Annotated in this window: 31 protein-coding genes and 5 pseudogenes; 13 read left to right on the top strand and 23 right to left on the bottom strand. The window is 59.1% G+C overall.

What is annotated here, in order from left to right:
* The 4 genes from A5906_RS43550 to A5906_RS45385 all read right to left on the bottom strand — a co-directional run.
* Positions 1-186 (bottom strand): hypothetical protein (locus A5906_RS43550; protein WP_210189988.1); only part of this gene is annotated, 186 nt, incomplete at its 3' end.
* Between the two features lie 293 nt (positions 187-479).
* Positions 480-701, bottom strand: a complete 222-nt coding sequence (locus tag A5906_RS41935; RefSeq protein WP_136615624.1) for a hypothetical protein — start codon at positions 699-701, stop codon at positions 480-482.
* A 415-nt stretch (positions 702-1,116) separates the two neighbouring features.
* Positions 1,117-2,178: an NEL-type E3 ubiquitin ligase domain-containing protein gene (locus A5906_RS45380; RefSeq protein ID WP_245327004.1), complete on the bottom strand. Its 1,062-nt coding sequence runs from the start codon at positions 2,176-2,178 to the stop codon at positions 1,117-1,119.
* A 73-nt stretch (positions 2,179-2,251) separates the two neighbouring features.
* Complete coding sequence (locus tag A5906_RS45385; protein ID WP_245327005.1) at positions 2,252-2,836, bottom strand: hypothetical protein; 585 nt, start codon at positions 2,834-2,836, stop codon at positions 2,252-2,254.
* 703 nt (positions 2,837-3,539) lie between these two features.
* On the opposite strand from A5906_RS45385, the gene A5906_RS31505 reads away from it, so the two are divergent.
* Positions 3,540-5,363: an NEL-type E3 ubiquitin ligase domain-containing protein gene (locus A5906_RS31505; protein WP_080139073.1), complete on the top strand. Its 1,824-nt coding sequence runs from the start codon at positions 3,540-3,542 to the stop codon at positions 5,361-5,363.
* Between the two features lie 1,030 nt (positions 5,364-6,393).
* Here the strand turns inward: A5906_RS31505 and A5906_RS31510 are convergent.
* The 8 genes from A5906_RS31510 to A5906_RS31545 all read right to left on the bottom strand — a co-directional run bounded on the left by A5906_RS31510 (position 6,394) and on the right by A5906_RS31545 (position 20,345).
* Complete coding sequence (locus A5906_RS31510) at positions 6,394-8,073, bottom strand: methyl-accepting chemotaxis protein (protein WP_430642431.1); 1,680 nt, start codon at positions 8,071-8,073, stop codon at positions 6,394-6,396.
* Between the two features lie 1,313 nt (positions 8,074-9,386).
* A complete protein-coding gene (locus tag A5906_RS31515) occupies positions 9,387-10,286 on the bottom strand; it encodes a pectinesterase family protein (RefSeq protein WP_245327006.1) in 900 nt (299 codons plus the stop codon).
* A 251-nt stretch (positions 10,287-10,537) separates the two neighbouring features.
* A complete protein-coding gene (locus tag A5906_RS31520) occupies positions 10,538-11,836 on the bottom strand; it encodes a glycoside hydrolase family 28 protein (protein ID WP_080139075.1) in 1,299 nt (432 codons plus the stop codon).
* Positions 11,837-12,774: 938 nt separating this feature from the next.
* Positions 12,775-13,074, bottom strand: coding sequence for a hypothetical protein (locus A5906_RS31525; RefSeq protein WP_245327007.1), 300 nt, complete (start codon positions 13,072-13,074; stop codon positions 12,775-12,777).
* Positions 13,075-13,584: 510 nt separating this feature from the next.
* A complete protein-coding gene (locus A5906_RS31530; RefSeq protein ID WP_080139077.1) occupies positions 13,585-14,754 on the bottom strand; it encodes a Wadjet anti-phage system protein JetD domain-containing protein in 1,170 nt (389 codons plus the stop codon).
* A gap of 2 nt (positions 14,755-14,756) precedes the next feature.
* The gene (locus A5906_RS31535) at positions 14,757-18,191 is read right to left on the bottom strand and encodes an SbcC/MukB-like Walker B domain-containing protein (RefSeq protein ID WP_080139078.1); all 3,435 of its coding nucleotides are present in this window, start codon (positions 18,189-18,191) and stop codon (positions 14,757-14,759) included.
* The gene (locus tag A5906_RS31540) at positions 18,188-18,826 is read right to left on the bottom strand and encodes a DUF4194 domain-containing protein (RefSeq protein ID WP_080139079.1); all 639 of its coding nucleotides are present in this window, start codon (positions 18,824-18,826) and stop codon (positions 18,188-18,190) included. The genes A5906_RS31535 and A5906_RS31540 overlap by 4 nt, the downstream gene beginning before the upstream one ends.
* Positions 18,816-20,345 (bottom strand): Wadjet anti-phage system protein JetA family protein, encoded by a 1,530-nt coding sequence (locus A5906_RS31545; protein WP_245327008.1) that lies wholly within the window; start codon positions 20,343-20,345, stop codon positions 18,816-18,818. The genes A5906_RS31540 and A5906_RS31545 overlap by 11 nt, the downstream gene beginning before the upstream one ends.
* A gap of 363 nt (positions 20,346-20,708) precedes the next feature.
* On the opposite strand from A5906_RS31545, the gene A5906_RS31550 reads away from it, so the two are divergent.
* Both A5906_RS31550 and A5906_RS31555 read left to right on the top strand, forming a co-directional pair.
* Entirely contained in the window at positions 20,709-20,960 is a 252-nt protein-coding gene (locus tag A5906_RS31550) for a helix-turn-helix domain-containing protein (RefSeq protein ID WP_080139081.1), read from the top strand.
* A pseudogene (locus A5906_RS31555) lies at positions 20,960-22,278 on the top strand (type II toxin-antitoxin system HipA family toxin). The gene A5906_RS31550 and the pseudogene A5906_RS31555 overlap by 1 nt, the downstream one beginning before the upstream one ends.
* 193 nt (positions 22,279-22,471) lie before the next feature.
* On the opposite strand, the gene A5906_RS45390 reads toward A5906_RS31555, so the two are convergent.
* From A5906_RS45390 to A5906_RS41940, 4 genes are all read right to left on the bottom strand, one after another.
* A complete protein-coding gene (locus A5906_RS45390) occupies positions 22,472-22,636 on the bottom strand; it encodes a hypothetical protein (protein ID WP_245327010.1) in 165 nt (54 codons plus the stop codon).
* 134 nt (positions 22,637-22,770) lie between these two features.
* On the bottom strand, positions 22,771-23,046 hold the full coding sequence (locus tag A5906_RS31565; protein WP_201723808.1) for an ATP-binding protein: 276 nt from the start codon (positions 23,044-23,046) through the stop codon (positions 22,771-22,773).
* A 443-nt stretch (positions 23,047-23,489) separates the two neighbouring features.
* Positions 23,490-25,859, bottom strand: a complete 2,370-nt coding sequence (locus tag A5906_RS31570; RefSeq protein WP_245327011.1) for an NEL-type E3 ubiquitin ligase domain-containing protein — start codon at positions 25,857-25,859, stop codon at positions 23,490-23,492.
* A gap of 355 nt (positions 25,860-26,214) precedes the next feature.
* Positions 26,215-26,595: a hypothetical protein gene (locus A5906_RS41940; protein ID WP_136615625.1), complete on the bottom strand. Its 381-nt coding sequence runs from the start codon at positions 26,593-26,595 to the stop codon at positions 26,215-26,217.
* Between the two features lie 1,758 nt (positions 26,596-28,353).
* On the opposite strand from A5906_RS41940, the gene hisC reads away from it, so the two are divergent.
* The gene (gene hisC, locus A5906_RS31580; RefSeq protein ID WP_080139096.1) at positions 28,354-29,448 is read left to right on the top strand and encodes a histidinol-phosphate transaminase; all 1,095 of its coding nucleotides are present in this window, start codon (positions 28,354-28,356) and stop codon (positions 29,446-29,448) included.
* Positions 29,449-29,746: 298 nt separating this feature from the next.
* Positions 29,747-30,769, top strand: a complete 1,023-nt coding sequence (locus tag A5906_RS31585) for an LLM class flavin-dependent oxidoreductase (RefSeq protein ID WP_080139082.1) — start codon at positions 29,747-29,749, stop codon at positions 30,767-30,769.
* 170 nt (positions 30,770-30,939) lie between these two features.
* Here A5906_RS31585 and A5906_RS45395 read toward each other — a convergent pair whose 3' ends face one another.
* Positions 30,940-31,203 (bottom strand): pectinesterase family protein, encoded by a 264-nt coding sequence (locus tag A5906_RS45395; protein WP_347337628.1) that lies wholly within the window; start codon positions 31,201-31,203, stop codon positions 30,940-30,942.
* A 1,124-nt stretch (positions 31,204-32,327) separates the two neighbouring features.
* On the opposite strand from A5906_RS45395, the pseudogene A5906_RS45405 reads away from it, so the two are divergent.
* Positions 32,328-32,977: pseudogene (locus A5906_RS45405) on the top strand (HipA domain-containing protein).
* A 3-nt stretch (positions 32,978-32,980) separates the two neighbouring features.
* Here A5906_RS45405 and A5906_RS46495 read toward each other — a convergent pair.
* Complete coding sequence (locus A5906_RS46495) at positions 32,981-33,256, bottom strand: hypothetical protein (protein ID WP_430642432.1); 276 nt, start codon at positions 33,254-33,256, stop codon at positions 32,981-32,983.
* Positions 33,257-34,095: 839 nt separating this feature from the next.
* Between A5906_RS46495 and A5906_RS31610 the strand changes: the two genes are divergently transcribed.
* Positions 34,096-34,833, top strand: a complete 738-nt coding sequence (locus A5906_RS31610; RefSeq protein ID WP_080139083.1) for an outer membrane protein — start codon at positions 34,096-34,098, stop codon at positions 34,831-34,833.
* Positions 34,834-35,838: 1,005 nt separating this feature from the next.
* Here A5906_RS31610 and A5906_RS45410 read toward each other — a convergent pair.
* Positions 35,839-36,341, bottom strand: a pseudogene (locus A5906_RS45410) (YopT-type cysteine protease domain-containing protein).
* A gap of 944 nt (positions 36,342-37,285) precedes the next feature.
* Positions 37,286-38,115: pseudogene (locus A5906_RS31625) on the bottom strand (class I SAM-dependent methyltransferase).
* Positions 38,116-39,583: 1,468 nt separating this feature from the next.
* On the opposite strand from A5906_RS31625, the gene A5906_RS31635 reads away from it, so the two are divergent.
* The 4 genes from A5906_RS31635 (at position 39,584) to A5906_RS31650 (ending at position 45,148) form a co-directional block, all read left to right on the top strand.
* A complete protein-coding gene (locus A5906_RS31635) occupies positions 39,584-41,059 on the top strand; it encodes an acetyl-CoA carboxylase biotin carboxylase subunit (RefSeq protein ID WP_080139085.1) in 1,476 nt (491 codons plus the stop codon).
* 1 nt (position 41,060) lies between these two features.
* A complete protein-coding gene (locus A5906_RS31640; protein ID WP_161495459.1) occupies positions 41,061-41,564 on the top strand; it encodes an acyl-CoA carboxylase biotin carboxyl carrier protein subunit in 504 nt (167 codons plus the stop codon).
* A 1-nt stretch (position 41,565) separates the two neighbouring features.
* Positions 41,566-43,173, top strand: coding sequence for an acyl-CoA carboxylase subunit beta (locus A5906_RS31645; protein ID WP_080139087.1), 1,608 nt, complete (start codon positions 41,566-41,568; stop codon positions 43,171-43,173).
* 454 nt (positions 43,174-43,627) lie between these two features.
* Positions 43,628-45,148, top strand: a complete 1,521-nt coding sequence (locus tag A5906_RS31650) for an AMP-binding protein (protein ID WP_080139088.1) — start codon at positions 43,628-43,630, stop codon at positions 45,146-45,148.
* A gap of 123 nt (positions 45,149-45,271) precedes the next feature.
* Here the strand turns inward: A5906_RS31650 and A5906_RS45420 are convergent, their stop codons facing one another.
* Positions 45,272-45,535: a hypothetical protein gene (locus tag A5906_RS45420; RefSeq protein ID WP_080139089.1), complete on the bottom strand. Its 264-nt coding sequence runs from the start codon at positions 45,533-45,535 to the stop codon at positions 45,272-45,274.
* Positions 45,536-45,594: 59 nt separating this feature from the next.
* A complete protein-coding gene (locus A5906_RS31660; RefSeq protein WP_080139090.1) occupies positions 45,595-46,074 on the bottom strand; it encodes a prolyl oligopeptidase family protein in 480 nt (159 codons plus the stop codon).
* A gap of 654 nt (positions 46,075-46,728) precedes the next feature.
* On the opposite strand from A5906_RS31660, the gene A5906_RS41955 reads away from it, so the two are divergent.
* Positions 46,729-46,962: a hypothetical protein gene (locus A5906_RS41955; protein ID WP_136615626.1), complete on the top strand. Its 234-nt coding sequence runs from the start codon at positions 46,729-46,731 to the stop codon at positions 46,960-46,962.
* Between the two features lie 420 nt (positions 46,963-47,382).
* Here the strand turns inward: A5906_RS41955 and A5906_RS31665 are convergent, their stop codons facing one another.
* Positions 47,383-49,251, bottom strand: a complete 1,869-nt coding sequence (locus tag A5906_RS31665; RefSeq protein WP_167523766.1) for an alpha,alpha-trehalose-phosphate synthase (UDP-forming) — start codon at positions 49,249-49,251, stop codon at positions 47,383-47,385.
* 632 nt (positions 49,252-49,883) lie between these two features.
* On the opposite strand from A5906_RS31665, the pseudogene A5906_RS31675 reads away from it, so the two are divergent.
* Positions 49,884-50,721 (top strand): annotated as a pseudogene (locus tag A5906_RS31675) (IS5 family transposase).
* Positions 50,722-50,743: the final 22 nt, after the last annotated feature.

The raw sequence follows: 50,743 nt of genomic DNA on the forward strand, positions 1-50,743 counted from the left end.
GGCGGGAGCACGATCAGGCGAACTAGACTTGCTTTCATCAGACGGATCGAGATTCAAATCCTCGAGGCGCCGTTCAAAATCACCGTGCTCCCCCGCGTTGTCCCCTCGCTGCGCGGTCCGCTCTTGCACGACGGCGTACTCCCGCATCCAGGCTCCTGCATCGAAGAATGGGTCAATCGGATCCACCCTGCTCTCCTATGTTTGTATAGGCCCTACAGCAATTGGTACGGCCTGGTAGCAGATCGTCTCGCAAGAAACAGATTGTGGATTGTTGTAGCCACAACCTTTCGAAAAGCTGACGAGATCAGGATAATGCTGCGCGAGTGACGGCCTCGCACGGGCCCGCCTGGCGGCAGGACGGGTCGTTCCAATTTTTTCGTACCTCTTCACTCTTGTTCCAGTCGACGAAATTCGTCGACCGGTATTACCAATGGATCGCCCCGTCGATCGTGCGAGGAATTCAAGCATCACGGCGGGGCTCACTCAGCCGCGATCAGCCTCCAATGGATATGCGTAACGAGCATCTTCCCGTCCTTCGCACAGCTTTGGCGTAAGCTGTCATTTTTCAGGTAGCCTTTGATGACCGACAAATAGTTTTCTTGCATGCCGGCAGGCGTTCTCTCGTGACTTCGACTTCCACTTTTTGCCCAAGTATGAGTTTGGCGGGCTTGCTCGGCAATGGGAGAGCCGACAGGCTTCATTCGCTGACTTCGATCGGCCGCAGTCTTTGACCGGAGGGCCGCAAGACTTATCGCGCAGTCACTATCAATATGAGTTTGGGTCGTTACCGCGCACTTTACCTTGAACATTACTCCCTCGCCAATTCGAGCTGCCTCGCTGGGCAGCGCTTATGGAAGCGATGATTCACGCTGCGCCGTCTTGGTCTCCTCAGCCACTTTCGACTGTCGAGCTCTCGTTCGACGGGGCTTCGAGCGGACGCAGATAGGCCTCACCTTACGCGCCAGTTTTCATCGCTCGGCAAGACCGGAAGGGACTGATCGACGGCAGCGCACTTTCAAAATGCAAAAGGCTTGGCAGCGATTGGCGAGACTTCATCATCAATATTTACCCGCAGCCGCGGAGCAATGATAAATATCCCTGCGGCGGTTTGAGACCTCATAATTCGAGACCGCCACGCTGGGCCAGGACACGGTGCATGACCTCGCGTTTAATCTCGCTGGCGAGCTCGCTTCGGACTTGGGCTCCGAGCACCCGCTCGGCGTCCGGATCGCCTAGAAGGCCATGCTCGGCCAGTCGCTGATTCAAGCGGGTTTGAAACTCCTCGTCCATGGCTTCAATGAGCCGGTCTTGCATCGCTTCATATTCAGCAGGAGCAATTCGCCTCAGCACCGTCTCCCAGGGTTGCCAGCGGGTTGCCATGTAGTCAGTAAACTGGTTCGCTTCTTGCTCGCGAACCGACTCCAGTGCGCGCGCCGCATCATCGGCTGTCACGTGAGAAATCGTAAGAAAGCGCATGTCTGGGGCGACGTGAATCAGCTCCAGCGGCTCGCGCAGAAGATGTTGATACGCCAAGTAGACTTCGACGTCGTCTACGTTCGAGCCAAGGGTCACGGGCGAGTTGACCCTGTCGCGCGCGATCCCGTCCAGTGCATCCAGGCGGAATGCAACGCGGCCGCGCTGGATCAGTTCGCCGAGCCTATCATCATACACCCCCTCCTCAACGTCAGCATTGAAGCGCGCAGCCCGCATGCCGTTCCAGTGCAGAGTAACGCGGTCCTCGCAGCTCGCGTTGGCCTCGGAAGCCTGCGTGAAAAACTGTTCGCGCAATCTCGGATTGGTCGCCGCCTGCCGCAGATCATCCGCCACGGTCTGCCGAAACTCGTCACTGCCATAATTGACGGTGCCGCGTAGCCGATCTAGGAACCGGGCGTAGTCCTGGGCGCCAGGCTCATCCGCAAAGTGCTGCCATTCGGCGAGCGTCGCCCGATCGTCCCCTAGCCAGTGCGCGGCAGCCTCGTACAGAGGCAGCGGCCTAAGATGCGGCGTCGCGAGGTGAGCGCGGACCTCGTCCGGGAACGGATTATCACCAAACTCCAGGTTCAGCAGCGGACGGCTCAAACTTCCCGGTAGGAGGTCCTCAGGCAGGCTGGTCAGCCGGTTACTGCTGAGATCGATCGATTGAAGCTCGCTCGGAAGGCTTTCAGGGAGGTTGGCCAATTGATTGCTGCTGACATCCAGTTCAACGAGACGCCATGGGAGGGACTCGGGAAGCTCCGTCAGCTGATTGCCACTAACCGCGATGCGAGGTGAGGCTGCTCGGGAGAGCGTCGGGCAGGCTACTCAGTCGGTTGTTGTTTGCGTTCAGGATTCCCAGCTCCGCTGGTAGGCTGTCTGGCAGACTGGTCAACCTGTTATCGCTCACCTCTAGGCGATAGAGGGTCGCCGGAAGAGCGTCCGGCAAACTGGTTAAGCGGTTGTGGCTCACAAAGAGCTCGTGGAGACCGGGTGGAAGGCCGGCGGGCAGGCTGCCTAGCTCATTGTGCATGGCGCGGAGGTTCAGCAGCCTCGGCGCCAGGGCGTCGGGCAAAGCGATTAAGGACAGAGATGACAAATCGACCGCGTTCGAGCGCATGTTGTCCGCAGCCCTGATTCGCGAGCGCCCCTGTCGCCTGTTCTCGGCTTCGCCCTGCCCCTCTTCGGCAACCCAGTCGTCCAGGATTCGTGCGCGCGCGGAGGCCGGGGTCCGATACCCTGTCAAGCCTTCGACCAAATTCGCGAGGGCACGGTTGAAGCCGCCGAGGTAGCTTTCCCGCTCCGCTTCTTCAAAAGTGTCCGGGGCGGACCCTGCGCTCCGCTGCGTCTGTCCTGTGTCCATCATCTTTCTCCGTTGTCGGAAACTTGAAGAATACGCCTGCCGCTGCGCACGCCTACGAAGCAGGAGATTGCCCGCTGCCGCAATAATCATTCGAGCGAGCGCACCTGGGCCGCGGCGGCCCACTCCTGGTCGAAGCGGACAGCTTCACAGGAGGTCGAGGCCGCGAATGGATCGATGCTGCTGCAACGTTTGCTGCCATTTCGTTGGGCGGACAGATCCGGAAGGACCGCCAACGCGAAAGCGTTCTGCTCCTAGCACGGTCACCTGTCGAATAGCTGACGAGCCTCGCTGCTGAACACCCGAGTCGCTCGGTTTATCACCAGTGGGAAATACCCGCGTGGCACCGATTGCCTCGGCACGTGAAAGGACCGCCGCGGAGTTGAGCGTTCGAGCGACTGCCGCTCTTCCACTCCGCCGAAAAGGCTTCAGTGCCTGCCATTGAGATATCCCACCATCGGCGCGCTGGGCGCGGCGTTTAAGCTGCTGCGCACCAGTTAGATGCGGGAAACGTTGAAGGTGGGATGTAACTACCCGCGACCGCGATCAATTCCTTGCTCCTAAGCGTTTTACCGAATTCTGCCGGCTTCGGTGCCATCGCTGTCCTTACGGCGATAGGGCTGTCAGCTTGTCGAAAGATAAGTGTCCTAGGTCCTAGAGCGCGTTGTCACGGGCTGGGCTGGCTCAGTGTCGTAAGGGGAGTGGAATGGATCCTTTTGAGGCAGGACAGATTCGGCGCGGCGGAGGCATTCCTTCTGCATCTTCCCAACAAGAGGGGGCGGAAGACGGCGGGGCGGCACAATGGGATGCATTCGTGACGGACTTCGCAGCAAACTCCGGCCATTCAACCCATGCGGCCGAACAAGCCGAGGCGCTCGAAAATTGGGCTGCCGAACCGAACGTGGGTCCGCTCGAGGACCGGGAAGAAGCGGCAAGGCAGGTAAATGCCCTCGGTGAAGACGCAATACTAAGTCTGGAGTCGCTGTCCCTTACCAGCCTGCCCAGACTTCCAAGCGAAATCGTCGTGCTCGACGTCCCCTTCAATCGCCTTACCAATCTGCCTGACGAACTCCCGGCTTCGCTCCAGCGTCTTGATGTCAGTGGCAATCAGCTCAGCAGCCTGCCCGCGCTCCCGAGCGGGCTCAGAGGCCTCGACGTGAACTCCAACCGGCTGGAGAGCCTACCTGCCGTCCTGCCTGCCAGCCTCCAATTTCTTTCCGCCAACCACAATCGGTTGCTGAACCTACCCGACCCCCTCCCTGCTTCGCTCCAATTTCTCCACGTCAGCCACAATCAGCTCACGAGCCTGCCGATTGCACTCCCTGCTATGCTCGCGTTTCTCGACGTCAGCGAAAATCAACTGGTCGATCTGCCGGCGGCTCTCCCAGCTTCGCTCGAGTTTCTCGACGTAAGCCAAAACCATTTGACGAGTTTGCCTGAGGACCTGCTGATGGGGTTCGGCGCTGGTGCCACAATAGTTCTGACTGATAATCCGCTGTCTGAGCAGGTGCTGACGAACCTGAGCACAGTCGTAAGTGCGGAGGGTTATGTCGGTCCGACTGTCCACCTTTCGCACGACAACGAAAGTGAATCGTCCGAGACAGACGATGAACAGGCCGATGCGCTCGCTGAAACAGTTGCAGAATGGCTCAAGGCCAATCCACAGGAGGGCGATCGGGAGGTGCTTGCCGCTTGGCAGAACTTTGCAGAAGAGCCGGGCGCTCAGGAATACGGGCTTTTCCTCGGCAAGCTGTTCGACTCCGTCAACTCTGGCAATGAAGGATTCCGGCAATCGGTAGCTAATGATCTGCGGCAGGCGGCAAAAGACCCGCGTTTGCGTGCGCAGTACTTTCAACTGGCTTGGGACGCGAACCAAAGCTGCGAGGACCGCAGAACATTAACCTGGAACGGCATGCAGGCCTCCCGCCTCATCGCGGACGTCGAGAACGGCCTCTATGACAACAAGGCGCGGCTTGCTGATCTCGTCGATTTGGGGCGTGTCATGTTCCGCTTGGACGCGCTCGAGGCGATTGCGCGCGATAAGGCTCACTCGCTGGCCTCGGTCGACAACGCCGAAGACATCGATGCCATTGAGGTCTTCCTTGCCTATCAGAACAAGCTGCGCGAGCGGCTCGGACTGCAACACGTCGCGCCTGACATGCACTTCTTTGAGGTCTCCGGCGTCACCGACTCTGACATTGACAGGGCAGAGACATCCGTGCGGGACAGGGAGGCGGCCGAATTTGCCGACTATTTGGCAATGGACTGGCAGCCTTGGGACGATGTGGTGCGTCGCATCGCACCTGAAGATCACGCCAAGACGCAGGACCAGCTCATTGATGCAATGGAAAAGGAGTTCGACAGCCGGCTGGAGCAACAGCTCGCCGACCAAGGCTTGACCGGGGCTGAAGCTGGCCTCGTCGAAGATGCCAAGCGAGTGTTGGGTCCCGCAGTTCGCAAAGAGATCGCCCGTGAGATCAAGGGCGCTCTAAGAGACAAGGTGCTTAATGAGCACGGTCTCACGCTCTGAAGCCGCGGTTGCCGTAGGGTGGCGCTAATTCCTCTGCCGCTCCTCTGGTGCGCCGGTTGGTGGCCCAGAGGAACGCGTAATGCGCAGCGAGTGCAGCGGAGCGCAGATTGAAAAACCAGCGTTGCCCCTCTCTATTACGCTGCCGCTTGATGTGGGTCAGGTTGACGCTTGGGCAGACTGGCTGCTAGCTCTCAACTGAGCCTCCTATGTGCCAGAACTGGATCGTCACCGATACCAACTCTCACTAAGGGGCACCCCGTCCAGGTTTATCGGCCAAGCCTGCAATGATAAGAGAAAATTCAAGCCGGCTTATTCGCGCGCGTTTCGATCTCCACGCATCGGCCCATCAAATCGTTACACGAGTCTGGGACATCGAGCATAGTAGGTCGTCAACCATGTGTTGGTATTCTTGCTCCACGATGGTTCGGGACTCTCCTTCGGGGACACGCTTCAAGGTACCGCCGATAGCACCGCGATAATCGATGACAGATCACGCAGCGTCCTCTTCTGAGAGACACCGCGGCTTCTGTTCTGCGACAATCGCAGACGGCTTCCGGTCTTTCAACGCCTTCTCTGCAATACCGACATCGTCCAAATCGCACGAGATCGTCCGATGGCGCGCAATGCGCCCGCCTTTCAATTCGCCCTGAACGCAAAAGACATGAATCGCGGTAGCCATCGGTACGCTCTGCCTTCATCATCTTCGGCTTGGCCGCCGGAAATTTCAATCGCAGGGGACTTTATTGTAGGCCAATCGATTGGCCACCCTTGTAGGCAGAGGGCTGGCGCGAGCTGATGGCGACCTGAACCAAAAACGACAATCTTCCCATTCCATGTGCGTACTCTCCTCGCCAAGTGGCGCTTTGGACGCGATCAGGTACCTATTGTCGGCAGCTGCTGCCCTCGCCCCTATTAGGCTCTTGTTCGTCGGTCGCGCATCCCAAGAGGCTCGGCCGGGAAAATACGTCCGGTTAAAGTAAAGGGGCCTCACGCACTCAAGCACCGCTTCATTAGGAGCGTCAAAGCTTTTCTAAGCCGCCGCTACCGTGGCCAAAAATCTCTGCACCTCCAATTTCAGACGATTGCTATCTTCCGCTAGGGACTTGGCAGCGGCAAGCACCTGTGTTGACGCAGTGCCCGTCTGATCCGCACAGCGATTAACTTCGGCGATATTTGAGGCGACCTGGCTCGCACCAATTGCCGCCTGCTGCACGTTCCGAGCAATCTCTTGGTTTGCAGCGCCTTGTTCTTCCACAGCAGACGCGATGGCCGAACAAATTTCTGAGATTCGGCCAATGACGCCTCCGACTTCTTTGATGCTTGTGACTGATTCCTTGGTGGATGACTGAATCCCAAAAATCTGATCACTTATCTCCTTGGTGGCTTCGCGGGTCTGGTCCGCCAACGTTTTCACTTCCGAAGCAACGACCGCAAACCCTCGCCCAGCGTCTCCGGCGCGGGCTGCCTCGATTGTCGCGTTCAAGGCCAGAAGATTTGTTTGAGATGCAATAGTGTTGATGAATTGGATGACGTCACCGACCTTGCCCGCGGCCTCAGACAGAGCCAAAACGCGCTTATCAGCGCTCTCGGCTTTTCGAACGGCTTCACCGGCTATACGAGCTGACTCTTGGACTTGCCGACCAATCTCGTTCACCGAAATTGACACTTCTTCTGTGGCCGATGCAACGGACTGAACGTTTGTGGAAGCCCGTTCCGAGACCGACGCTACGGCTGTCGAAAGTCGCTGCGTCGATTCGGCAGTCTTTGCTAGTGAGAGAGCCGACGCTTCCAGCTCGGTAGACGCGGAGGAAACGGTCTCGACAATTTCCCCGATGGCCGCCTCGAACGCATCTGCAAGCCTGCGCATGTCAGACTTTCGTTGCTCGGCAGCGATACGATCCTGGACCAGCTTGGCCTCGGTTTCCGCCTCCGCCTTCTCGACCGCCCTCACCTTAAACCTTTGGACCGCATTCGCAATTTCGCCGATTTCGTCCTTGCGGCGAAGTCCGTGGAGCACAACATCGAAATTGCCGTCGGCCAAGTCCAGCATCGACGCCGTCAGCTTCCGAAGCGGTTTGCTAATGCTGCGCGACGTAAACACCGAGAGCGCGAGACCCAGCAGCAAACTAAGAGCGAAAAGGATCAGGGCAATCTTTACGCCCAATCCAAGGTCTTCTTCTGCCTTCAACGCCGTGGCTTTGGAAGCCTTCTCGTAATCATTTGCAAGCGGCTCTGCGAGTTCGTCAACCCGACCTCCGGCCGCGAGCGCCGAAATTAGCGCTGATCTCGCTTCGGGCGAATCCAGCCCGCTATTCTTTCCTCTAAAATCCTTCAGCGCGGACACCTTTGTTTCATCGTCCCCGACAGCTTTTTTGAGATCCCGCACTCGCGCCTGGCGCCCCAAGTCCTTAGTGTCGGCAGCGAGCTCATCAAGCTGTGCAAATGTTCGCTTATAGCTTTCTGCGGTCTTCTGCCAGTGCGACGGATCATCGGTCGCCAAGGCCATCCATGCATGCATTCGGGCTTCAAATACGTATTTCTGGATGCGCTCGTCTTTGGCCACGTGGTCTTTCTGACGCACCACGGTTGCCAACGATCCGCTCGTGCTCCGGGAGGCATGGATCGAGTACCCGCCAATTGCGACGGTCATCAGAAGGAGCAATCCGAAACCGGTCATCAATCGTCCGGTGATTTTGATGTTTGAAAACACTGTTATGCTCTCTGCTAAAGAAAGGCCGGCGTGCCTCGAAATTCTTGTGCGAGACGGGATCGTCCGGCTAGGAATGTCAACGCTAAAGACTGGAAGATTTTCTCTTGGCGAGAGCAAGCTCTCGCTCGATTGAATTGAGATCGGCTTCCAGCCTGGCCCTCGCTGAAGCATCGGCAATTTTGTGTATGGCCGCTCGTATCTGACGATGGTTCTGCTCCAGCGTGGCGATGGCACGCCTAATCGTGAGCTTGGCGTTTGCGCGGGCGGCCTTGAGCCGTTGATTTGCAGCTCGACCGGAATCACATGGCATCGCGGACGGCGTTAGTGGCGTGTCACGCTTACCAAGCGCCAGCGTTCGTAGAGGCTCAGTGCCCCGCATTGGCGCACCAGCTCGACGAAACTCCACAACATTGAGCATTTCAAACCTCGACCAGAGTGTCCAAGATTACGCGCGCAGTCATGCTCTACGGACAAATCGACATACATGCGCAGCGACCGCGTTTGCGTCGGTTGTATGTCGGTCGAAGTTAACAAATTTCTTTAAATGCAGTTCGTTCGCTTTGCGGGCACGAACGACCGACGGCATACATCGTTTTAAATTTGCGGAGTGCATTTGCACCACGAACGCTGAATTACGGCGCCAAGCCCTCGAGCCACGCAGAAAATCCTCAAGGCGGGCGGCAGAAACGCACTGAGAACGCAGTGCGGGATCTGGAGCGCACATCGCTTGGGTTGAGGCCGTTGATCCGGCCGCAAACGATCGCACAAAAAAATATGTTGCCGACCGGCAGTCGACGAAAGCTAAACCTTGCCTGACACATTCGGGTGGAAAGTCGGCGATCGTTCGAAGCAGCCCGAACGACGGCTCGACAATAGAGCTTATCGCCGACGTGACCTGCATGGTCGCGATCTCGAGCGCTCAACTGTCTCTTCAGTGAAGACGTTACAGACCCCCGCTTGGCAGCTGCTGCGTGTGGCCATGGACCGCGACGGCCACCTCTTCAAGTCTGAAGATCATAGGGAACAGATGGACGCCATCGCCGCCAAAACTTTTCGGCTAGACCAATGATGACATCCACATCGATCGCAAGGACGACGCTCGGTTCGGTGAATGGCTTGAGCTAGGGGATACCTTAGGCACAAGTTGAAGAACTGCAGGAGTTCGCGGCGAGTGATGGAGCATCTTAACGAGCTCTTATAAACGCGCACGAGCCGAAGCGCTGCCCCCGCACTGCTCCGGCGGTTTCGTTACTCCACACCACTCTTATCTTCGCGATAGTCCGCTCATTCACCCGAGCGTCGCCGTGGCCCCTTCACCGTAAACGTTGCTTCGTTTTCCGTCGATATGGTTCCGTTGGCAGCCAATCTGTGGCACCGCCGAAGAACACTCCCAGCGACCATCGTGCGGCTTCGCCATCTGTCAGTTGATGGGAGTGAGGTTCGCGGCCTAACGGGTTAGCCCCCACCCCGAACGATCTATATTCGGCATAATAGCTCGTGCTCAGGTTGTCGGTCTCGCGTGGAGCCCATTCGCGCCAGCCTTCCGCAATGACTGGTGCATCTATCTTTGTCGACAGGAAAACCACTGTGGCGTACGGCCGCCAGGGGCGGCCAAGCGCGATAGAGCGCGCGGCAGGGTCGGCACTTAGGGTGCAATGATCAAAAACATAGCCGCTGTCCTCATCCGGAGATGCCTTGCTCTGAGCGGTATAGACCACCGCTTGATTGGCGATGCCGTGCAACTCGCAGTGCCGGAACCAGGCCTTGGCGTTTCCAAATATGAAATCGACATGCCCTTCGATGTAACAGTTCGAGAAGTATTGCCGTGACATTCTCCCGTTTGGACCCCTGCCGGCAAATAGCGTGTCCTGGGCACCTAACAAGCGGACGCGCGTCACGACGTCCCTGTCTCCGGTAAGGGACAGCGCGACCGCCTGCGACGGTGGATTGGACGGATTGAGGGCGTAGTCGTTCTGGATGGTCAGATTTTCGAGTCGGAAGTCATCGCCAGTGGCATCTAGCGTCGCCGAGCGGGCGGTTCCTCCCACATTGACCGCCCCGTCGCCATACACAATGACGGTGTGCTCAGGCTGGCTGCCAGTCCCTGCGAGATGAACACCTGATTTGGAGGTTTTGACCTTCTCGCGATAGATGCCCGGCGCGATCCGGACATCTCCGCCTTCCGCTGGCAACGCGTCGATGGCTTGCTGCACGGAGTGATAGTCTCCATTTCCAGCATGCGACACCAACAGCGGCTGAGCGTACGCTGCCGGGATGCAGAAACATCCCGCCAAAAGCGCAGCAGGGGAAGCGGAAATTCTCATGTGGCTCTACACCTCGTTGAGTCAGCGGCAGCCTCGACGCAGTCGATAGATCGCAGCAGCGTAGCCTACGGGCATGGTCCACATTTTTCGCGCTGCCAGAGGCGGAACTCACAATCCGAGTTCGGCGCCGGGTGCAGCGCTTACCGATTGCTGTCGCGGAATGCCCTGGCACATACCTCCGATCTGCGCAACTGCGGTTGTGTAGCTCGCCTGGGGAGCGGCGGCGATACGTCAGAGTGATCTGCGATGACGTTGGCATGTTCAACTTGCCAAGTCGCGGAATTGGCAAATCGGACATCTTCGAGTGTCACGTCAAGTTTATGCCCGTCGTCTAAGCCGCGCATCAGCAACACGCCAGTGTCACCATGCACATGACGGAGAACGATTTGCCGATAGACCGGAATCCTCGTGCCTTGTGCGCGCGGATCATATTTTGTATCGAAAGCCAGCGGCCACCGGTTGCCCCTCAGGCACACGTACTCATAAGCCACGCCCTCGACGAGACCGCCTCGACTAACATCGCTCTTGATGCGCAGGCCCGACGTCGTACCATCCAGCGTCAGATTACGCACCAATATGTCTCTGACCCCGGAATTCACCTCACTGCCGATCGACATGCCATGCCCCCAGCCGAAGTAATTATCAATGATCGAGATATGGCTGCTCGAGCCATTGTCGCCGGCCTTGATTGCGACGTTGTCGTCACCCGTACGGATCGAGCTATGTGTGATGGTCACATCATGGCTGGCGCCAGGGTCGATACCATCGGTATTGCGGGCATCCGCCGGTGAATCGATGGTGAGGCCCCAAAACGTGGCACCTTCGACCCGGTTCATCGCGACATGAAAATTCGGAGAGTTGCGCAAGGTGACGCCGGAGAACGTAATGTCCTGCGCATGGTCGATCTGGATCAAGCGCGGCGCGTTCTGGTTGCCGCCCTCAACTTGGGCGCGGCGGGCCAGTTGCCACCAGGTTTCCGCTCCGCCGCCAATCATTGCGCCGCCCTGACCATCGATGATGCCCTCCCCGTAAATGCCGCCGCCACGGGTTTTGGAAAAGCGGATGAATGGCCGGCACCCGTCGCCCTTGCCCGCAATGTGACCACATTGTCCGAAGCCCTTGTCGTAAGCAGCAGGTTCTGGGATGGCGATTAGCGTTGCACCGCGTCCGACCCATAAGGTCACGCCCGATTTCATCTCGAGTGGGCCCGACCGGAACTCGCCACGTCCCAAATACACGGCGGCCCCGGAAGGGCATTGGTCGATGGCATCTTGCAACATGGTTGTATCTTGCTTGCCAGACGGCACCGGGCGGTCGCACACGGTATCAGGTGCAACAGGTTCGGTGATAATCCGGCGGTCTTGCGCTTTCGCGGCGGGGACGACAACCATGGAGATGAGTATGGACAATAGGGCCCAGTTGCGAAAACGTTTTGTCATTGACCTCCTCGTGCCTTGTCACGCGGATCCTTGCCGCGTCCCCTTTCTGATATTGAGCGCTGGCTTGATCGAGCCGCCCCGCGCGTCACTGGCGCCGCAGGATGACGTTTATCCGACGCAGCAGACGCCTGGACCTTGCGTTCGCGCGTAGCACCTTGTCTGGTGTGCGAAAAAGACGAAGCGTTCTGCGATAGTGCGAAAATCCAACTGCTTCGTAACGTCAGCCTGCTCACACTGAATGAGCGCCCAACCGGTCCCCAATTTCGGCATTTTTGCATCTACAATTGCGCGTGAATCCACGCCAGCCTCTCGTCCGGGATCAGTGGGTCAGTGAGTATTCGGGAAAGCTTTCGAGAAGCTGACGAGGATACGGCCGGCACTGGATCGCATTCGCACCGGATACCCTCTTCCTGGCGTCTCACGAATTTGGATGACTGCCGTTACCCGCCCCGTTCCGGACCGCATTGTGATCGCTTGCGGGACATAGTCAGCTAGTTCTCGTCATCGTCCCTGCGATGCCGGATGAGGCATGGTCGGCTTCCGCGGTCAGCGCCGCCCGGCACATCGCGTGCCTTGCCTCACGGCCATAGCGGACCATCGTGGTCATTGAACGCGCCCGCTCGCGCCGCCTTCATGGACGCCTGACCGGGACGACCTAAGGGCGGACAAAACGACCGAACTGGCTGGCTCAAGGTGGAGAGCTCTTTGACACTCGAATTCAGCACATCTACGTGAGCCCCCCGAAACAGGAGCCCTATCTGGTGCTGCTCTGCGCGTATCCCTGGCGGACTCACCGCGATCAGCGAAAAGCCGAGCCTATCGGCAGGGCTGCACCTAGTTGTCCAGTTCCCCCGCCGGGTTCGCAGCACCATGCGTCTCGAGATCTTCGCCAAGTCCGTGACAAAACCAGTCGCCGTTAAGGTGCGCGGGGGCAGCTTTCAGCGGTCCCATGATCGAGACGAAAACGCCACGGCAGCATCCGGGTTAACAGGAACATGGACGCTTCGCGATTTGGGCGGTCGTGCGTTACGGTTTGAATTGATTGCCACAGACTTGCCCTGGCGTTCATCGATCGACGATGAGACCACTCGGCGCTCAAGCCTCCGCTCCAAATCCGCCAATCCTGCCTTACATTCGGCGACAACCGATTGGGCGCGAAGCAGCTTGACCTTGAGTTCGTCCTGTTGCCTGAGTATTTTCTCAAGATCCCAATCGTTCTGCATTAGCTCATTGACCATCTGCAAGCCCCGATGCAAGGCGGGCACTTAGCTTCAAGAACGCCGGCTCCACATGTCGCAGATGCCCGCCCCGAGCCATGGGCTAAAGCGATGCCAAACGATCGTCCTGAGGACGCTTTACGCTGGCGTTCTTGTTGAGAACCGCCATTCGTTGCGAGCCCGTTACGGGACAATCGGCTTCGGCCCGGCAAACCGGAGCGGTCCGAAGATGGCAGAGTTCGCGAGGCAGGCACCCGGTTCAGAAAGCGCATTAGGGGTCCTCTGCCATCGCAGGCAAGTTTCATCTGAATACCTCAACCGGATGCTGAACGAGCATCATAGTCACAGGTGGTTTCGTCACATCTTCAAGCAACCGGCATGCCAATGCCGGTTGAGCGTTTTTATGAAGAAACGATGTCGGTTTTCCCGCAGTACGTAGTTGCTGGCGGTGCTATTGTCGCGGTTGAAACAAACGATGTCTTGAGCGAGACAGCTAAAGCCGCAAGCACGAGCGTCCGCGCGCATTTTAGCCTAATGAAACTCTGGCAGGACTGGATCGAGTTCTTCCTGCTCGAGCGTCTTGGCTCCATCTTTCGCCAGGTACGCTGCCAGAGCTGCGATACCGGAGTGCGGTGGACATCGAGCGGGTGTCGATTTTTTGAACGGCACTTGCCCCAAACGCTCGGCAACTTCGACGCTCATGAGGTGGGGACGGATCGGTCGATCGACGGCGCGCTCGATGGTGTGGAAGATCCAGGTGCCGTCCGGATCGATGTCCGACCAATGAAAGATCGGCGTCTGTTCGGATACCAATCCTGCGATTGTCCGCAGCGCCTGCTGGGTGGCAAGCGAGGGGTACCCGCCGACATACATGGTCGTTCCTAATCGGCCGGGGTCCGCCTCGGCGATGTGCCGGTTGAAGCTTGCGAAGTTTTCGATCGTTAGAACGTAGGCCGGCGGCTCCCGGAACCGAACGCGATCTGCTTCCTTGGGAGTGATTCCGAGATAATGCGGAGATATCCTGGAAAGATCGGCTCCGCCGAGGTCGATTTTGCCCGCGATCAGCAGGGGCGGCGCGAAGCGCTCCAGCCCGATCGCTCGCAGTGCCTCGCGGGGGCGGGCGCCAGGCGGAAAGTCCATCATGCCGCTCAAAAGTCGGACCACGGCACCCTCGATGCGCTCGAGTATCTTGCTGTGGCCCACCGTACGTCGCGAGAAAGTTTTGTAGTCGACGTCCAGATGCTTGTTATCGAGGATCGCCTGGGCGAGAACGAATGCGTGGCGCAGCGTGTCGACGTCGGACGAACCGAATCCATGCCACGTCTTACCCCGCGCCCACACCTCTGCGATTTGAGAGCCGCTGTTTTTCAGGGACTCGTGCAGCGCCACTCCGGCTACGAGCTGCACGGCGGCATGCTCTGCGATGCGTGAGGCCGGGGTGCGGCCGAGATATCGGTATAAGATCTCCGCCGAGACCAACCGCACGTGCGCCACTTGGTCTCGGTTGGCGCCGCGCCCCCCGCGAATGGAGACCGCGCCGGCACTTTCGGCTTCCCTGATTTGTTTCAGGAAGGCGTCCGCCGCGACCACTGATGGGAAAGCAGGGTAGTCCGGGTGGGCGATCGGGCTTGCGGCCCCTGCCTCGAAGCGGTTGAGCAGGTCGTTCAGCAGGCCGATCGCATCCGTGAAACGCCGAGCCATGGCTACTCGGCGGCCAGACGGGTGGCGAGCTCATCTTCGGACATCAGGTCCGGATCGATGGCCATCAGCTCGCGCTTGGCCTTCTCTTTCAGTTCCACCACGGTAGCCCTGGACTGCTCGCCGATCCGGTCCACCTCCACGATGGTGTCCATGTGCTCGAGCACGGCGACCCGCTTCTCGAATGGCGCAGCAATCACGAACTGCAGGCCGAGATTTTTGTAAAAGCTCATCATCTGCCGCTGGTTCTTGCCGTCCATCTTGGAGAAGGCCTCATCGAACATGGCGAGCGCAAAACCGGCGGGTTTGCCGGCACGACGCTCCGCGCTACCGTAGACGCCGGCCAGCGAAGCGCCGATGGCAACGTAGATAGGCACCTGTTGTTCAGCGCCAGACCCGGTGCCGCGCCGCTGCTCCCAGCGGGTCGAACGGCCGGTGGCAACGTCCTCCATGTGGATCTCGAAGGTGTAGAAGTTGCGGTAGTCCTCGAACTGGGTGAAATCCTTGTCGGGGTCCTCGAGCAGCGCCTCGAGGGCGACGATCGTGTCCTTGTGCGGGAAGTCATCGGGCGCGTCGCCCCGGAACAGCATATCGAGCGCCTCCGGAGAGGTTTTGGCGATCTCGATGATCTTCAGGATGGGCTGGAATTCCACCATCTGGGTGCGATGGAACGAATATCGCTCGTTATGGAACGGATGTGCGTAGAGACTACGGTTCAACGCTTGCAGCTCCCGCTCCATCTTTCCGATTCGGGCCGTGAGCGCGTTGATGAACTCGCCGCGCAGCAGGGTGGACGCCTTCTCCGCCGCTTCCCGCGCCTGCCGTTCGTACTGGCGCAGCTCATTGGATTCGATATCCGAAATGAGCTGTTCCATCCATGGCTTCACTTCCCGCAGCGGCTCGCTCTCCGCGCCGACTTGCGAGCTCATCCCGAACTGGTCGAAGTAATCGTAAAGGAGTTCGCGAACGCGTCGCTCGATCCGGAGGCGTTCGGCGTCCGAAGCGTCTGCATCTTTGAGCGCTCTGTCGGCGATGGCGCGGTGTTTCTCCGCGAAGCCCTTCTGGGCTGCAGCATCGAGGCGCTCGCGGTACACGATCCTGCCCTTGGCGGCGGAGTATAGCGGGAAGGTCTTGCGATAGATCGAGCGGGCGACCCGCAGGTTGAGCTCGGAGCCGGGCACGCTTTCGCCCTCTCCGAGCCTCCTCTCGGCCGACCTGACCTCACCGTCATGCTCGCCGAACGCCTTCTGCTGGATCTTTCGTTCGTCGAGCCTCTTGACCTTTAGCGTCTGTTGCGCTCGTTTCTTGTCGCGAAGCCCGCCATCGCCCGCGCCGTCGAGCGCTTCGAGCCTCGCCTGGGCTTCGGCGATCTCGGTCTGCGCGGCTGCGAACGCAGCGGCGCAAGCCTTCAGATCGTCACGTCCCTCGCAGATGTTTTTCAGAGCGGCAAAGGCCTGCTCTGCCGCCTGGGCCTGCTTGCTCTTTTCCGTTTGGAGCCGATCCAGTTCCTCGGCCTGATCCTGCAGGGAGCGCAGGGCGTTCGCCTGGGCCGCCTTTCCGATCTTATGCTGCGAAGATTCGATCCAGCGATGGCTCCGGACGAGTCCGTCGTCGTAGAGGCCGTCCTTCATAATCGCCCGGCCGGGCCTGTTGAACTGGTCGAGCGTGTCGGCGAGACGGACATTGCCGTAGCGGCGCATGATGAAGGCCATCGCGTCCGGATCCTGGCTCCGGAAGATCGAGGGGAAAGTGCCACGCTCCGGCTTGGCTCTGAACTGCTCGAGCTTGTTTAGGCTCACTAGCGATGCATGGCGAAACTCGCGGCGACCTTCCTTGAAAATTGACGTGGCGGCGCTGATATCCGCTCTGTCCACGAACACAGCTTCCCGATCGCGGCCGAGGAGCGCCTCGGCGGCTCCCACCCACTCGGGTTCGGCGACGTCGATGATGTCGCAGAGCACGCGCGGGACCATTCCCCTCTGCCGCAGCCTGCGGCAGAGGAGTTCAGTGTCGTCGCCAAGATAGGCGCGCGCCCCTCCGGCGGCGTGCTGTCGGATGCGTTCGAGCACCTCGTCGCGCCGGCCTCGGAGCCCGGAAAGCTCCGCGATGATCGTTTGACGCGCTTCGTCGATCTTCGGCAGCCATTTGGCGCCGCTTGCCGCGAAGGACTTCTCGGCCTCGGTGACCTCGTCGGAGACGCCCCCGATGTCGGCCCCGGCGGTGGCGGTCACAAAACGCTCAAGCGCAGGAACGAAGTCCTCGAAACCGTCCAAGCAGATCGCCCGTAGCGGCTCCAGGCGACGGATGTTCTCCATACGAGCCTTAAAGTCCGCCGAGGCGCGATGCGCCGCCTGCCCGGCCACATCGGCGGTCTGCTGCAGGGACTTTCTGCCGGTCTTGGCATCGTGCTCGGCGATCGCGGCCGTGAGGCGTTCGATCTCGTTATCGATGGCGTTGACGTCGCCGTCGATGAATTCGAGTTCCTTTGCTGCGGCGTCCCGGCGCGCCATCTCGGTACGCCGCTTGGTCTTGAAGTCCAGGTTTGTCGCGCGCGCCGCGAGCCAAGTCGCGCGTTTTGCAATCCACTCCTCCCTGAACTTGGTCTCGAGCGCCTCTTCAAGCATGCCGAGGACGACCCGAAGCGCCCTCAGGGCTTCGAGCCTGAGGCGCATCGTTCGGATGGTTTCGCTGATGTTGCGGTAGGTCTGGATCGACTCGCGCAGCTCCTTGATGCCGATCGGACTGTCCTCGAGGATGTAGTTCCGCACGAACTGCGTCGCCGTCTGGTTGTGGTCGAGCGTCATCGCGTTGACGATTGATTTCTGCAGGGCGCTGGCGTTCTGCTCGCCAAAGGGCGAATGCGGCAGAAGATGGCGCATGTACTCGCGGACGTAGTCGCTCGCCCGGTCGCGATGATTGACGAAGTTGCCTTCGCCGACCGCCGCGACGATCCGGGCGCGCACGTCCTCCCACTGCGCCGGGAATTGCGACTTTCCTCGCTGCTCGATGAAGTCCTTGGAGCTCAGAACGGTCCCGACGGTGACGAACAGTGCCAGCACGGTCTCCCTGCTGTCGGACTTGCGTGCCTCAAGCGCCATGCCGATCGTGACCGGTAGCCGGGCGCCTTCCGTGTCTTCGAAACCGAGCGCGATGTAGGTGCGCGCCTCATCGCGCCGGCGCTGGTCTTCGCCGAGCGTCCCGAGGCAGTAATCGACGACGCTGCGCTTTGAGCCGCTGCGCGATTTTCCGCTGTCGCCGGCGACCGCGTTCAGGCGCAAGAACCGCCGGCTCGCGCCGGTGAGAACGACCTGTGCCATGTCGAGGATTGTGGATTTGCCGGACCGGTTCTCGCCAAGGACCCCGACGTGTCCTGTCACGTCGATGTCGGCGACGTCGAACAGGTGCCAGTTCACCATCGTCAGGTGGCGTAGCTCCATCATGCCTCGTCTCCTGCGGGCTGCGGAAACCGCGCCTCCTCGCTACGGACGTAGCGCTCAAGCCGTTGGAGGGCATCGCCGCCACTGATCAGCTTAATCATCGGACGGATCCTGATCTCGCAGTCCTGCTGCTCGTCGTCAAAATCACCGATCTCGACCAAACTGCGTTGGGCGGCCTCGCGCAAGATGTCCCGGAAGCGGGCAGGCGAGATCGCGCCTCCGCCGCCGTGTTGCGCCATCTCGCGGTACCGGTCGAACAGGTCGTTCAAAGTGGCGACAACGACGGCCCGGTCCTCGACCGCTCCGACGTTCACCTCCTGCTGCCAGTACGCCGCCAGCACCAGCATGACGATTGTTTCATCGAGCTTCATCCGGGGCAGCGGCACGTCCTCGTCCATCGCGACGATGCCGGCCCACTGCGCTTCCGGATCCCGATGGAAGCGGTATCCGCAACTATCGAAGAAGCCGTCGACCACGTCGCGGAAGCGGCCATCCATGACGATGTTGTAGACTGTCCCGGTCCTGGGATCTCCCGCGAACACGAACTGCCGCCGTAGCAGGAAGTGCAGCGCTTTGCGGAGGTCGGCTGCCTTTTCTGCGCCGAAGGAGCGCTCGACGTTTTCGAACTCACTGAGCACGGGCTGCCTCTGCCTTCCGGAGGGGGCCGGATCGCCTGACAACGAAGTTCGCACACCGAAGCCATTCGCTGTCGTGGGGCGGCGTGTCTGGGCGCGGCTCCAGATCGAACCCGGCCGCGACCTGCACCGGAATCTCGCCCGTCAGCGCATATCGGCGGGCGCAATCGAAGGCGAGAAAGTCGTCCACGGTATCGATTTCCATGAAGCGGGCTTCCCTGGTCGCGAAGGGCGGCACCTGGCCCTCGAGGAATCGTCTGACATCCTCGGGGCGGGGCGCGATGCGCGCGATGTACTCGAGGCGGAGCTTCTTGCGCAGTTCGTACAGCGGGTCTGACGGCGGCTCGGCGAGCTCCCTTGCTTCGACGGGACGGCGCGGCTGCCTGGCCGGCGCCTGATGGTGCTCCGACCAGGGCGACCGCAGCGGCTCGATGCTCCATTCGATTATCGCGTTGTGGTGTCTGCCGTCCCGCAGTAGGGCATCCAGGCGCCGCACCAGGTCGCTGGCTCGGCCGACGAGTCCCTGCCCGCCCCGCTCGGCGTACTTAATGGTGTTGCGGACCCGTGCTTCGAGCTGCCTGCGGAAGGCCTCGATCCTATCAAACATCTCCCCGATCTGATCGAAGATGCTTTCGATGGCCAGCAGGTCGTCGGCCGCGGCCATTCGACCATCCTCGATGTCGGCTGCCATACTGGAAGCTGTGTACTCCTCGGCAAGGACCTGCATGGTCTCCGGGGTGTAGGAGATCCTCCGCGCGAGATCGACGATGGCATCGCGGAAGCGGTACGGATGGTTGACGGTGAGGATGGATTCGAAATCCTTCAGCAGGAGCTGTTCGACGAACTCCTCGAAAAAGGCTTCCAGCCGAGTAGCGACTGTTTTCGACTCCATGACGGTGCGTCGGACGCGCTTCAGGTCGGCCAGAATGGCCCGCAGGCTCTTAGTGAACTGGTCGGCCTGATTGCGCGCCTCGCGGACGGCGAGCGCGGCTTCGCGCTGTTTGCGGTCGGTGATCTCGGGCCTCAGTTTTTCGACGGCCTCCAGGTTGAGGCGGATTTGCACGATCAAGCCGCCGAATCGCTGCGAGAGATCCTTGTTGAGGCTCGCGAGCCGCTGGATCACGAGCAGCGGTCCCATAGCCATGTCCACGGTGACGCGAAGCCCGTATTCCTCTTCTTCAAGCCATCCCCAGGCGAGCAGCCGGGCGTACAGTTGTCGCGCAAGACCGAGTGCCTTGTCGCCCTTCTCGGAAGCGAGCGCGACGTCGGCCTTCCGGATCCGGCGGCGTCCCGCGGAGATCATTTCCGGCAGGCTGCCGAAATCATCGCCCTCGTTCCAGAGGCCGGGGTTGGCGCGCATGACATCGTAGATGGCATGGACGACCTGCGGCGGAGTCGGAAACGACGGCGCGCCTGAAAAGAAGCGTTCGTGGAGATCGAGTAGACAGGCCGCGTACAGGTGCTTGTGGTCGCGCGAGAAGGCCAAAAACGCGTCGTCATGCAAATGGCGGAATAAGGTCAATGACGCGGCTCCTGAGCCCGACTTCATGCTGAGATGGCAACGCTAAACACATGATGTGCCCCTCAACATTGTATTGAGAGTGGGTCTTAAAAATACAACCGGAAGGTCAGTTCTTAGTATGTTCTAATATAGCTTTCCAGCTCAACCGCTGTCGAGGCTCCAAAAGTCCGATCGGAGCTAGTGTCTCTGGTCTGAGATCGGAACAGTCCGGCCTCAAGTTCATTGAATTTGTTGTTAAGCGGCGAAGGCGCTGGCCTCATACGCAATTGCGTATTAGGCGCAAATATACGCGCAGAAGTATAATCCGAAAATATTCGCGGTCGCGTATATTTACAATATATACGCATTTGCGTATGCTGGCTTATGGATACGATTGCCCGCACCCCCCAACAAGTTGGCGCCGGGATCAGGCGCTACCGGCGGCAGAAGAAGCTCACCCAGGCTGGCCTCGGTGAGAAGATGCATGCGCGCCAAGCGACCGTCTCGAAGCTGGAAGCCGGTGTACCTGCAACGCAGCTACGCATCTTGATGGATGCGCTGGCCGCGCTCGACCTCGAGTTGGTCATCCGGCCGCGCACCAAATTGACGGCTGAAGCGATTGAGGATCTGTTCTGATGGCGCGTCGTCCTGCCCGCGCGCCGCTCAACGTCTATTCAACGCACGGCTGGTCGGGCGGCTGCGGCGCGAGAGCAGCGGCGCAATCGACTTCCAGTATGACAAGCAGTGGCTCGCGTGGGAAAATGCCATCCCCGTTTCGGTGTCGCTGCCATTGCGGGAGGATCGTTATATCGGCGATCCAGTCGTCGCTGTCTTTGACAATCTTCTGCCCGACAATGAAGACATCCGCCGACGCGTGGCCGAACGCGCGCATGCTGATGGCGCCGACGCTTACAGCCTGCTCTCCGCCATCGGCCGCGATTGCATCGGGGCGCTGCAATTCCTTCCCGATGGTGCCGCGCCCGGAGCCGCCGGCGCTATTGATGGCCGTGCCGCCAGCGATCAGGAGATTGCAGCCATTCTCGGCAATCTTGCCAGCAATCCACTCGGCATCGGCCCCGACCAGGATTTCCGTATTTCTCTCGCGGGCGCGCAGGCAAAGACAGCGCTGCTTTACTGGAAAGACAAGTGGTATTTTCCTCAAGGCACGACCGCAACTACGCACATTATCAAGCCGCAGATCAGGAAGTTGCCGAACGGAATCGACCTGACCAGCAGCGTTGAAAACGAGCATCTGTGCCTCGAGCTGGTTGCCGCACTCGGCTTGCCGGTCGCCAAATCAAGCATCATCGATTTCGCGGAGCGCCGCGTGCTCGCAGTTGAGCGGTTCGATCGCATCTGGACGCGCGACGGCCGCCTGTTGCGGCTGCCGCAGGAAGACTGCTGCCAAGCACTATCGGTTCCGCCCGCGCGCAAGTATGAATCCGACGGCGGACCTGGCATCCGCAAAATCTCGGATTTCCTCAAAGGCAGCGATACGCCTGAGCACGACCGGGCTATTTTCTTCAAGGCGCAGATCGTGTTCTGGCTGCTTGCCGCCACCGATGGCCATGCGAAGAATTTTAGCATTCATTTGGCGCCGGGCGGACGTTTTCATCTTGCCCCGCTTTACGACATCATTTCGACCGAGCCGAGCTTGGGCGCTGGACAGATCAGCCAAAACCAAATGAAGCTGGCCATGGCGATCGGTAGCAACCGGCATTACGTTGTCCACACGGTTCTCGGCCGACATTTCGTGCAGACTGCGAAAAGCTGCGGTCTATCCGACAAAACAGTCAAGGCTGTCATCCTGCAGCTCGGCGATACAGCCGCAAAAGCCATAGATCAGGTGCTGAATTCGCTTCCAAAAGGATTTCCGGAGAAGATGGCCATATCGATTGCCGATGGCGCGAAGCGCCGTGTGAATTCGCTGGCTGTGCTCAAGAGTAGTGAATGATCCGCGGCCAGTCGGCGGCGCGTAGGTAGGCTTTTCTGACCGAGCCGGCGTTGCGGCTAAAATCTCGAAATCATAAATTTGCTATGTGTCGCCGCCTTGATGAAGAAGTTGCTCTCCGCGTCCCATCTTCCAAGGGGGCCTTCATCGAAGGAGCCCAATCGCCACCGCCGCACTCCATTCGTCCCCGGCGCCTTCACCGCATGAAGCGCCGCTCCAACGCCTCTAGAACGGCGTTGAAAGCAAGTCCGATCATCGTGATGCTGATGATGCCCCACATCTGAGGCATCAGGAACGTGTACTGACTGTTGATGATGAGACAGCCAAGATTCGCCTTCGCCCCAACCATCTCGGACGGCATCAGCACCAGCTAGCGGACGCGCTGGCAAGACGAATGCATAAAGATGGTGGGAAGCAGGCAGGATCACCTTTCGGATCAGTTGCTGCAGCGTCGCGCCCAGCATCGTGATGCGCGAGAAGCTTGCCGGAAGGCAACTATTTGACAAGCGTCTGACGGCGCCAGCTCTCGACAGCCTTGTCAAGCGCCGCCGCAGCCGCTGGGTCGGCCCAACGATCCCAGAACTGGATCGTGCCGCTAAGCGGTTCGTTTATTGGTTTGGCAATGCGGATACGCGTGGGCAGTAGAATCGCATCGCCAACGACGAGTGCTTCGCCTGTGTCGAGGACCGGAAGCAGGTCGCCGAAGCCGCCGAGGCTGTCGGGCAGCAGCCGTCGCACGACAGCTTGGTCGTCACCGTTGGTTAGCCGCATCGCGATGAGATTGTTGCACTGGCTGGCGTAAAGATCGCATCACAGAACTACTCAATCGCCGCAGGATACGCTGCAACATGGTCTCCGGATGCTCTAGAGTTGGAATCGTACCAAGCGGCGCATCGTCATCGTTCCGGTTGCGAGGCATCGGACTCCTAGTATGGGCGATCTGCCAGTCAATCAGTCCGCGTCACCCCCGGATGGATGCTCTGATGCCAAGCAGCAATTGCGCAACAAGCAATAGTGTCGGTCAGCTCCATAGCTGATGAATTGCATCTTCGCCGCTGCCGCGCGCCCCCGCGGTCATCTGTCGGGGAGATCGAGCGCCGCCATGCCCGTAGATCTGCCGGCCGACAGTTTTCAACAAACGGCCCATTCAGCGCGCCGGCATCCGAAAACAAGATGACGTAAAAATTGACGCTCCTCGCAATTGGATGGCCATTTCACAGCTCAAGCCCGCGTTCCCCAAGCACCTGGCGCATCAGAGGACCCTTGATCTCGCGGGCGATCTCCTCGCTAATCTGGGCTCCGAATTGCAACTCGGCATCGCTATCTCCGGTTAGCTGATGGTCGGCGAGCCGTTGCTCAAGGCGGCTCGGAAACTCCTGGTCCATCGCTTCCCTGAGCCGCCCCTCCATCTGTGCATGAGCTTGTGGGGCAATCCGGCTCACCACCATCTCCCAGGGTTGCCAGCGAGTTGCCAGATAGTCGGCGAACCCCGCCGCCTCCTCGTTGCGCACCTGGATCTCGGCTGCGGTGAGGTCGTCTTCAGTGACGTGGGCGACATCAAAGAATCGCATATCCGGAGCGATGAGCTGCAGGTCCAGCCGCTCACGTAACTTGACCTGATAGGCGAGATAGACCTCGATCTCGTCGACGAACCCGAGCGAGTCGACCTTCTGACGGGCGATCGGCTCGAGCGCGTTCAGGCGGAACAGGACCCGCGCCTGCTGGATGAGTTCGCCGAGCCTATCGTCATAGGCTCCGTCCTCGACATCAGCCTTCAGACGTGCGGTCTGCATGCCGTTCCAGGTCAGGGTGACGCGATCCTGGCAGGTCTCGCTCGCCCCGTAGGCCAGCTCAAAAAACTGCCGCCGCAATTCCGGCCTGATCGCCGCCTGCCGTAGATCCTCGGCCACCGCCTCTCGGAATTCGGGATTGTCATAATTCACAGTCTTCTGCAGCTTGTCGAGGAAGAGCGCGTATTCCGGGGCCCCCTTCTCGTGGGCGAAGTTCTGCCAGGCGGCGATCGCTTCGGGCTCGCCGTTCAACCAGTCCGCGACCGCATCGGCGAGCGGCCGTTCCTGGTCCACCATCGTTTCTCCACCCATTGAAAAGAAGACCCGCGGGCCGTCATAGCTCGGCGCATTCAGGGCTGTCGCCAAATTCGTCCGCAGCTGCTCGGGCAGCGCATTATCCTCCACATAAACCATGCACCCAGAACCTAGCCGGGTCAGCAGGGTCTCCGGCAGGCTGGTCAGCCGATTGTGGCGTGCCTCGAGCATCTGGAGCTCGGTCGGGAGGTTCTCGGGCAAGCTCGACAGGCTGTTGCCGCTGACGTGGAGTCTCTGGAGCTCAGTCGGGAGGGTCTCGGGCAGGCTGTTCAGCCGGTTATCGCGGGCGAAGAGCAACAGGAGCTCGGCCGGGAGAGTGTCGGGCAGGCTCGTCAGCCGGTTGCCGTCGGCTTCGAGCTCTTTGAGTTCGGGCGGGAGAGTGTCGGGTAGACTGGTCAACCGGTTGCTACCGAGGGCAAGCGACTGAAGTCCGGTCGGTAGGGTGTCGGGTAGGCGGGTCAACAGGTTGCCGCGGACATCGAGGTCCTGGAGCCCGGCCGGCAGGTTGTCTGGCAGGCTGGTCAACCGATTGCTGCAGACGGCGAGTGTCGAAAGGCTCTCCGGAAGCGTTTCGGACAGCCCGGTCAGCTGGTTGCTGCCGATGACGAGCGACTGGAGTCCGGTCGGGAGGGTGTCGGGCAGGCCGGTTAACCGGTTGTTGCTGGCGCCAAGCGTCCGGAGTCCGGACGGGAGGGTATCAGGCAGGCGCACCAGCTCGTTGTCGCTGACGTTGAGCGACTGGAGCCCGTTCGGAAGGGCGACGGGCAGTGTCGTCAGGCCCAGATCATGCAGCTCCAGCCCTGCATAGACGTTGCCGGCCTCTGCCCAGGCTCTTATTCGTCTTACGGCCTCTTGGCGGTGTTCGTCTTCCGTCTGCCCCTCCTCGCCGGCCCAGGTGTCCAAGATGTGGTCGAGCCGCGATTGCTTGAGGACGGGGTCTTCAAGGTCCGTCGTACTGCCATCGCCCGGCCGGGGCTGTGGTCCGAGGATTGATGCTCCGAGATTTTGCTGCCAAGGAATTGCCGGGGTCGTTGGCCACTCAGCCACCACATCACCGGGCTCTGCCCACCAATGCTCCGCCTGATCGCAACTTTGCGTCGGCCAATCGGCAGCTGCATCCATGCCTTGCCAACTATCCGTCAGACTGAAACTGCCGGCTGGCAACTGGCCACCCCGATCCGCAGCCGAAAAAAGCAGATCTTGATTGACCCCTTGTCCAGAGAAGGCGGGCCAATCCGAGGGCAACCGCGAGGGTTGTCCGACGCGATCCCCGTGCGGCAATCTCAAAAAATCTGCATCTCTGTTCGACACAACGTCGTGGTCGCCGAGGCTATTTGAATGCTGGGGCGGGCGCTCGTGCGGATGCAACTCGTTCAGGTGCTGCTGAAAACCCGCCTCCTGCTGCTGTTCCAGCTCGTTGCCGTACGCCGGCTCGACATCTGGGGCCTCGAATGGGTGGAGGTGGTTGAACGCATCCATCCGATTCTCCTGACAATCTGAGCAGCGAACGTCGAACCTGTACAAGTTCTCGCTACGAGGCTTAGCTTTCGACAAGCTGACGAGGAATCAAAATGATTGTAACTGCCCTGTTAGGTCTTCGTGGGAGGCTTAGCGCTTGAATGCCCGTACTGCAGTTCGACATGCCGAGCTCGGACCATCTCGGGGTTTCGAGAAGCCGATTTCTGAGCTCTCAAGAACGTCCGCCCCTGTGTGGGCGCCAGAATGCATGCTGGGAAATCATCGCGATGTCGGCCCCTGGTCCGCTGAACGTAAGGTCATATGCCGCTGCATGGTCCATTTGCTATCGATCTTCTCCGGGTCCGGGGCGACTTTGTCAGAGATCGGCCAATTGCTCCGAAGCGAGAGCCACGACGTAAGCGGCAACTTTGACGAAGGTAGAAATCCAAAGAATCGCACATTGACCCTGCCGCCGCTGGTATGCATCCAATGACCACTCCGCGATTCGCAATCGCGAGCGGGCCAAGCGTTTGGAGACAAGGATTTGGGGGCAAGAGTTTGGAGACAACGACCAGCATGAGGCGCGGCGGCTTGCCGAGTTCGTCTCCTTGATGGAAAAGAAGGCTACGACATCAGCACGAAGCTCGCCGTAACCTGGGCGCTCTACCACTCGATCGGCACACATCATGTCCTTGCGATTAACCGGCGTTTGCGGTTTGGCACGCCACGTTGCGGGTATCGTGCCGGGAGCAGACATCTTGCTATCCGGCGGGCCGCCGAGCTACATAAGCGATGCGGAAGATCGGGCACTACTGGGTAAAGTCCCTGTCGTCATCTTCGAGCAGCGCCTTCAGTGCGATGACGTATCCTCGTGCGGAAATCGTCGGCCCCGCCCCCCCGAAGCTTGAGCGCAAATGTGCAGCCACGTGTTCCGGCGGTGAGGCCGGCGGGCTCGGCTTTCTAACGACATGCGCCTATTCCTAGAGCGATGGGGCTGCTGCGCCTTCCGGCGCGGGCTTCGCTTGCTTCAGGCGCTCTAGGTAGCCGCGTGCGCGTGAAATCACCGCCTCGACCACTGTGTCCAGGACGGGATCGCCGCCGGCAGGCCTGGCTTCGGCCTCGGCCTTGGCAGCGATTGCATGGTGCGTCACTGCATGAGCAACGTCGCAGACGCGCCGGATCGTCTGCGCTGGAGAGAGCTTGCAGTCGATGGCGAAGCGCTCCCGGTGGTTGCGTCCGAGCTGGTCAGCCTGCTTCTGGCCGCCGATCTTTTGCGGGACAGAGTGAGAGATCGGAACGCAAAAATCTCCTCCTGTCCGCGATCGTGCCGATGCCAGAAGAATTGGCTAAGCAGAACGTAGGTCATTGATCGCCCGAGAGCTCATGAATTGTCATTCCTTCATCGGCCCTTGTGGAGCAATGCGCGGCAGCGAAGGCGCATGAGGCGCCGCCCCAGCTTAAATGGTTCGGCTGCGCAGGTCGTTTGATTTCCTGCCCCGATCGGCAACCCGGTGGCTTCCAAACAGACCTTGCGCGATTTGGCGATAGTTCCTTCCTGCCATCCATCCATCGCGCGCGAGGATAAGGTCATGCCGCTTCAAAGCTGCCAAATCAAAAGGAGTCGTTCCGAGCGGCCGATGCTCAAGGGCGAGCCAACTCCTTCAGCCTGCTCGGAGCAATCTCCCGAATCACATGGAATCCGTCGGCCGGATATTGAACGCGCCACACTAAGTCATGCTCTTCCGAACGCCTGAAGCATCATCGTCACGAAAATCTCAATACCAAAGAACTCAAAAGCAGACGGATAACGATACAAGTCAAGGCGGCAATTTCCGTAACGTCCCACTATCGCTGAACAGCTTGACCAAAGGTCGGTTAAAACTGACAACGGCCGCAGAATACACAACAGTCATCGACAGCATGAGCTTTCTTGAACAACGAAACCCAAAATAGCTTGAGAGGCTATACACGCCGTAAGACGGAAATGTCGCCGTCGTCCATACACTGAGGTCGTGAAACGGGTACCGAGCGAGGAGGCGGCGCGGAAAATGGCGCTGCCAACCCGCTCGATAGTTCAAGCTCGCGCGAGCCGCCCGGCGGCACGTCGACGGGACTTGATTCGCACGTAGCGTCAGATTGTAGGTTCGAGAAACAAGCCGCCGCGGCCTTTTGGAAAAGCCGTCGCAGGCCTGCGCCTCACCGGGAGCATCGCATGACGCTATCACCTATGTACCGACTTCTAGGCCAAGGCTCGCTGCATCAGTCTGGAAGGCTTGGCTTGCCAACTCCGCACCGCTGCACGCAGTCGCGCTGAGATCGACAAGGCGCTCGCAACGTCGCGCATCACCGACCAGGGCCTACGAGAAGCGCGCTGTACTTTAGTGGCCGACTTTCGCCTCGCGCACCGCCATCGCTCTAGACCGCGCCACGCCACGTCCGCAAAACGGACTGCTGTTGGAACGCCTTGCGCACTCCCGATGGCAACTGCAGTCTGCGCATCAAGAGGGAAAAGGACATGATCGATGTAAAACTGCAAAGTGTGCTCTCTTCTCTTGCGCAGCCGGCTAAAGAGCTAGGCGCTCAATCGCCCGGACGGCGGGCGCCAGATGCACGTTACGTGAAGCTAAACACCAATGAGAACCCATTTCCACTACCAACAATGGTATGGCGAAGTGCGATCTCCGCGCTTGAACGACAGTATTTGTATCCGGAAGACGACAACATCGGCTTGAGAGAAGCTGCCGCTGATGCCTACGGCCTCTCAAAGGATCATGTGATCGCCGGCAACGGATCGTCGGAGCTTCTCGCCCTCATCTACAGGGCCTTCCTTGGACCTGGCGACAGCGTCGCGATGATGTCTCCTGGATTCTCGTTCAATCGCAAGCTTGCTCTGCTGCAGCGCGCCAAGCTTCTCGAAGTGTCGTGCAGCGACTCGCCTTCCATTCCGATTGAACAGTTTCTCCTCGGTCCGGCAAAGGACGCCAAGTTCATCCTGCTGGCCAATCCCAATAACCCAACCGGGACGTTCGTCTCTATCGACGATATCGAACGCCTCGTTGCACAGTCTGATCGCTTAATCGTGCTGGACGAGGCCTATGTCGACTTCGCACCGGATAACGGTCTGCGGCTCGTCCACCGCTATCCCAACCTTCTGCTCCTGAGGACTTTGTCGAAGAGCTATGCGGCCGCGGGCATTCGGGTCGGCTTTTGCCTTGGTCATCCAGAGATTATTGGACGGCTGCGAAACATCCAGAACGTCTTCAACATGAACATCATAGGGCAAGCGGTCGGAGTCAGCATCCTCTCACATCGCGCGGCCTACGAGGAGAATCATAGGCATATCAAGAACGAAAGAGAGCGAGTTGCGACCCAATTGCGTCAATTCGGATTCGGTGTAGCGCCTTCTCATACCAATTTCTTGCTGGCGCGGGTGCCGAATGGACACGACGGCAAGTGGTGGCATGCCGCGCTGGAGAGAGACGGCATACTCGTTGCTGTCTTTGCAGATGACGGCCTTGACGACTGCATTCGCATCAGCATCGGCACAAAGGAGCAAATGGACTCGTTTTTGACAGCGGTTGCCGCGATCAGAGGGCATGAAAAGAGATGAACAGCCAGCCGCCCGCCGATGTGCGCTCGTTCACTATACCGCTAGTGGAACGAGAAGGCCGCGACCGCGCATCATGCGAAAGCAGACACCCCATGCAGCTGAGGGCCAAGCGGTCGCCAAACAATCGCTTCCCCTCCGGATCCAGCGGAGCCGACGCATCACCACGATGTCGCCCGATCTTCGCCATGGGTACCGAGAGAGGACCGGACCCGACAGTCACGAGATGCGGCGCTAGCAATTCGTTCCTTGAACCTCCAGAAAACGGTTACGTAGCCCGCCCCAACCATGGATTTTGCTGATGACACACCAGCCTTCGTCAAAACTCACTTGCGGCATTTTCGATCACCTGGACGACGACGGCCGCGATCTCGGTCGTCAGTACGAAGATCGCCTCGTCTTGGCGGAGGCATACGATCGCTTCGGCTTCTATGCGTATCACGTGGCCGAGCATCATTGCACGCCACATGGAAGGAGTCCCTCGCCAAGTCTTTTCCTGTCGAGTGTCGCGCAGCGTACGCGACTGCTTCGTCTCGGCCCATTGGTCATGCTGCTCAATTCCTATCATCCGCTACGCGCATTTGAGGAAATCTGCATGCTCGATCAATTGAGCGGCGGCAGGCTGGAGCTGGGCTTCGGACGGGGTACTCTCCCAATCGAGCTGAATTACTTTGGAATTTCCGATGAATTGGCGCCAAGCCGGTATGAGGAAGCCAATGAGATTCTCCTGAACGCCATGAAGGGTGGGGTCTTGTCCTACCAAGGTAGGCATTTCCAGCTGAACCAGGTTCCCCTGACTTTAACCCCTCAACAGCGTCCATACCCCCCCATATGGGTGACAACCAATCGCCCCGACACGGCCATCTGGGCCGCAAGCAATGGCGCAAACCTCGCCTGCATGGGGCCGGCCGCCGTAGTGCGCAAAGTTACCGATGCCTACCACACACATCGAGAGCGCAGTTCCAGTTTTGGTCGTGAGCCATATGTCGGATTGCTTCGCATGATCGTGATTGCGCGATTTGAGGCGGATGCGTATTCCCTAGCCCGGTCCGCTTACGAGCGATGGTTGCGGAGCTTCAAATTTCTCTACGAGCTCAATTGTATCCCGACGCCAAAGCCCCTTCCGCTGACATTCGATGCAGCCATCGAGAGCGAATTGTGCGTGGTCGGAACGCCAGCGTCCGTCCAACGCGTTCTGCTCAATCAAATGGACGAAGCCGGCACGAATTACCTGCTCTGTCAGCTCGCCTTCGGTGATTTGCCCTTAGATGCCTCGCTATATGCAGCCAGGATCATCCAATCCGAACTGCTCGGCCGGACCTGAGTCCTACATCGTTATTTTCGCAGGAGCACATCGTTCTGCCTAGCGGCGGCTCATGCCGCGCGATGGCGGGGCATCTACCTTCGCCGACAGGAAGACCACGATGGCGTAGGGGCGCCAGGGCAGCCAAGTGCGATATAGCGAGCAGCACGGTCGGCACTCAGCCTCAATGATCAAAACATGGCCAGCGTCCTCATCCGGCGTCGCCTTGCTCTGAGCGGTTTAGATGACAATTGATTGGCGATGCCGTGCAACTCACATTGCCGGAACCAAGGCTTGGCGTTGCCAACCATGAAAGCGACAAGCCCTTCGATGTAGCAGTTCGAGAAGTATTGTCGTGACACTCTGCCGTTTGGTCCCTTGCCGGCAAACAGCGTGTCCTGCGCGCCGAGCAGGCGGACGCGCGTAATGACGTCCCTGTCTCCGTTAACGGACAGCGCTACATGTCTCTGGCCCCGGAATTCACCTCGCTACCGATCGACATGCCATGCCTCCAGCCGAAATAATTCTCAATGATCGAGATATGGCTGCTTGAGCCATTGTCGCCGGCCTTGATTGTGATGTTGTTGTCATTCGTAGGATCAGTGGGGTGATGGTCACATCCTGACTGGCGTCAACATCGATGCCATCGGTATTGCGGGCATCCGTCGGCCGATCGTGAGGCTCCAAACGTGGCACCTTCAACCCGGTTCATCGCGACATGAAAATTGGCGGCGTTGTGTAACGGGACACCAGAGTACGTGATGTTGCGCATGATCGATCTGGATCAAGCGTGGGGCGTTTTGATTGCTGCCCTTGGCTCGGGCGCGGCGGGCTAGCTGCCACCAGTTTCCACGGCGCCACGGATCATTGCGCCGCCCTGACCGTCGATGATGCCTCTCAGTAGTTGCCGCCGCCGCGCGCTTTAGAATGCCGGCAGCCGTCGCCCTTTTCCGCAATGCGACCACATCGTCCGAGGCCCTGGTCGTAAGTAGCAGGTTCGGGCATGGCGATCAGTGTCGCACCGCGTTCGAGATAAACCGCCGCGCCAGCGGGGCAATGTTCAATGGCCTCCTGTACATCATAAGGAGGCTCTCTCGCCCACCGGCGGATTCGAACCACCAGCTCTACATCGATCGTCAGCTCTTTACCGGCGGCAGAAGCAGCTCACCCAGGCTCGCCTCGGTGAGAAGATGCATGCGCGTCAAGCGACGGTCTCGAAGCTGGAAGCTGGTGTACCTACAATGCAGCTGCGCATCCTGATGGATGCGCTGGCCACGCTCGACCTCGAGTTGGTCATCCGACCGCGCACCAAATTGACGGCTGAAGCGATTGAGGATCTGTTCTGATGGCGCGTCGTTCTGCCCGCGCGCCGCTCAACGTCTATCTCAACGCACGGCTGGTCGGGCGGCTGCGGCGCAAGAGCAGCAGCGGGCCGCGCCGCTAACGATCAGGAGATCGCCGCCATTCTCGGCAATCTTGCCAACAATCCGCTCGGGATCGGCCCCAACCAGGACTCCGCCTTTCTCTCGCAGGCGCGCAAGAAAAGACGGCACTGCTTTACTGGAAAGACAAGTGGCACGTGCCTCATGGCACGACCGCAACTACGCACATTTTCGAGCCGCAGATCGGGAAGTTGCCGAACGGAAGCGACCTGACCGGCAGCGTTGAAAACGAGCATCTGTGCCTTCAGCTGGTTGCGGCACTCGGCTTGCCTACGCCAAATCAAGCATCATCGATTTCGCCGGGGGCCGCTTGCTCGCCGTTGAGCGGTTCGATCGCCTCTGGACGCACGACGGCCGCCTGTTGCGGCTGCCGCAGGAAGATTGTTGCCAGGCGCTGTCCGTTCCACCCGCGCGAAAGTATGAATCCGATGGGCGCCCCGGCATTCGCAAGATCTCGAATCCCCTCAAGTGCAGCGATACGCCTGAGGACGACCAGGCCATTTTCTTCAAGGCGCGGATCGTGTCCTGGCTGCTTGCCGCGAACGCCAAACGAATGCTAAATGTCTTTGCGTGGCCATCGCCGGGCGGACGTTTTCATCTTGCCCCGCTTTACGACATCATTTCGACGCAACCGAGCTTGGACGCTGGACAGATCAGCCAAATGAAGCTGGCCATGGCGATCGGCAGCAACCGGCATTGCGTCGTCCACACGGTTCTCGGCCGACATTTCGTGCAGACTGCGAAAAGCTGCGGTCTACCCGACAAAACAGTCAAGATCGTCATCTAGCAGCTAGGCGATACAGCCGCAAAAGCCATAGATCAGGTGCTGAATGCGCTTCCAAAAGGATTTCCGGAGAAGATGGCCATATCGATTGCTTATATTAGACATGAGCGACTTCATACATGTTCCACGCGCTGAGCCGGCGCGCAGCGCCTGTCGCCTATACGCTTGATCCGTTCGCCAATGGCCACGGGATGGCGAAGCCCCTGCGGCTCCACTGCTGCAGGTCGTCCACGACTTGCCCGAGCCGGTGCGGCCCAAGACGAGCGCATGACGCTGGAACAGCCGATTGCCAGCCGGCCACCTCCGAAATCACACCCATGAATCGCGTAACGTGCTCGCCTTCAGAGCGAAGCAGCAGGTATCGATCTCCGGGACGGTCTCACGCGCTCGGTGGAAGACATTGGCGCGCGGTCCGTCACGATCGAGCAGCGTGCCGATCAACATAATGCGCTCACCAGATTGACTTCGGAATGTGCGGCCTCGCCTAGCTCGACATCGGGGATATTGGCTTCACGAGCTCGGCACGGATGATTTGTTTGGATCCGCCCAGTTGGGCGCGGCCCAGCGCTTCTTCGTCAGAAAATTCAGAATGATCACGCGGACACTCCTGTCATTTCCTTGAGGAAGCGGTCGAGCCGCCATATCGGTTGATTTACGTCGAACCGTTGGACACGTCGCGCATCTAGGCGCCCGCGCCTATCGTCCCCTCCTCGATCGCAAGATAGCGCCGACAGCGTCCGCCGCCGAGGAAGGTCCGGGCGGACCTGGTCAGCTGCTTGGTGATCACGACAAGCGTGACGGAATCGTGGTCGCAACGAAGCGAATGCCGTCTTGATCGATCAAAACAATGGACTCATTTAGGTCCGTGACGTGATCCGCAATGATGACAGTGAATGATTGGCGCTCAACTGCTTATGCATTTCCATGTTTGACGCGCTCGGACCTGCGTCGATACGTCGACCATTGCTCGGTTTGATCATGATTTGCGCGCCCCCGACCTGACGCAGCGTTAGGTTAAAGCGCTCCTGGAAGAGAGTATGTTGCGCGACAGCTACAGCAATTTGAGACAGCACTGCTAAGAGGCGTGCGGCGCAGGGGGCATGTGAAGGAGCGTATTCGAAATGAAGAAGTTGTTGCTTGTGACTGCCGGCATCGTCGCGTCTATCGGGGCAGGGCCCGTATTCGCCGCCGATCTCGCTCAGCAACCCGTCTACACCAAGGCACCACCGGTACCGGTTGCTGCGGCAATCTATGACTGGAGCGGCTTTTATCTCGGTGCCAATGGCGGCTGGGGTTCAACCCATAGCTCTTGGGACTTTACCGGTGTCACGCCCGAGGGCTCACATGATGCGAGCGGCGGAACCCTCGGTGGGCAGTTCGGCTATCGCTGGCAGATGGGCCAAGTGGTGTTCGGTGTTGAAGGCCAGGGCAATTGGGCCGATTTCAACGGTTCCAATGTCAGTGCCGCCTTCCCAGCGAACATCAACCAGACCAAGACCGACTCGTTCGGCCTGCTTACAGGCCAAGTCGGGTACGCCATCAACAATGTATTGCTCTATGCCAAGGGCGGTGCCGCGGTGACCGGAAACACCTATGAGATCAACTCCCTCACCGGCGCACAACTGGCGAACACGGACAAGACTCGCTGGGGCGGCGTGGTCGGTGCGGGGATCGAACTCGGCTTCGCGCCAAATTGGTCGGTCGGCGTGGAGTACGACCACATATTCCGGCAAGACGCTAACGTGAACTTCACCACCGCCGCCGGCTCGGCCGGTAGCGATCGCATCCGGCAGGATTTCGACCTACTGACTGCCCGGCTCAACTACAAATTCTGGGGCCCGGCCGTTCTGAAGTATTGATTCTATCGCGTAAAGCGATGGATCGAGAGCCCCGGCCCAAGGCCGGGGCTTCTTTTTTGACGATCGTGGTGACGCTCGCGGCGATATCGAGCTTTGCCTCGTGTCTGCCGTTGTACTGGCAGCTGCAGATCATGGCTGGCCGAGGCATCCATCTTGACCTGCTCGACTGGATGTAACGTGCCGCCCGGCGCTAAAGAGTCCATTAGCATGGTCTCATCATCGTCGTTTTTGGCGGCAGCCGCTCGAGGGATCCGGCTGATGGCTGCAGACCTTTATCGGCCAGGATCGTGCCGCCTCCACTTCGCCGTGCTCGACGGCAACGTTGCCAGAAAACGCGGCGAGCCCGATCAATGAGCCGGTTCGGCTGGATCTGCTGGGTATCGATGATGCTTTCAATCACGGTGGCGTCGCTGCGTGTACATCGTCTTGCGACGTCGATCGGATGTGCTGCCAGCACGCCCTGAGGTCAGACTGCGGTGCGATCACCGCATGCCCGAAGCGTCGACAGCCCCTCGAAAGCGTCCCCAGCTCCAACCCCGGCTTGTCCTGAATGCGCGCTCCACTGATCTCGATTGCCGCCAAGCCGCAGGTCTTGTCCGTCAGGCCGCATCCAACGGCCTCCTCTGTGCCGACGAATACGCTCGGACTCGTTAGCATTGACATCAAACGTCGTCGACGGCATGTCGTATCTTGACCGCAACAGGCGGCTTCAATTTATGAGCGCTCAAGGCGATTGTGAGCGCTTCTACGTTCCTATCGAGCGCGAATCGCGCTCTCGCCATCAGCCTTTGCCCCCGCGAGGAGGAACGACGCGCTTCTCCGAGAGGCTGGGCCGAGACTGGCCCCGTGCGTGGGGAAAGTCGATTCTGCATTCCAGACGCGCGAGGTCGTTTGCGGGATTCCAGCTCGGCAGTTGCCGGCTTTATCATTACGTTAGGGCGCAGCTTGAGCAACTCGCCGCGCGTTCCGATAAGGCACTCTCCGCCGGCAGTCAGCGCTCTTTCTTCAGCTCATTCTCTGCGTGACGACCATCACGACAGGATGGCCGTTGTTGTCTCTGCAACTTTTGGCGAGACTTCCGAGCAAGTGGCTCATGCGGTCGGATGTGACCGCGAATTCTCCGTGGTTGGAATCGAAGAGAGTGGTCGTTCCATTGGAGGTGGACGTTGCGACCAGGTGTGCGTGGCCTTCGGGGAAGCGCAAGCTGAGCAAATAGACAGATGGGTCTTCGGCAATTTCATCCACGATCCTGGCGATGTCCGAGGACCTGCCAAATTCATATCGTCTCCGTCGCGCGGATGGTTGCAAGCGTGCTTCCCGCAACATTATATCCTTTGGCTGAAAATCCTCGGCCGGATCATTTTGCAATTGATTCCTGAGTTCTTCATACCGCTGTTGCCGCATCGCTGCTGAAGCGTGAGTTTGCGAGCCGGCTGAAGCGCGCTCATTCGGGATCGCGGACTGCTCGGAAGATGGAGGAGCCACTCTGCCGCCAGACCAGCGCACATGCCATCTACATTTGCGCCGCGCAAGTCGGCAGTCCGGTAATCGAAAAGGGGAATGACCGGTCTTTCTGAAGGGATGGACTAGACCCGGGCGACGAAGAGGGTGTGGCCGAGAAGGAGCCTGGAGTAGGATTATGCGCATCAGAGATATGTGGTATGCTGCAGCAAAGCCCCATTTTGTCAGCACCGTCAGATGACAAATTGCCATGAACTGCTAGGACCGCAAGTCTTCCCGGGAAGTTACCATCGTCCATCGAACTGCTCGCTTCATAGGCCTGATGAGTACCTGTCGATGAGACGCTGTCTTGAATATGCATGGAGTTTCGCCTATCGTTTCAGTCGTACGTTTACCCAATCAGCGCGCCAACGACATGTCGCGAAGATGGTCAGTCGAGCTGACGACAAGCTGGCGCTCGTGCGCAGCTGGAGCGAATGGAGGCGATAGCTCCGGTCCGTACGAACTGTGGGTCAGATGAGGGTCGTCAATTCGCCCTCCCGTCGTTCCGGCCAATTAACGGAGACAAGCCGTTGCGCGGCGTGGCCGTGCCGTGAACAGGCTCTTTCAGGCAAGCGCAGCAAGCTCATGACTGCCATTCACGTCATCCGGATTTCTCCCTCAGGTTGGATCCTGCTTGCTCGACGATCCGCACGGCAACGAATTATCGCAACGCGCGCCGGCCATAAGTTGATGAAGAGAGCGGCGTCTCGATGGAATTCGCGACATCCCGCTCAACGCGCGCCGCAGGGCGTTGAGCTTGGTCAGCGTCGCTGGCTCTAGGATGCAATCAGCCTGAGAAGCACGCTGCCATCCGTCGCCCGCCTGCTGGTCAGCGCGCAGACTTGCCTACAGCCCGTCTCATCATGCTGCGACCCCGAAAGGTTGAGAGCATAATCTACCTCGGTACGTCCTTACGAAACGCACGCGCGGCTATCTTCAAAAACACCTCTCACGGCTCCAGTGCGACCTGCAAACCCTCGTGACCTGCAACGTGAACGTACCGTGGTCCGATTGGACGACCTCGACCGCTGGCGACAGTGACGATGTCCTTAAGCGGAGCAACGCGTGCATCCGATTCAGGGCGTGACAAGATCAGGTCGGCGTGGAACAGACCTTCCGATTCCAGTCCGGTTGCATCGATGCCAAGAGCTGCCAACGTGGCCAACGTCCCCTCAAATTCCTCAGCATCGCGAAATCGCCGCTGAATAAATGTCGCACCGGTCAGGCGTTCCGTCACAAGGCCATGTTTCGCGAACGTCGCGGCCAGGGAATCATATGGGAACATCCGCAACACGAAAGAGATGATCCACGGATGCTTCTGTGTAGCATCGAGAATTTTGCTGAACGTCGTTTCAGTCACGTAACCGATGCAGCCGGTCGACATGATAACATCGGTGGAACGGAGAACACGCGCGCTTTCTGTCGAAAGCGTTTTTTTTCAAGGTCGGCGACAATACCCTGCTCAAGCAGGCCAACGGCCGTTGCATAGCGGATCGCTGGAGCCGATACATCGAGGCCGACAAATCGCGCAAGACCAACATCAGGCCAAGCCGAGTAAAACTTGCGGTCGAGACCCATCAGGGTCTCGGAACCGATCGCCCTCATCTCGCGCCGGGCATAGCGGTGGCGCAGGCCGCTAAAGGTCAGTGGAAAACGATGCACCGCCGCGTTGATGCCGTATGAGCAGCCGACATCAAGCACGATCGGCTTAACGCCAGTTGCAGACGCTTTCGCGGCCAGAATCTGACGAACGATCGGCTCAGCCACATCCGGGATCATATAATCCAAGTCTCCAAGAACAGAGAAATACGCTCTTGGATCATCCAAGGCATAAATGTCATCGAAGACAGCTTTATCCCGATTGATACGCGAAAAATCTGCTCGCAACCCAAGGACTCCACGTTCAATTTGCACACAATCCCAAGGCTCTTGCCTTGGCCGGCAGGCTCTTACTGCAGATCTTGGCCGATATATGAACCTTACAGCGCTTTACTCTCTCTCTAGCCCAATTTCTTGAATGGCCAGTCATTCTCCCTGCTTGAGGCCTGCAGCTTGTCGCGTGGATGCCGATGCTGGATACCGAGGCTGGGTGAAGACGCAGGGTGCTGAGGGTGTCCAAATGCGGACCGCCTCGAGTATTGGGCGCGCGCCATTGTTCGCCCCAGATGCTTCTGACGGCGTAACGCTCTCGACCGATTCTGACGAGCGGCTCAAAAGGGGCTTGAACCGCACGTAACGGCAGATTGTATCATCATACGGCTAAGCGGCGGATCACGTCCGACCGTGGGTTACTTCTTGACGCTGTGATGAGACTCGTGAACCTCTCAGAATTTCGAACCTGTATCGCGATGCTCCGTTCTGATGCCCGAGTACTTCCCAGAGGGACAAGCGGTCATCATGCTAGGACAGGCGGTCCGGCGTCCGCTCGGTTGACTCCGTCTTCCGAGAGCGCAGGCCGCCATTCCGGTATCATGGCGGGACTTGTCGCAAGCTCGCCCATCGCGATGTCCGATGCGACGGACGCCACATCCGAACCACGCCAACTACTCGCGGAGTCAAGCACGAGTCGACGTCTCTTGCGCACTGGTGCCGTTGCTGACAGCCCCCGATACTGACGCCGCAGTTTGAAGACCATTGCCGTCAGACATTGCTGGATCAAGCGCTCTGGAGTGAGCGCTGCCGCATACGATCGCTCGAATTGCGCCGCCGATCTCTGCGGGCATATCACGTGCGGCATGAACAATATCGTAGATCGCCGGGAGAGGATAGACGTGAAGCACAAGCAGCGAACCAACGAGCCGTCGCGCCCCAAAGCGCATCATTATACAACCTTTCTTTTTGGACTTGCGGTGACGACCGCTCTGTGCTGCGGAAGCGCAGGTGCGCGCGATCGCCCGGCCCCAGCGGAGGCGCGACAGGCGTGCACACCAGATGCGTTTCGCCTCTGCGGCGCTCACATACCTGATGAGGGCGCTGTCGCGGCCTGCCTCAAATCTAATACCCAACGCTTGAGCGTAAAGTGTCGCAAGTTCATCTCAGTTCGGGATGCTCCCGCAAGTGATGGCGTCCCAAGATGAGGTCTTCGCGACACCTGGTTTCGCCGGATCATATCCCTGTCGCTATGGGTGGGGCCGCCTCCGCCGATCCGATCAACGGTTATCATGCGTCACACGGGGCTGGCAGAACGATCCGCAGCGGCTCTCTCAACGTCTGTTACCGCTCACACTAAATAGCTGAAGATACCGGAATGTATGATCTGCCTTTTGATACCGTCCTGATCGCCAATCGGGGGGAGATCGCTGTTCGGATCATCAAGACCCTTCGCAAGTTGGGGCTTCGTGCCGCGATCGTCTACCACGATATTGATGCGGGCACGCTTCCTGTCGCTATGGCCGATACAGCCATCGCGATCGACGGACGCACGCCGATTGCTGCCTATCTCGACATTGGCCAGATCGTCGCTGCCGCCCGAAATGCGAATGCTGGTGCACTGCATCCAGGTTATGGATTTCTGTCGGAAAACGCCGAGTTTGCCAGGGCAGTTACAAGCGCCGGCATCACGTTCATCGGGCCTGCCCCCGAAAGCATCGAACTGATGGGCGACAAGATCCGGGCCCGCAGCTTCGTTCAGCGGCACGGGTTTTCGGTCGCTCCTTGCGCCATTGAGGACGATAATCCGGCCACTTTCGTCCGCAGAGCCCGGGCTATGGGTCCCCCTTTGCTCGTAAAACCGTCCGCGGCTGGCGGCGGCAAGGGCATGCAGATTGTGCGCGACATCGGCGCCCTGGAGGACGCGATTGCGCAGGCGCGCAGCGAGGCAGAGCGCTACTTCGCAGATGGCCGGCTTTACGTCGAACGTTACATCGAACAGCCGCGCCATATTGAAGTGCAGGTGCTGGGCGACGCGTTCGGAAACGTTACTCATCTGTTCGAGCGCGAGTGCTCAATCCAGCGTCGGTTCCAGAAGGTTATCGAAGAGGCGCCCGCGCCGCGGCTATCGTCTGCGTTGCGTCAACGGATCTGCGATACTGCCGTCGGTATCGCCCGTGCAGCCACCTATCAAGGCGCAGGCACCATCGAATTCATCCTTGGCGGAGAAGAGTTTCATTTTCTGGAAATGAATACGCGTTTGCAAGTTGAGCATCCCGTGACCGAAATGATCACCGGCGTCGATCTCGTTGCCGAACAGATCCACATTGCTGCGGGCCATCCACTGAGGTTGGCACAGTCCGACATCGTGCCGAGAGGCCATGCAATCGAAGCCAGGCTGTGTGCCGAAGCGCCGGAGCGCGGATACGCTCCAACAACAGGCAGGGTCCTAGTGCTCGATTACCCCTATGGCGACGGTATACGCGTCGACGGTGGCCTTTTGCGGGGTCAGACGATTACGCCGGCATTCGACCCCCTGCTCGCCAAGATCATCGTGCATTCGCCCACGCGTATCAAGGCTGCGCAAAACGCGCATCGCGCGATGCGGGAATTGGTGCTTCTCGGTTGCGCAACCAACGCAAGCTTCCTTGCCCGGATCCTTGCGGACGACGGCTTTCTCCATGGGCAAATTCATACGGGGTATCTCGAGGAACATCCGCATATCGCCGCTGGGGAGCCCCTGGCCAATCTATCGGATTTCCTGGCAATAGGCGCCCTCCTGGCCGGACCGGTCCGGGAATCGGCGGATGCCGTGTCCGACCTTCATGCGGCGCTGGGCAATTGGAGAAACTAACGTGAAACATTCTTTTGAGGTCGATGGCGTCGAATACCAGCTATGGCTGTCCAGATACCGAGAGAACTACCGTCTCTGCTTGCATGACAGGGTGATTGCTCCCATCGCGTTCTCCGATCGGGGCGACGGCCACGGCGTTGTTACGATTGCGAATGAAAGCCGGCCGGTCCGCTTCGCTATCGATGGCGAAACCGTTCACGTGCACATAAGCGGCGAAACGCGCAGTTTGCGTTACCGCGACCCGCTGCGAACGCTTGCGACGTCGAAGCAGGAGATAAGCCAAGCCGTCGCTCGCGCGCCGTTGCCGGGCGTTGTCGTCGTCACCCGTGTTTCGTCTGGTCAGTCCGTTTGCGCGGGAACGGCCCTGATGACGATCGAAAGTATGAAGTTGGAGACTGTCATACGTTCTCCACAAGATGGCATTGTCGAGCGTATTCACTTCGAGGAAGGCGAAAGCTTTGAGCAGGATGCCGTATTGGTTACGCTCATCGAGGAGCGGTTCTGAAATGCAGCAGCTCTCGTCCTTGGTCGATGTCAGATCGGAAGAGTATCGACTCAACCAACTTCATAACATGCGACTAGCAAAAGAATTGGAGGAGCGTCAGCAGGCCGCACGCTTCGCGCGTCCGGTGCGGGATCTTGAGCGCCTCAAGCGGCAAAACAAGCTGTTTGTGCGTGATCGGATCGAGGCTTTGCTTGATCCAGATACCCCGTTCCTCGAGCTTTCGACGCTGGCGGCGAACAAAGCCTATAACGGTGAGGTGCCCGGCGCCGCTCAAGTCGTTGGGATCGGCATTGTCGCGGGCCGGGAGGTCGTTATTCACGCAGACGACGCTAGCGTCAAGGGCGGGGCGTGGTATCCGCTATCGGTCAAGAAGATTGTGCGGGCCTTGGACATCGCGATCGAGAATTGCCTGCCGGTGGTCCATTTATGCGACTGTGCCGGCGGGTTCTTGCCCTTACAGGCGGAGTTCTTTGCTGATCGCTATCACGCGGGTCGGATCCTTCGCAATCAGTCCATTCTCTCAAAGATGGGAATACCGCAGGTTGGTATAGTCATGGGCCATTGCAGCGCCGGCGGGGCGTACGTCCCTGCGCTTTGCGACTATAATATCATTGTTGAGGGCGCGGGCGCGATCTTTCTGGGTGGTCCTCCGGTCGTCAAGGCTGCCACCGGCGCAGAGATTTCTGCCGAAGAGCTCGGCGGCGCACATTTGCATACCAGCGTATCTGGAACGGGCGACTATGTCGCAAGTACGGAGCTGCATGCAATCGCACTTGCTCGAGACGTCGTCGCTCGCTTCAGCGCCCCTGTAAAAGCCTCCGTCAATCGAGCCGCTCCGGAGCCGCCCGCCTATTGTGCATCCGAACTTTACGGCATTGTTCCGCGGGATCCCCGGACGCAATTCGACATGCGGGAGATCATTGCCCGCCTGGTCGATGGTAGTCGGCTCCACGAACATAAGCCACGTTATGGCGAGACCCTTGTGTGCGGCTTCGCGCGTCTGCATGGCTATCAGGTTGGTATTCTCGCAAACAACGGAGTGCTGTTGGGCGAAAGCGCACTGAAAGGCGCTCACTTCATCCAACTATGCGATAGGTCTCGAACGCCTCTCCTCTTCTTTCAGAATACGACCGGCTTTATGGTCGGCCGCGACTACGAAAGGCGTGGCATAACCAAGGACGGCGCCAAGCTGATCATGGCTGTCTCCGGGGCATCTGTGCCAAAATTCACGATCATCTGCAACGCCTCCCATGGAGCTGGCACCTACGCTATGGCGGGGCGCGCTTTCGATCCTCGTTTTGTGTTTACTTGGCCGCAGTCGCAGATTTCGGCGATGGGCGCGGAGCAGGCAGCGGGCGTACTCACACACGTTAAGGCCAGACAGCTGGCCCGGCACAATGGCCACCTCGCCACGGAGGAGTTGGCGGCCATTCGTCAACCGATTCTGGAGGAATATCGGGAACGGTCGAGCGCGTACTATGCGACATCCGAATTGTGGGATGACGGCATCCTTGATCCGGTCGATACTCGAAACGCGCTTGCAATCGCTCTGAGTGCATCGCTCAACAGCCCGATTGCGTCGCCGCATTATGGCGTATTTCGAATGTGACGCTCCCAGCGAAGGTCGCGCACCGGGCGAGATGCCCCACGCCAGATCTCCTCATTATCAAACACGTCAACTATACCAATCGCCAGAACCAGCTCAAGGGCGTTGCGGATCTTGGAGGGGAGACCGAATCACTGTGAAGTCATTGAGGACTTGAAACTCGCGTGGCGTCAGGTTGTAGGCTGGAAAAGAGATGATTTGTCGATGCTGCACTGTGCGATCCGCAATGGCTACACCGCAGTCCCGTCGTTTCGTCTTCCTGCCCGTGCAGAAGCCGCGGTCTATTCGAAGTCGCCCCAACTCAAGACTGAAAGAGATCTTCGGTGCACCTGTGGCAACGCACTAGGGAGTCCAACTCTATTTGATTGCGATTGCCATCTCCGCCGCGTCGACTGAGTAGATCTTTATCCGAAGCGCCGGCGACAGCTGGTGCAACTGAACCCGCGAATGACTGACGATGGATCTTCCTACACTGATTGAGCGCAACGTGGCATTCGCTCCGGACAAGCCTGCGATCCGTTTCGAGGGCGCGAGCTTGAGCTACCAAGTCTTCAATAGGCGCATCGAGCTGGCAGCGCGCGCCCTCAAAAGTCAGCTCGGCGTTGAAAAAGGTGATCGCGTCGCGATCCTGAGCCTCAATCGACCTGACTATCTGGTACTGCTGTATGCCTGCGCACGGCTTGGAGCAATACTCGTGCCCTTGAACTGGCGGTTGGCTGTCACCGAGCAATTCTTCATCCTCTGCGACACTGGCGCTCAAGTGCTGGTGCTCGAGCAAGCTTTTGAGCCGATTCTATCGATTTTAGCGGAGAGACTGCCCTCGACTGCCGTCGTCGGTCTTGATTTCGCGCCACCTTGCGGAAGCAGCTGGGATGAGCTGCTTGAAGCAGGTCGGGGAGATGGGCGCAATGCCCGCGCTGACCTGTCCTGCCCGCTTCTGATTGTCTACACATCAGGCACTACGGGCCGGCCGAAAGGTGCCGTCCTGCGCCAGGAGGCACTATTGTGGAACGGGATGATGAGTCAGCACATGCACGGCCTCACCTCAGCTGATCACGTCTTGACTGTGTTGCCGCTATTCCACGTCGGCGGCCTCAACATTCAGACGTCGCCAGCATTGCACCACGGCGCGACGGTAACGCTGCACAAGCGATTTACGCCGGACACGACACTTTCTGCATTTGACCGGGATCGACCTACGTTGACGGCGATGGTCCCGACCATGATGCAAGCGCTGATCGATCATCCTCGGTGGCCGACGACCGACCTGTCCTCGTTGAAAGCAATCACTACCGGTTCAACCATGGTGCCGCAGCCCATCATCACAGGAGTTACAGCGCGTGGGGTCTCGGCATTGCAGGTTTATGGATCCACGGAAACCTGCCCCATGGCGATCTATACAAAGCTTGGTGGCGATCTTGCCCGTGAGGGATCGACCGGTATGCCCGGCCTATGCTGCGAGGCTGCAATCATCAACGATGCTGGCGACAGATTGCCGGCAGGGACTGCGGGCGAGATCGCGGTGCGAGGACCCAATGTGTTCTACGAATACTGGGGCAATAGACAAGCAACGCGTGAGGCGCTGCGCGACGGGTGGTATCGTACGGGCGACATCGGACGTTGCGATGCCGACGGATATTTTTGGGTTCTTGATCGAAAACGAAATCTGATCATTTCCGGCGGAGAGAACATTTACCCGGCGGAAGTGGAGCGCGTAATCCTGCAGCACCCAGATGTCGGGGAATGCGCCGTCGTCGGCCGGCCACACCCCAAGTGGGGCGAGGTGCCGATCGCCTATGTGATTCGCCGTTCGGGGACGCAGGTTCAACAACAAGCGCTGATGGCGCATGTGCAGTCGCAACTCGCCCGGTTCAAAGTACCGGATGAGATTATCTTCACGGACGATTTGCCCCGAACGGCTTTGGGTAAGGTCGAGCATTACATCCTGAGAGCAATTCAAGCGAGATCGCGCCCCTAATGGTTCATCACAGTCATTTTGACGTTTTGATACCCACGCGGGGAGATGGCGCTGAATGTGGGCTTCGGCGGGCGGCTGTCCGAACATGTATGAATGGGTATGGACAAGAGCTAGGTAGTGACCCTACTTCTCGGTTAAGCGCGCGCCTGATTTTTGACTCATGGATCGATTGGTCCCGGCCCCGACAAGGGACAACGCATGAATGTACGTTATCGGATCCAATTGAGCCAAGCCGAGCTGCGACGAACTGACGGCGATGCTGAGCGGCGGCAAGTACGCTGCGCGCAAGCTCAAACGGGCGCGGCCGATAGGAGCTGCCGCGACGAAGAGATTGCCCAGAGCGTTGCCGACCGGCACAACCATTTTAGGCTGAAGCAAATAGACCATGAAGGTTGATTTGGTGCTGCGACCTGGCGAAAAGCTGTAACTCTGGCTGCAGCTATTGGTCAACGGCTCGAGAGATCGATGCTCTCGGGGCGGAAGATCACATACTCCGACACGAATGAGCTGATTGCGCGGATCGCGCCGGTCGGATGAATATGAGCCTCGATGTCACGGAGCACGAAGGGAGACGTCCCACCGTCGGTGGGCCCGACACGAAAGATCTCACGAGCCTCACTGAGCGGCCGAGCGCGTTTGAGCTCCTTCACCACAAAGGGGTATCCGCCTTTCGTCAAATTCCCCTCACACCCGTCCCGTGCAACAAGAAGTGTGTCACGATCGACACAGCTGACGTGCTGCTTGCCCTCTGGGAGAGAAAAGCCTTCCGCAACGAAGGTTTTGGGGTCGCGATCGAACTCTCGTATGGATACGGCATCCTTGCCGCCATCGGAAAGACTAATCAGGCAGAGGGGATTTTCAGGCGGAAGGCGGCTTGTACCTCTGAAGACCAAGTTCCTTTTCTTGGCGACGGCCAAGGCGTCCACGTCGGGGATGGTCTCCCACTTTGGATTTCTTGCCTACGATCGCTCCCAGGCGTGGTGCGCCGCCTCACGCCGCGCACCTGGTTCTCGTCTTGCCAGAAATTCTCCAAACCGCGCCCTTCGAATGGAATATCTGCGATCTGATCCTTCGACTGCGGAATGGAAAGCGCCTGTTCATACAAGCGCCGATAGCGAGGATCCGACTGGAGCACCCCGAGCGTCTTCTCGTTCTCGGCGCGAGCCCAAGCCACTGCGCGTGGCCCTTCGATCTCCTCGAGCCAAAGGAAGAGGTCATCAGTCACCACCGAATCCGTTCGCTTGCGTGAAAGCGCCATGCGCTGGCAATCGAAAACAACGTGGCGCATAGGAGTGATTTCGTCAGGGATTTGCTCCGGCTGAGGTCGAGTGGTCACCGTCGCGGGGCCTGGCGCGTCAAGCAGAAGCCGGCGGAAAGCACGCAAGCGCATGACGTAGCACGGCTTGCGCTGTGTCGCGCCCCCTCACGCAAGCTGCGTGCCGGCTAAAGAGCCGCAAGTTTCAGCCGTTCGGAACTGCACGACGCTGTTCGGTTGCCGACATTGGCTGCCAAGCGGACATCACAGCCTGTCGGCGAAGCGTCTACCAGACAGCGCCAGGGTCAAAAACCGGGACGCAGCGATGCTGCTTTCCTTCGCATATGAGCTTGCGCCTTCTCGCTGGCGTGACCGGGCAGGCTCGTCGACGGGCATCATCCCCACGAAGAGCAGCGCATTGATCAGCAGCCAGGTCGGCATCGCCAAGGGTGGTATGCATGGCGACCTCGAACTCGTTGACTGCAAGCGTTGCCGATTTGGACGAGCTTTTTCCTCGCGAAACCCACAAGCCACGCCGATGGCGGGGTTCGTTGACTGATTGCCGAGAGTATTGCGCTAAAGACGGGAAGAGTAAAAATGCCCGATAAACGGCCTACGTCGCAACACGTCTTGCTGAGCCAACAATCAACAACAGATCCGGGCTGGTTCAAGGCTAGTGCAACCCTCAGTGCGAACTGTTCCGTAACGGTGCTGTTTGCGGCTCAGAACAAGTGCCGCTTTCCGGGCGGAACGATCAACGGGCAGCAGCGCGCCGACTGGCGTCGCCACGACCCGCATCAGCGTCGTTTAGGAGATAGAACCTGATTGACTGTATCGCCCCCTTCTGATCACGGACCACTCGCATGATGTCTTGATTTCATGCGGCCGTGCCCGCAAGAACCGCGTCAGCGCCAAAGCCTGGATTGCTCCTCCGTCCTGCTATAGAAGCCTATCATCCGCCGTGCTATGCTTTTCGCGATCAGTCCTCGCGGGCACCGAGCTCTTGTCCGCGATGACCATCGCGTGAAGCTGTCCGCGCCGGCAGATCCCAGAGTCTGTCCTGTGTATGCTTGAGTGGAGCCGCTAAAGCCACAAAGGCCGACTTCACGTCTGCATACGCAGCCTCCTTCAAAGCGGCATCAGCGGGATCGATCGCGTTATGGGCGGTCTGCGCCGCGGCATAATTTTGATACATGGGCATTTGAGCCTCGTTGGTCCAGCCGAGACCGAGATGGTGGAACTGATTAGCCGGAACGGTGATGCGGCTCTTGTCCAGCTCCCGGAGGTAGTCCGCCGACCAGTCATGGATGGTATAGGATTCAGTTTTATCCATCATCGACCGCCAGCGCATGACACGCTCCTCGAGCCGCATATTGGCCGCTTTCGAAATAGCGGTTGCGATTTCTTCGGGATGGTTCGGATCTATCAGCAGGGCCTCGTCCTCGTTGAAGTCTTCAGCCGCGCCAGCAAACTTCGATAATACCAGAACGCCGGGATCCTTCGGATCTTGGGCAGCGACATATTCTTTCGCTACCAGATTCATGCCCTCTCGCAGCGGCGTGACGACACCTACATGTGCTGCGCGGTAAAGACGCGCGAGTGCAGCCTGGCTGAACGGGTCATTCGTGTAGTGGATCGGTTTCCACTCCTCTTTGCCATGCTCGGCATTGACATGGTTGATCGCATTCTCCACCTCCTCCTTGTACTTTCGATACTCGTCGACGTCGGCGCGCGAGGACGGCGCGATCTGCAACAGCGAGATGCTGCCCGGCTCGGCCGCCAAGAGCTGGTTAAACGCTTCGACGCGTTTGTCGATGCCTTTCGTGTAGTCGAGCCGATCCACGCCGATCGCAAACTTGGCGCCCTCGAAGTTTTGCAATAATGACGAGATTTTTTCTTGCTCTGCGGGCGAGAGCTCTGCCGCAAGATACTCTGCGAATGGCCTGGGATCGATACCGATTGGGAATTTTTGAAGTCGCGTCTGGCCACGCTCCGTGGTCACGACGCCATCCTTGCCCTCCAGCCCGAAATAGGTTCGCAGGCAGGCCAAGAAATTGTTCAGATCCCGGTTTGTCTGAAAGCCGAGCAGATCGTATTCCAGCATCGACTTCATCAGTTCGCGATAATTGGGTACGCGCTCTATCATGTCGGGCGTCGGCCATGGCGTGTGCAGAAAGAAGCCGGTCGGCCGCTCGATGCCGAGGTTATGCAGATCGCCTCCGAGCGGGAGCAAATGATAATCATGCACCCAGAATGCGTCCCGATCGCGCAAGTCGAACGCCGCACGCGCGATGAAGTTGTTCATCTGTCGATAGCTGTCATATCCCTCCTCCGCGCGCGACGTCCGGTCGGATAGGGAGTGTAATACCGGCCACAAGGTTGAATTCGAAAAATCTCGATAATAGCCGCGATGGTGCGCGGCCGGCAGATCTAGTTTGGCCACATAGCCTTCGCCAGCTTTGACGAGTGGCAGGGGCCGCTCAGTCCCGTCGCCGCGGTTCTCCGAGGAGAACATCCAGAGCGCGCCGGAACGTTCGACGACCGGCTCGAGGGCTGCGGCAAGTCCGCCGGTCTGGGGTTTATTGGGGTCGAATGGCGCGCCTCGGTTCGAAATGACGACCAGCTTCATGTCAGGTTGCTGGTTTACACGATCGAGCCGGCCCTTCATTTCGCCCGTGACAAGTGCGTGGGAGGGACCTCCATCGCCTTGCTGCTCTAGCTCGAGCGGTGCTTCTTCCAACTGCAGGTCGAAGTCCGCCTGGCCTATGGTTTTGTCTTGCTGCGGGGCCTGTGATGTACTGCCGGAATCGAACGTTGACGTGTGGAGCGTGCCATGAATGCGAACCATCTCGTAACTCTGTCTACCGATGTTTGCGTTTGGTGCAGTCGCCGATCATCGCCGAAATATCTCTGTCTCCCCACCGTGCTAGGTGCAGCTTTCGGGAAGCTGACCAGTTGCCGAGCCAAATAGCCGCATCGATGCTTCATCCAGGACCTATGCGCGATCGTTGCGCAAGAGGCGCCGGTGCCCGGCTTCAATAGATGTCGGCGCTTGGCTTTGTCGCCTCGAGGAACTCGGGCAGAACAGTTAACGTCATGGGCGGCTTCGACGAGGACAGGATCGGCCTGCGCACCGGCTAGGAGCCGAGCGCTATAGTGACGCCGCCTTCTTGACCGCGGGCGATCATCACTTGACTGTCTGCTCAGACGCATCGTCAAGCATATGGCGCAGTTGATCTGCGGGGAAGGCTGGAGGCTGGTAGCGGGTATTGAGAACTTCCTGAAGATATGGACCATCGACAGCACAGCTGCGCGGCGGACAAAGGACGGCCGCCAGACTGTGCAAGGTTTCAACTCAGAGTTGGCCAAGTTCTGGCGCGGCTCCGAATTCCTCACACCTTAGAGGCCGACCGCAAATTAAATGGGTGATTTCAGGAGGTTGTGATTTTTCGGAGGTGTTCGAAGCCATCGGAGAATCAGATGACCTGGACCGAAATCACCCGACGGGAGCATGACAGACGTGAGCTGCGTTATGCAAGCGATTGTACGGATGTGAATGGGCTGTGATCGCGTTGTTGATGCCAGGGCCGAGCAAAGTGGGGCGGCCACGCACGACTTGTATGCGTTCGGTGTGGAATGCAATCCAGTACATTGCGACGACGGGATGCCAATGGGCTCTTTTGCCGAAGGATTTTCCGCCTTCACGACGGTCCAGTACCATTTCTATCGACTGCGCGACGGTGGCATTTTGGATCTGATCAATGAGGCCTTGGTTGAAATCGCCCGCAGGCTTGCCGGACGGGAAGCGCACCCGACGGCGGCCATTATCGACAGCCAATCGGTCAAGACGACCGAGAGCGGGGGACCGCGCGGCTTTGACGCGGGCAAGAAGGTCAAGGGTCGCAAGCGCCACATCGTCACGGACACGCAAGGCAATCTGCTGTGTGGCATTGTGCATGCGGCCAACGTTCAGGATCGGGACGGCGCACCAGCCGTCGTCAGTCTAACGTGTGCGAGCTATCCGACGATCGCGCACCTGTTTGCTGACGGTGTATATGCAGGCGAAAAGCTCGCCAACGCGCTTGAGGAGATCGAGGGTCCTGCGATCGAAATTGTCAGGCGTACCGACGACGCCATCGGCTTTGTCATCGTCGCTCGACGATGGGTCGTCGAACGCACCCTCGCGTGGCTCAATCGCTGCCGCCGTCTGGCCAAAGACTGGGAGGCTTCCATCGCTTCGGCCGAAGCATGGCTCCTCGTTGCCTCTACAAGGCTACTGGCGCGGCGCATCGCAAGGATCGCGAACCTCAAGTTATGAATTTTGAGTCAGACTCTTAGAT

It is taken from the genome of Bradyrhizobium sacchari (assembly GCF_002068095.1).
GTDB classification, from domain to species: Bacteria; Pseudomonadota; Alphaproteobacteria; order Rhizobiales; family Xanthobacteraceae; genus Bradyrhizobium; species Bradyrhizobium sacchari.

Excerpts from the sequence above, each read along its gene's own strand:
- A5906_RS41935 (WP_136615624.1), bottom strand. The coding sequence starts at position 701 with ATGAAGCCTGTCGGCTCTCCCATTGCCGAGCAAGCCCGCCAAACTCAT.
- A5906_RS45385 (WP_245327005.1), bottom strand. The coding sequence starts at position 2,836 with ATGGACACAGGACAGACGCAGCGGAGCGCAGGGTCCGCCCCGGACACT.
- A5906_RS31505 (WP_080139073.1), top strand. The coding sequence starts at position 3,540 with ATGGATCCTTTTGAGGCAGGACAGATTCGGCGCGGCGGAGGCATTCCT.
- A5906_RS31520 (WP_080139075.1), bottom strand. The coding sequence starts at position 11,836 with ATGACAAAACGTTTTCGCAACTGGGCCCTATTGTCCATACTCATCTCC.
- A5906_RS31525 (WP_245327007.1), bottom strand. The coding sequence starts at position 13,074 with ATGGTCAATGAGCTAATGCAGAACGATTGGGATCTTGAGAAAATACTC.
- A5906_RS31530 (WP_080139077.1), bottom strand. The coding sequence starts at position 14,754 with ATGGCTCGGCGTTTCACGGATGCGATCGGCCTGCTGAACGACCTGCTC.
- A5906_RS31535 (WP_080139078.1), bottom strand. The coding sequence starts at position 18,191 with ATGATGGAGCTACGCCACCTGACGATGGTGAACTGGCACCTGTTCGAC.
- A5906_RS31550 (WP_080139081.1), top strand. The coding sequence starts at position 20,709 with ATGGATACGATTGCCCGCACCCCCCAACAAGTTGGCGCCGGGATCAGG.
- A5906_RS45390 (WP_245327010.1), bottom strand. The coding sequence starts at position 22,636 with ATGCCGTCCGAGATGGTTGGGGCGAAGGCGAATCTTGGCTGTCTCATC.
- A5906_RS31565 (WP_201723808.1), bottom strand. The coding sequence starts at position 23,046 with ATGCGGCTAACCAACGGTGACGACCAAGCTGTCGTGCGACGGCTGCTG.
- A5906_RS31570 (WP_245327011.1), bottom strand. The coding sequence starts at position 25,859 with ATGGATGCGTTCAACCACCTCCACCCATTCGAGGCCCCAGATGTCGAG.
- A5906_RS41940 (WP_136615625.1), bottom strand. The coding sequence starts at position 26,595 with ATGTCTGCTCCCGGCACGATACCCGCAACGTGGCGTGCCAAACCGCAA.
- hisC (WP_080139096.1), top strand. The coding sequence starts at position 28,354 with ATGATCGATGTAAAACTGCAAAGTGTGCTCTCTTCTCTTGCGCAGCCG.
- A5906_RS31585 (WP_080139082.1), top strand. The coding sequence starts at position 29,747 with ATGACACACCAGCCTTCGTCAAAACTCACTTGCGGCATTTTCGATCAC.
- A5906_RS31610 (WP_080139083.1), top strand. The coding sequence starts at position 34,096 with ATGAAGAAGTTGTTGCTTGTGACTGCCGGCATCGTCGCGTCTATCGGG.
- A5906_RS31635 (WP_080139085.1), top strand. The coding sequence starts at position 39,584 with ATGTATGATCTGCCTTTTGATACCGTCCTGATCGCCAATCGGGGGGAG.
- A5906_RS31645 (WP_080139087.1), top strand. The coding sequence starts at position 41,566 with ATGCAGCAGCTCTCGTCCTTGGTCGATGTCAGATCGGAAGAGTATCGA.
- A5906_RS31650 (WP_080139088.1), top strand. The coding sequence starts at position 43,628 with ATGGATCTTCCTACACTGATTGAGCGCAACGTGGCATTCGCTCCGGAC.
- A5906_RS45420 (WP_080139089.1), bottom strand. The coding sequence starts at position 45,535 with ATGGTCTATTTGCTTCAGCCTAAAATGGTTGTGCCGGTCGGCAACGCT.
- A5906_RS41955 (WP_136615626.1), top strand. The coding sequence starts at position 46,729 with ATGCTGCTTTCCTTCGCATATGAGCTTGCGCCTTCTCGCTGGCGTGAC.
- A5906_RS31665 (WP_167523766.1), bottom strand. The coding sequence starts at position 49,251 with ATGGTTCGCATTCATGGCACGCTCCACACGTCAACGTTCGATTCCGGC.